This window comes from Kineosporiaceae bacterium, from assembly GCA_016713225.1.
GTDB lineage: Bacteria > Actinomycetota > Actinomycetes > Actinomycetales > Kineosporiaceae > JADJPO01.
In genome coordinates this window covers 1-57,232 of the sequence record JADJPO010000006.1, presented here as the reverse complement: position 1 = coordinate 57,232, position 57,232 = coordinate 1, and the positions used below count along the sequence as shown (strand labels likewise).

The 57,232-nt window shown below is 71.1% G+C and carries 53 protein-coding genes and 1 tRNA gene; 25 read left to right on the top strand and 29 right to left on the bottom strand.

Annotation, left to right across the window (positions count from 1 at the left end):
* Positions 1-23: 23 nt before the first annotated feature.
* On the top strand, positions 24-1,391 hold the full coding sequence (locus tag IPK24_20655; protein MBK8077899.1) for an FAD-binding oxidoreductase: 1,368 nt from the start codon (positions 24-26) through the stop codon (positions 1,389-1,391).
* 111 nt (positions 1,392-1,502) lie between these two features.
* Positions 1,503-2,783 carry an HDOD domain-containing protein gene (locus tag IPK24_20650; GenBank protein MBK8077898.1) on the top strand — a complete coding sequence of 427 codons (1,281 nt, stop codon included), beginning with the start codon at positions 1,503-1,505 and terminating at the stop codon, positions 2,781-2,783.
* Positions 2,784-2,801: 18 nt separating this feature from the next.
* Here IPK24_20650 and IPK24_20645 read toward each other — a convergent pair whose 3' ends face one another.
* The gene (locus IPK24_20645; GenBank protein ID MBK8077897.1) at positions 2,802-3,695 is read right to left on the bottom strand and encodes a type II secretion system F family protein; all 894 of its coding nucleotides are present in this window, start codon (positions 3,693-3,695) and stop codon (positions 2,802-2,804) included.
* The gene (locus IPK24_20640; GenBank protein ID MBK8077896.1) at positions 3,692-4,645 is read right to left on the bottom strand and encodes a type II secretion system F family protein; all 954 of its coding nucleotides are present in this window, start codon (positions 4,643-4,645) and stop codon (positions 3,692-3,694) included. The genes IPK24_20645 and IPK24_20640 overlap by 4 nt, the downstream gene beginning before the upstream one ends.
* Positions 4,646-4,785: 140 nt before the next feature.
* On the opposite strand from IPK24_20640, the gene IPK24_20635 reads away from it, so the two are divergent.
* Positions 4,786-6,441: an acetyl-CoA carboxyl transferase gene (locus IPK24_20635; protein ID MBK8077895.1), complete on the top strand. Its 1,656-nt coding sequence runs from the start codon at positions 4,786-4,788 to the stop codon at positions 6,439-6,441.
* Positions 6,442-6,668: 227 nt separating this feature from the next.
* Complete coding sequence (locus tag IPK24_20630; GenBank protein MBK8077894.1) at positions 6,669-8,534, top strand: DUF222 domain-containing protein; 1,866 nt, start codon at positions 6,669-6,671, stop codon at positions 8,532-8,534.
* Positions 8,535-8,560: 26 nt separating this feature from the next.
* On the opposite strand, the gene IPK24_20625 is transcribed toward IPK24_20630, so the two are convergent.
* The 3 genes from IPK24_20625 to IPK24_20615 are packed head-to-tail and all read right to left on the bottom strand — an operon-like array spanning position 8,561 to position 11,579.
* Positions 8,561-10,075 carry a CpaF family protein gene (locus tag IPK24_20625; GenBank protein ID MBK8077893.1) on the bottom strand — a complete coding sequence of 505 codons (1,515 nt, stop codon included), beginning with the start codon at positions 10,073-10,075 and terminating at the stop codon, positions 8,561-8,563.
* Positions 10,072-10,863, bottom strand: a complete 792-nt coding sequence (locus IPK24_20620; GenBank protein MBK8077892.1) for a hypothetical protein — start codon at positions 10,861-10,863, stop codon at positions 10,072-10,074. The genes IPK24_20625 and IPK24_20620 overlap by 4 nt, the downstream gene beginning before the upstream one ends.
* Positions 10,860-11,579: a hypothetical protein gene (locus IPK24_20615; GenBank protein ID MBK8077891.1), complete on the bottom strand. Its 720-nt coding sequence runs from the start codon at positions 11,577-11,579 to the stop codon at positions 10,860-10,862. The genes IPK24_20620 and IPK24_20615 overlap by 4 nt, the downstream gene beginning before the upstream one ends.
* 338 nt (positions 11,580-11,917) lie before the next feature.
* On the opposite strand from IPK24_20615, the gene IPK24_20610 reads away from it, so the two are divergent.
* Together IPK24_20610 and IPK24_20605 are read left to right on the top strand one after the other, a co-directional pair.
* Positions 11,918-12,442, top strand: coding sequence for a peptidylprolyl isomerase (locus IPK24_20610; GenBank protein ID MBK8077890.1), 525 nt, complete (start codon positions 11,918-11,920; stop codon positions 12,440-12,442).
* A gap of 35 nt (positions 12,443-12,477) precedes the next feature.
* On the top strand, positions 12,478-13,338 hold the full coding sequence (locus tag IPK24_20605; protein ID MBK8077889.1) for a rhomboid family intramembrane serine protease: 861 nt from the start codon (positions 12,478-12,480) through the stop codon (positions 13,336-13,338).
* Positions 13,339-13,358: 20 nt separating this feature from the next.
* Here the strand turns inward: IPK24_20605 and IPK24_20600 are convergent, their stop codons facing one another.
* The gene (locus IPK24_20600; protein MBK8077888.1) at positions 13,359-14,924 is read right to left on the bottom strand and encodes a carboxypeptidase regulatory-like domain-containing protein; all 1,566 of its coding nucleotides are present in this window, start codon (positions 14,922-14,924) and stop codon (positions 13,359-13,361) included.
* 222 nt (positions 14,925-15,146) lie between these two features.
* Here IPK24_20600 and zwf point away from each other — a divergent pair, with 222 nt between their 5' ends.
* Entirely contained in the window at positions 15,147-16,619 is a 1,473-nt protein-coding gene (gene zwf / locus IPK24_20595) for a glucose-6-phosphate dehydrogenase (protein MBK8077887.1), read from the top strand.
* Positions 16,620-16,644: 25 nt separating this feature from the next.
* Here zwf and IPK24_20590 read toward each other — a convergent pair whose 3' ends face one another.
* The gene (locus IPK24_20590) at positions 16,645-17,463 is read right to left on the bottom strand and encodes an alpha/beta fold hydrolase (GenBank protein ID MBK8077886.1); all 819 of its coding nucleotides are present in this window, start codon (positions 17,461-17,463) and stop codon (positions 16,645-16,647) included.
* Positions 17,464-17,528: 65 nt separating this feature from the next.
* Between IPK24_20590 and IPK24_20585 the strand changes: the two genes are divergently transcribed.
* Positions 17,529-17,921 (top strand): PPOX class F420-dependent oxidoreductase, encoded by a 393-nt coding sequence (locus IPK24_20585; GenBank protein MBK8077885.1) that lies wholly within the window; start codon positions 17,529-17,531, stop codon positions 17,919-17,921.
* 134 nt (positions 17,922-18,055) lie between these two features.
* Here IPK24_20585 and IPK24_20580 read toward each other — a convergent pair whose 3' ends face one another.
* The 8 genes from IPK24_20580 to IPK24_20545 form a co-directional block, all read right to left on the bottom strand.
* Complete coding sequence (locus IPK24_20580; GenBank protein ID MBK8077884.1) at positions 18,056-19,243, bottom strand: ABC transporter substrate-binding protein; 1,188 nt, start codon at positions 19,241-19,243, stop codon at positions 18,056-18,058.
* Positions 19,244-19,292: 49 nt separating this feature from the next.
* Complete coding sequence (locus tag IPK24_20575) at positions 19,293-20,117, bottom strand: ABC transporter permease subunit (protein ID MBK8077883.1); 825 nt, start codon at positions 20,115-20,117, stop codon at positions 19,293-19,295.
* Complete coding sequence (locus IPK24_20570) at positions 20,114-21,001, bottom strand: ABC transporter ATP-binding protein (protein MBK8077882.1); 888 nt, start codon at positions 20,999-21,001, stop codon at positions 20,114-20,116. The genes IPK24_20575 and IPK24_20570 overlap by 4 nt, the downstream gene beginning before the upstream one ends.
* 8 nt (positions 21,002-21,009) lie before the next feature.
* A complete protein-coding gene (locus tag IPK24_20565) occupies positions 21,010-21,915 on the bottom strand; it encodes an ABC transporter permease subunit (GenBank protein ID MBK8077881.1) in 906 nt (301 codons plus the stop codon).
* 13 nt (positions 21,916-21,928) lie between these two features.
* The gene (locus IPK24_20560) at positions 21,929-22,945 is read right to left on the bottom strand and encodes a TIGR03842 family LLM class F420-dependent oxidoreductase (GenBank protein ID MBK8077880.1); all 1,017 of its coding nucleotides are present in this window, start codon (positions 22,943-22,945) and stop codon (positions 21,929-21,931) included.
* Positions 22,946-22,991: 46 nt separating this feature from the next.
* Positions 22,992-24,413 carry a dihydropyrimidinase gene (gene hydA, locus IPK24_20555; protein ID MBK8077879.1) on the bottom strand — a complete coding sequence of 474 codons (1,422 nt, stop codon included), beginning with the start codon at positions 24,411-24,413 and terminating at the stop codon, positions 22,992-22,994.
* Positions 24,414-24,426: 13 nt separating this feature from the next.
* Positions 24,427-25,275, bottom strand: a complete 849-nt coding sequence (locus IPK24_20550; protein ID MBK8077878.1) for an acyltransferase — start codon at positions 25,273-25,275, stop codon at positions 24,427-24,429.
* A gap of 322 nt (positions 25,276-25,597) precedes the next feature.
* A complete protein-coding gene (locus tag IPK24_20545; protein MBK8077877.1) occupies positions 25,598-25,846 on the bottom strand; it encodes a cell division protein CrgA in 249 nt (82 codons plus the stop codon).
* Between the two features lie 133 nt (positions 25,847-25,979).
* Between IPK24_20545 and IPK24_20540 the strand changes: the two genes are divergently transcribed.
* Positions 25,980-26,765 carry a DUF881 domain-containing protein gene (locus IPK24_20540; protein MBK8077876.1) on the top strand — a complete coding sequence of 262 codons (786 nt, stop codon included), beginning with the start codon at positions 25,980-25,982 and terminating at the stop codon, positions 26,763-26,765.
* 55 nt (positions 26,766-26,820) lie between these two features.
* Positions 26,821-27,477, top strand: a complete 657-nt coding sequence (locus tag IPK24_20535; GenBank protein ID MBK8077875.1) for an aminodeoxychorismate/anthranilate synthase component II — start codon at positions 26,821-26,823, stop codon at positions 27,475-27,477.
* Positions 27,478-27,504: 27 nt separating this feature from the next.
* Here the strand turns inward: IPK24_20535 and pknB are convergent, their stop codons facing one another.
* From pknB to IPK24_20500, 7 genes are read right to left on the bottom strand one after another with little or no spacing between them, the layout of a single operon-like run.
* Entirely contained in the window at positions 27,505-29,430 is a 1,926-nt protein-coding gene (gene pknB, locus IPK24_20530) for a Stk1 family PASTA domain-containing Ser/Thr kinase (protein MBK8077874.1), read from the bottom strand.
* Positions 29,427-31,127, bottom strand: coding sequence for a protein kinase (locus tag IPK24_20525; protein MBK8077873.1), 1,701 nt, complete (start codon positions 31,125-31,127; stop codon positions 29,427-29,429). The genes pknB and IPK24_20525 overlap by 4 nt, the downstream gene beginning before the upstream one ends.
* Positions 31,124-32,593, bottom strand: a complete 1,470-nt coding sequence (locus IPK24_20520; GenBank protein MBK8077872.1) for a penicillin-binding protein 2 — start codon at positions 32,591-32,593, stop codon at positions 31,124-31,126. Before IPK24_20520 ends, IPK24_20525 begins: the two co-directional genes overlap by 4 nt.
* Positions 32,590-33,948 (bottom strand): FtsW/RodA/SpoVE family cell cycle protein, encoded by a 1,359-nt coding sequence (locus IPK24_20515; GenBank protein MBK8077871.1) that lies wholly within the window; start codon positions 33,946-33,948, stop codon positions 32,590-32,592. Before IPK24_20515 ends, IPK24_20520 begins: the two co-directional genes overlap by 4 nt.
* A gap of 3 nt (positions 33,949-33,951) precedes the next feature.
* Positions 33,952-35,490 carry a protein phosphatase 2C domain-containing protein gene (locus IPK24_20510; GenBank protein MBK8077870.1) on the bottom strand — a complete coding sequence of 513 codons (1,539 nt, stop codon included), beginning with the start codon at positions 35,488-35,490 and terminating at the stop codon, positions 33,952-33,954.
* Between the two features lie 5 nt (positions 35,491-35,495).
* The gene (locus IPK24_20505) at positions 35,496-36,029 is read right to left on the bottom strand and encodes an FHA domain-containing protein (GenBank protein ID MBK8077869.1); all 534 of its coding nucleotides are present in this window, start codon (positions 36,027-36,029) and stop codon (positions 35,496-35,498) included.
* A gap of 10 nt (positions 36,030-36,039) precedes the next feature.
* Positions 36,040-36,909 carry a DUF3662 and FHA domain-containing protein gene (locus tag IPK24_20500; protein MBK8077868.1) on the bottom strand — a complete coding sequence of 290 codons (870 nt, stop codon included), beginning with the start codon at positions 36,907-36,909 and terminating at the stop codon, positions 36,040-36,042.
* A 218-nt stretch (positions 36,910-37,127) separates the two neighbouring features.
* Here IPK24_20500 and IPK24_20495 point away from each other — a divergent pair.
* Positions 37,128-37,214: transfer RNA gene (locus IPK24_20495), tRNA-Leu, on the top strand.
* A gap of 168 nt (positions 37,215-37,382) precedes the next feature.
* Here the strand turns inward: IPK24_20495 and IPK24_20490 are convergent.
* Positions 37,383-37,871 carry an AAA family ATPase gene (locus IPK24_20490; GenBank protein ID MBK8077867.1) on the bottom strand — a complete coding sequence of 163 codons (489 nt, stop codon included), beginning with the start codon at positions 37,869-37,871 and terminating at the stop codon, positions 37,383-37,385.
* Between the two features lie 181 nt (positions 37,872-38,052).
* Between IPK24_20490 and IPK24_20485 the strand changes: the two genes are divergently transcribed.
* The 5 genes from IPK24_20485 (at position 38,053) to IPK24_20465 (ending at position 41,487) form a co-directional block, all read left to right on the top strand.
* Positions 38,053-38,925 carry a flippase-like domain-containing protein gene (locus tag IPK24_20485; GenBank protein ID MBK8077866.1) on the top strand — a complete coding sequence of 291 codons (873 nt, stop codon included), beginning with the start codon at positions 38,053-38,055 and terminating at the stop codon, positions 38,923-38,925.
* A gap of 92 nt (positions 38,926-39,017) precedes the next feature.
* The gene (locus tag IPK24_20480) at positions 39,018-39,785 is read left to right on the top strand and encodes a phosphatase PAP2 family protein (GenBank protein ID MBK8077865.1); all 768 of its coding nucleotides are present in this window, start codon (positions 39,018-39,020) and stop codon (positions 39,783-39,785) included.
* Positions 39,782-40,465 (top strand): glycerophosphodiester phosphodiesterase, encoded by a 684-nt coding sequence (locus tag IPK24_20475; GenBank protein MBK8077864.1) that lies wholly within the window; start codon positions 39,782-39,784, stop codon positions 40,463-40,465. The genes IPK24_20480 and IPK24_20475 overlap by 4 nt, the downstream gene beginning before the upstream one ends.
* A complete protein-coding gene (locus IPK24_20470) occupies positions 40,462-40,935 on the top strand; it encodes a GyrI-like domain-containing protein (protein ID MBK8077863.1) in 474 nt (157 codons plus the stop codon). The genes IPK24_20475 and IPK24_20470 overlap by 4 nt, the downstream gene beginning before the upstream one ends.
* Before the next feature lie 162 nt (positions 40,936-41,097).
* Positions 41,098-41,487, top strand: a complete 390-nt coding sequence (locus IPK24_20465; protein MBK8077862.1) for a VOC family protein — start codon at positions 41,098-41,100, stop codon at positions 41,485-41,487.
* 82 nt (positions 41,488-41,569) lie between these two features.
* Here IPK24_20465 and IPK24_20460 read toward each other — a convergent pair whose 3' ends face one another.
* Together IPK24_20460 and IPK24_20455 are read right to left on the bottom strand one after the other, a co-directional pair.
* Positions 41,570-42,577, bottom strand: coding sequence for an NAD(P)H-binding protein (locus tag IPK24_20460; GenBank protein ID MBK8077861.1), 1,008 nt, complete (start codon positions 42,575-42,577; stop codon positions 41,570-41,572).
* A gap of 49 nt (positions 42,578-42,626) precedes the next feature.
* Positions 42,627-43,367, bottom strand: a complete 741-nt coding sequence (locus IPK24_20455) for a CPBP family intramembrane metalloprotease (protein MBK8077860.1) — start codon at positions 43,365-43,367, stop codon at positions 42,627-42,629.
* A gap of 81 nt (positions 43,368-43,448) precedes the next feature.
* Between IPK24_20455 and IPK24_20450 the strand changes: the two genes are divergently transcribed.
* Positions 43,449-45,026: a GGDEF domain-containing protein gene (locus tag IPK24_20450; GenBank protein ID MBK8077859.1), complete on the top strand. Its 1,578-nt coding sequence runs from the start codon at positions 43,449-43,451 to the stop codon at positions 45,024-45,026.
* 21 nt (positions 45,027-45,047) lie between these two features.
* Here the strand turns inward: IPK24_20450 and IPK24_20445 are convergent, their stop codons facing one another.
* Positions 45,048-46,391, bottom strand: a complete 1,344-nt coding sequence (locus IPK24_20445; protein ID MBK8077858.1) for a serpin family protein — start codon at positions 46,389-46,391, stop codon at positions 45,048-45,050.
* Positions 46,392-46,403: 12 nt separating this feature from the next.
* Positions 46,404-47,402: an NAD-dependent epimerase/dehydratase family protein gene (locus IPK24_20440; protein ID MBK8077857.1), complete on the bottom strand. Its 999-nt coding sequence runs from the start codon at positions 47,400-47,402 to the stop codon at positions 46,404-46,406.
* A gap of 174 nt (positions 47,403-47,576) precedes the next feature.
* Between IPK24_20440 and IPK24_20435 the strand changes: the two genes are divergently transcribed.
* The 4 genes from IPK24_20435 (at position 47,577) to IPK24_20420 (ending at position 51,903) form a co-directional block, all read left to right on the top strand.
* Positions 47,577-48,311, top strand: coding sequence for a TetR/AcrR family transcriptional regulator (locus IPK24_20435; GenBank protein ID MBK8077856.1), 735 nt, complete (start codon positions 47,577-47,579; stop codon positions 48,309-48,311).
* Positions 48,312-48,324: 13 nt separating this feature from the next.
* Positions 48,325-48,894 carry an exonuclease gene (locus IPK24_20430; GenBank protein MBK8077855.1) on the top strand — a complete coding sequence of 190 codons (570 nt, stop codon included), beginning with the start codon at positions 48,325-48,327 and terminating at the stop codon, positions 48,892-48,894.
* A complete protein-coding gene (locus tag IPK24_20425) occupies positions 48,891-49,406 on the top strand; it encodes a hypothetical protein (GenBank protein ID MBK8077854.1) in 516 nt (171 codons plus the stop codon). Before IPK24_20430 ends, IPK24_20425 begins: the two co-directional genes overlap by 4 nt.
* A gap of 301 nt (positions 49,407-49,707) precedes the next feature.
* Positions 49,708-51,903, top strand: coding sequence for a hypothetical protein (locus IPK24_20420; GenBank protein ID MBK8077853.1), 2,196 nt, complete (start codon positions 49,708-49,710; stop codon positions 51,901-51,903).
* Here IPK24_20420 and IPK24_20415 read toward each other — a convergent pair.
* Together IPK24_20415 and IPK24_20410 are read right to left on the bottom strand one after the other, a co-directional pair.
* A complete protein-coding gene (locus IPK24_20415) occupies positions 51,872-52,135 on the bottom strand; it encodes a DUF3820 family protein (protein MBK8077852.1) in 264 nt (87 codons plus the stop codon). The genes IPK24_20420 and IPK24_20415 overlap by 32 nt on opposite strands.
* A gap of 36 nt (positions 52,136-52,171) precedes the next feature.
* Positions 52,172-53,128, bottom strand: coding sequence for a hypothetical protein (locus tag IPK24_20410; protein MBK8077851.1), 957 nt, complete (start codon positions 53,126-53,128; stop codon positions 52,172-52,174).
* A 318-nt stretch (positions 53,129-53,446) separates the two neighbouring features.
* Here IPK24_20410 and IPK24_20405 point away from each other — a divergent pair, with 318 nt between their 5' ends.
* From IPK24_20405 to IPK24_20390, 4 genes are all read left to right on the top strand, one after another.
* Positions 53,447-54,325, top strand: coding sequence for a trypsin-like peptidase domain-containing protein (locus IPK24_20405; protein ID MBK8077850.1), 879 nt, complete (start codon positions 53,447-53,449; stop codon positions 54,323-54,325).
* 27 nt (positions 54,326-54,352) lie between these two features.
* The gene (locus tag IPK24_20400) at positions 54,353-55,372 is read left to right on the top strand and encodes a MoxR family ATPase (protein ID MBK8077849.1); all 1,020 of its coding nucleotides are present in this window, start codon (positions 54,353-54,355) and stop codon (positions 55,370-55,372) included.
* Entirely contained in the window at positions 55,348-56,268 is a 921-nt protein-coding gene (locus IPK24_20395) for a DUF58 domain-containing protein (GenBank protein MBK8077848.1), read from the top strand. Before IPK24_20400 ends, IPK24_20395 begins: the two co-directional genes overlap by 25 nt.
* Positions 56,265-57,232 (top strand): VWA domain-containing protein (locus IPK24_20390; GenBank protein ID MBK8077847.1); only part of this gene is annotated, 968 nt, incomplete at its 3' end. The genes IPK24_20395 and IPK24_20390, both read left to right, overlap by 4 nt.

Genomic DNA, 57,232 nt, shown 5'->3' with positions numbered 1-57,232 from the left:
TGACGGCCCACCCGGTCGGCGCCATGGCTCATCGCGCGGCGGTCGAACGCCTACGGGCCAGCTACCGCGCCGTGCCGACGGGCCAGACGGTCCGGCTGGCCAAGCGCACCTCGAACCTGTTCCGGCCACGGACCGTTGTCACCGCCCCCGGCCTGGACGTCACCGGGCTGACCGATGTGATCAGCATCGACGCGGCCGGACGCACCGCCGACGTGCAGGGCATGTGTACCTACGAACGGTTGGTCGCCGCGGCGCTGGCCCACGGTCTGATGCCGAAGGTGGTGCCGCAGCTGCGCACCATCACCCTCGGCGGGGCCGTCACCGGCCTGGGCATCGAGTCCTCCTCGTTCCGCAACGGGTTGCCTCACGAGTCGGTGCGCGAGCTCGACATCCTCACCGGCGACGGGCGGGTGGTCACCGCCACACCGGACGGTGAGCACGCCGCACTGTTCGCCGCCTTCCCGAACTCCTACGGCACGTTGGGGTACGCCACCCGACTACGCATCGACCTCGACCCGGTGCAGCCCTACGTCGTGACCCGCAACGTGCACTTCGGATCGCTGGAGGACCTGACCGAGGCCATCGGCGAGATCGTCACTCACCGCACCTGGCAGGACGAGCCGGTCGACTTCCTGGACGGCGTGCTGTTCGCGGGGTCACCACCCAGCACCGAGGCCTACCTGGTGCTGGGCCGCTGGTCGGACGACGCCCACCTGGCGACGCGGCTGTCGGATTACACCGGCCAGCGGGTCTACTACCAGTCGCTGCAGCGCCGTCCGACCGATGCGCTGACCGTGCACGACTACCTGTGGCGCTGGGACACCGACTGGTTCTGGTGCTCGAAGGCGTTCGGCGCCCAGCACCCGACCCTGCGCCGGCTGTGGCCCGCCGCCTGGCGCCGCAGCGACGTCTACCACCGCATCGTCGGGCTGGAGAACCGCTATCACGTGGCCGCGGCGATCGATGCGCGCCGCGGGCTGCCGGCGCGCGAGCGCGTCGTCCAGGATGTCGAGATCCCGCTGGACCGGACGGCGGACTTCTTACGCTGGTACCTCGACCACGTCCCGATGACGCCGGTCTGGCTGTGCCCACTGGTCGGGCGCGGCACCTGGTCGCTCTACCCGCTCACCCCGGGGCAGATCTACGTGAACGTCGGGTTCTGGGGCACGGTGCCCATCGCACCCGGGCAGCGCGACGGTGACGTCAACCGGCTGGTCGAGCAGGCCGTCGGCGATCACGGCGGGCACAAGTCGCTCTATTCCGATGCCTACTACGACGAGGCGGACTTCTGGGCCCGCTACGGCGGCGCGGGCTATGCCACCGTCAAGGATCGGTACGACCCCGACCGGCGGTTGCCCGATCTGTTCACCAAGGTGGTCCGCCGGGCCTGACCCCCCACACCGTGGCGCGCTGCCCCTCAACCCCGACGCCTCCTCGGCCGACACCTGAGTCGACACAGATCCTGTGTCCAGGCAGGTGGCTCCGACGAAGGGACGGGCGGGGTGAGGAGCAGCACCGTCTCGGCGCAGCTGGCCCGAGCCGTCCACGTCGGGCGCCAGCCCATCCACGACGTCGCCGGCCGGCTCCAGGCGTACGAGCTGCTGTTCCGCAGCGCGGAGGACGCGACCTGCGCCCAGGTCGAGGACGCCGACCTGGCCACCACCACCACGATCCTGGCCGCCTTCTCGGAATTCGATGCCCAGGACCTGCTCGGCGGCCTGCCCGGTTTCGTCAACCTCACCCGGACCTTCCTGACCGGTGGCCTGCCGGTGCCGTTCGAGCCCGAAACGGTCGTGCTCGAGGTGCTCGAGACGGTGCAGTTGGACGACGAGGTGCTCACCGGCGTCCGGCAGTTGCGTGAGATGGGCTACCGGATCGCGCTGGACGACTTCATCTACCGCCCCGAGGCCGAGCCCCTGATCGAGATCGCCTCCATCGTCAAGATCGACGTGCTGGGCCAGACCTGGGAGGAGGTGATGACCACCGTCGAGGCCTGCCGCCGACCGGGGTTGCAGCTGTTGGCCGAGCGGGTCGAGGACGCCGTCATGATGCAGCGCTGCATCGACACCGGCTTCACCCTGTTCCAGGGCTATCACCTGGGCCGACCGCAGACCATGACCACCGGCAGCATCGCCGCCGACCACCTGTTGGCCGTGCAGCTGCTCGCCCGGCTCTCCGGGCCGAACGTCGCCATCCGCGAGATCGAGGCGATCATGCGGACCGACCCCGGCATGGTGCTGCGGCTGCTGCGGGTGGCCAACAGCGCCGCCAACGGCCTGCGGCGCACCGTCTCGACGATCACCGATGCGGTGGTGATGATCGGCCTGAAGAAGCTGCGGGCCTGGATGGTGCTGATCACACTGTCGGAGTCGCGCAATCAGGGGGTCGACACCTCCGTCGCACTGACCCGGGCGCAGACCTGCGAGCAACTCGCCCGCCGGTTGGCCTCGCCCGAGGCCCGGCGCAGCCAGCCGCCCCAGGTGCCGCGGGCCGATCCGGAGACGGCATTCACCCTCGGGTTGCTGGACGGCATCGCCTCGACCCTGGGGATCCCCATCCTGGACATGAAGGCCAGCCTGCCGCCGTTGGGTGAGGACCTGGACGCCGCGATGGCCGGTACCCAGAACGGGCTGCGCGTCGTCCTGGACGCCGTGCGCTATTACGAGGAGGGCAAGCTGAACCAGCTCGCGGCCCTCGGTATTCGCACCACGGACGTCGCGGCGTCCTACCTGGCTGCCCTGGCGTGGACCAGCCAGACCGCCGCGGCCGCCAACGAGGTCTGACCCGCCCGAACGGTTGGCTCAGGTGGTCAACAGCCGCATCAGGGCCGGCGCGGTCAGCAGCACGGCAAAAGTCAATGCCAGGACGGCGCCCGGCAGGGTCAGCCGCTCGGCCGCCCGGTTCACCCGGGCCAGGTCCTCGGTGACCAGCGCTGCCCGGATCGCCGCGGACCGGGCCCGCAGCGTCTGATAGACCGCCGCCCCCTCCTCACCGGACAGGCGCATGATGTCGGCCAGATCGGCCAGGGGATTCAGGTTGAGCCGGCCGGCGAGCCGGGCGAGGGCATCCCACGGCGGCACCCCCGACCAGCGCGACCGGGCCAACTCCTCGGCCAGGCGCCGGAACGGCCAGGAGTCACCCACCTCCGCCGCCGACTCCATGGCCTGGCGCGGGCCGGCGCCGGAGAGCCGTTCCAGGGCCACCAGATCGATGTAGGCCCCGAGTGCCCGGGTGAACTCCTCCCGGGCGCGAGTGGCGTCCGAACGCACGTTGTACTCGGGCAGGAAGCTCAGCGCGATCGCGGTCAGCACCGACGCCACCCCGGTGAACGCCCAGGGAAGCCTGACGCCGACGAGCATCACCAGCGTGCCCGGCAGCAACGGGAAGACCAGCCCGAACAGGGCGTAGAGCAGCTTCTGCCCGTGAAAGCGGGACGTCGGCATGCCGAGCAGGGCCAGATCGGCCGCCGGGGGTGCGGGCAGGGGCAGGTGCCGGTAGAGCCAGCGGCCCACCCGGTCGGGCACCGCGTCGTCCAGCTCGACGGGTGCCGCAGGGGGAGTCAGGCTGTGCTCGGGGTCCAGGCCGTCCAGGGCCGTGGCCAGGTCGGGGTGTGCCGGGATGAAGCGCCAGGCGATCAGGACGGCGCCCAGTCCGAGCAGCCCACCGGCCAGGGCGGCGAGCGAGGTGGCGGTCATCGCGACGCCCCCGCCGTGGCCGTGCCGTCACGCAAGCCCTCACGCAGGCCTTCACGCACGCCCTCCCGAAACCCACGGCCGATGAAGCGCGGCACCCGGGGCGAGCGGGTCATCAGGCGCATCCAGACCAGGCAGCCGGCGTCCAACCCGAGCAGCAGGCCCAGCAGTAGTTGCCCCACCGGGCTGCGGTAGGGGGCGATGTAGTTGGTGTTGAACGCGAACAGCACCAGCGCGACGAGGGTGATCACGGTGACCCAGCGCACGGTGGCACGCGGCTTGTCGCGGTCGGCCTCGACCTGACGGCGGGTGCGGACGTCGGCCGCCACCGATTCGGCCAGGCTCTCGAGCACGGCGGCCAGGCCGGGGCCGCGACGGCGTGAGGCCAAGACCAACTTGGCGGCGATCAGGTCGCCGGTGGCGTCGTCCAGGTCGTCGGCGAAGGCCCGCAGCGCCTCCTCGGTGGGCCACCGGGCGTGCAATCGGCTGACCAGCGTCGACACCTCGCGGTGGATCGGGCGGGGCGCGGCACGCAACGTCACCATGAGCGCCTGCTCCAGTCCGACGCCCACGGTGAGCACCCCGGCGAGCGAGCGAGCCCATTCCTCCAGCGCCTCGAGTCGGGCGATCGGGGCGCCGCTCGGGGCCGCCAACAGCAACGGCAGTCCCGCGATGGCCAGCGGCAGCAGCGGGACGGCGATCACCCAGCCGGTCGTGATCGCCACGCTCAGCCCGGCCGCCACGCCGACGCCGAGCAGCCACCAGGTACGCCGGGTGACCGTGCTGCCCAGGCCGCCCGTGCCGCCTGTGCCGCCTGTGCCGCCCCACAGGCGAGCGCGACGCGCACGCGCCGGACGAGGCGCCGACTCGGGCACGCGCCGCACGCCGGCCACGATCAGCAGGGGTCCGGCGACGAGCAGCGCCCCACCGAGCGCCGCCAGGATTGGTGTCATAGGCGGATCATTCCGCCCCGATCGGACGCATGGCAGCCGTTTGGCCCGGGCGTTGTCACCAGTGGTTGGGCTAGACCGAGGTGAGGGCCGGGTGAGAGCCGGTGCGACCCGTGCGGGTGCCGGCCCGGTAGGGGTGGGCCATGAACGGCACCGACGGCGTCCGCAGCCACAACGACACTCGTCACGACACCGGCAACGACCCTCGCAGCGCCGAGAACGGCAAGGGCACCGGACGCCTGGGCGCGCGGGCCGTCATCGACCGGGTGATCGATCCCGGGAGCTGGGCCGGCTGGGACGGCGCCCCACTGCCGGTGGCCGCACCGGGCAGCGTGTATGCCGCCGAGCTCGATCGCGCCGCCCGGCGGGCCGGCACGGACGAGGCGATCGTCACCGGCCAGGCCCGCATTCGAGGACGCCGCGTGGCGATCATCGCGGGCGAGTTCGCCTTCCTGGCCGGGTCGATCGGCGCCACCGCGGCAGAGCGGATCGTGCGAGCCTTCGAACGCGCCCGGATCGAGGGGTTACCGCTGCTCGCCGCGCCGTCGTCCGGGGGTACGCGGATGCAGGAGGGCACCCCGGCGTTCGTCGCGATGGTCAAGATCTCGGCCGCGGTGGCGGCGTTCAAGGCTGACGGGCTGCCCTATCTGGTCTACCTGCGCCACCCCACCACCGGCGGCGTGTTCGCCTCGTGGGGCTCGCTTGGGCATGTCACCGTCGCCGAGCCCGGGGCGCTGGTGGGCTTTCTGGGGCCACGGGTCTACGAGGCGTTGTACGGCCAGCCGTTCCCGCCGGGGGTGCAGACCGCCGAGAACCTGCACGCCCGCGGGTTGATCGATGCCGTGCTGCCGGTCGAGCAGCTGGCCGACATCGCCGCTCGCACGCTGAACCTGCTGATGGCCCCCCGCGAGGAGCGGCCGCCGGTGTTCACATTGCCACGCGAACCGCTGCCCACGGTGTCGGCGTGGGAGTCGATCCAGCGCTCGCGACGTCCCGAACGGCCGAGCGTGCGCGCACTGTTGAAGCTGGGCGCTACCGACGTGGTGCCGCTGCACGGCACCAACCAGGGTGAGTACGACCCGGCACTGATGTTGGCGCTGGCCCGGTTCGGTGGCGCGGCGTGCGTCGTCCTGGGTCAGAACCGGCGCGGGCAGAGCGTGGAGCGGCCGCTGTCGCCGTCCGGATTGCGTGCCGCGCGGCGGGGCATGCGGCTGGCTGCCGAGCTGAAGCTGCCGCTGGTGAGCGTGATCGACACGGCGGGGGCGGCGCTGTCGCGCGAGGCCGAGGAGGGGGGTCTGGCCGGCGAGATCGCCCGGTGCCTGTCGGAGTTGGTGACGCTGAACGCACCGACGGTGTGCGTGCTGCTCGGCGAGGGCACCGGCGGTGGGGCACTGGCGTTGATGCCGGCCGACAAGGTGATCTGTGCCCAGCACTCGTGGCTGTCGCCGCTGCCCCCCGAGGGAGCCGCCGCCATCTTGTACCGAGATCCCTTGCGCGCAGCGGAACTCGCTGCGGTCCAGGGGGTCCGGTCCATCGATCTACTCGCTGCGGGGATCGTCGACCGGGTGGTGGCCGAGTATCCGGACGCCGCGGACGAGCCGGCCGAGTTCTGCGCGCGGATGTCCCACGTGCTGGCCTACGAGTTGGGCAAGCTGCTGGGCATGGACCCCTCCCGCCGACTGCGCGATCGATTGGCGCGCTATCGCACGTTGGACGTGGGGATCTCGAACGTCGTGGCCCCGGGAGGTCAGTCCACGAGGGCTGCGACGGCCTCGATCTCCACGAGCTGGTCGGGATAGCCCAACACCGTCACCGCTCTCAGCACCGTCACCGCTCCCAGCACCGCCACCGCTCTTCTGGTGCGCGGCGCTCTTGCTGGGTCCGCTCGTCCACTGCGGGTGGGCAAAGGTGACCGAGCAGCTGCTCTGTGACAGTGATTTCCTTCACAAAAATCGTTGCGCTGGAAGGGTTTCCACTCCGCTGCCGACAGGGGTGATTGTCGGTGGTCGCCCGTAACGTCTGATCCATGGAACCGGAGCAGACACCCACCCCGGACGGCGACCCCGCCGCCGGGAACGGAGACCTGCCCGGCACCCCGGATGGCGACGCCGACGCGGTCGGTGGTGGTGCCTCGCCGATCACGGCGCTCCTGGACGAGGTCTCGGCGCAGGTCCGCTCGTTGCATACCGCGCCCACCCTGACCCTGTCGGATGTCGAGCTGCGCGACGCGCTCATCGCGGTGCACCGGTTGGCGAACCAGGTCGAGGCCGCCACCGTGCACTTGGTGCGGTCGTTGGATGATCGGCCCGAGGCGATGCCGACCTGCGTGCCCGGCAAGGTCGCCGCGACGTTCCTGGTGCACGCGCTCCGGGTCGATCCGGGTACCGCGGCCCGCGACGTCGCCGCGGCTCGTGCTCTGGACCCGGACGGCGCCGGGGTCGGCGTCGATGCCGGTGATGCGGATGCGGCCGGTCTGGGTGGTGCTGGGGTATCGGGGTTGCCGGAGGTCGGGGCGGCGTTGGCTGCCGGGGACATCTCCCGACGTCATGTCGATCATGCGGTCGGGTGTCTGGCCCGCATCGACCGGGACGTGCTGGCGCACGTGGACCCGGACGGGATCTCCGGGATCCGACGGGTGGATGAGTTCCTGGCCGAACAGGCCCGCCAGCATGCCCCGCACGTGTTCCGGCGGCTGTGCACCCAACTCGAAGAAGCGTTGAACCCCGATCAGGGCTTCGACCCGACGGCTCACGAGAAGCGGTTCCTGCACCTGGGCACCGACGCCAACGGGATGCTCATCGGCCGGTTCGCGTTGTCCCCCGCGGACGGATTGCTCGTCCGGAACGTGATCCATGCGTTGAGCAAGCCCACCACGGCCGGCACGACCACCGACGCCGAGGCGGACACCGAGGCGGGTGGGGACGGGCAGGTGCAGGTCGAACTGCCGTTACGTGACCCCAGGACCGCGGCGCAACGCCGCGCGGACGCCTTGACGCAGCTGGCTCGCCTGGCCCTGCACCGCGGCACCGACCCCGACGCAGATCCCGACACCAGCACCGACCACGGCAACGACCACGGCGACGGCACGGTCAGCGGCGACAGCGACGGCGACAGCGACAGCACGGTCAGCCGCGACGGCGACGGCAGAGTCAGCGGTGACGGCAGTGGCAGTGACGAAGATGGCAGGGACGGTGGCCGTGGCCGTGGCGAGGATGGCGGCGGCTCAGCGTCGGCTGCCAAGCCGATGACACCCCAGGCCACCGCGCCCGCCACCCGTCCCGCACCCACCCGGCGCACGCCCACCCCACCACCGTCCACGGGCGTGCACATCTCGTTGATCGCCACCCTCGACCAACTCACCGCCGCCCTCACCCCGCAACCCACCCCTGGGGCCGGGTTGGGCAGCGACCTCGGACCCGGTGGCGGACCCCTACCCCGCCATGTCCTGGCCCAGATGCTCTGCCAGAGCCTGATCTCCCCGACCCTGCTCGACAGCAGCGGAGCCGTCCTGGCTCAAGGCCGAGCCCAACGCCTGGCCACCCCCGCCCAACGCCGCGCCGTGTTCGCCCGAGACCGCGGCTGCATCATCCCCGGCTGCACCGCGCCACCGGACTGGTGCGACGTCCACCACGTCGTGCCCTGGGCTCAGGGCGGCCTCACCGACGTCGACAAGATGGCCCTGGTCTGCGACCGCGACCACACCGGCGTCCACGCCGGGATCTGGACCATCACCATGATCAACGGCGTGCCCTGGGTCATCCCACCGGTCTGGATCGACCCACTCCAACGACCACAACGCAACACCCTGCACGACGACGAACACGCCGCCCACCGGCTCGCCCGACACCTGGCCCAGCAACTCGAACTCGATCTGAGGGACGACCCGCCATGACCACTCGCCGGCCGAGGTGCCAGGAGCTAGCGCAGCCTGGCCGCTGCCGCCTGGGCGTACCCGGCCAGGTCGAAGCCGTGGTCGGCCAGGGCGCGGTACTCATCCGGCAGCACCCCGGGCACGCCGCGCCGGAACACATGGGTGTGGGCCGGGCCATCCTCACCGGGCTGCACCGCGACGATCTCATCGACGTAGCGGCGCCGTATCGGTTGCCCCAGGGCATCGGTGCGCACCTCGAGCGCCAGGTGCACGATGAGGTCGATGTGCTCGGCCACCACCCGCTCGGCGTAGTCGACGGTCACCTGCGGGCCGGCCTCCAGCGCACACGTCACCAGCTTGCGAATCGCCCCGACCGCGCTGGCGGCATGGGTGGTCGACATCGACCCGGCACCGGACTGCATGGCCTTGAACATGGCCAGCACCTCGCGGCCACGCACCTCACCGACGATCTGCCGGTCGAGATTGAACCGGAACGAGTCGTACAGACAGTCGTCGAGCGTGATCTCACCCGCCTGGCGACCGTCCGGGCCGCGCTCACCCGAGCCGGGCCGCGCCTCCCAGGCGGTCACCGTGCTGGCGCGGTCGGGCAGCTCGTGCAGGAACAGCTCGTACTCGGTCTCGAACGTGCCGATCCGCTCCCAGGGCGGCAGCTCCTCGGCGAGTGCCCGGATCATCGTGGTCTTGCCGGCGCCCTGCGAGCCCGAGACCACCACCGACCGCCGGGTCCTGATGGCCGCGGCCAGGAACGAGGCCATCAGGGGCGTCAGCATGTCGCGATCGACCAGATCGTCGAGGGTCACCCGGCGCAGCCGGTGCCGCCGGATCACCACGACGGGGCGCGGGGTGATCCAGGCCGTCGCGGCCAGGCGCGCACCGCCGTCCAGGGTCAGGTGAAGGCTGGGCCGGGACGGACTGAACGGGCGGGCGTTCCCGCTACTGCGCGAGGCGATGAACGCCAGGAAGTCGAGCAGTTCCTCGTCGGAGTCGGCCACCGGCGGCCCCGGAGCCCGGCTGCCGTCGGCGAAGTGCAGCGTGACCCGGTCATATCCGTTGACCTCGATGTTCTCGACCCGGTCGTCGTCCACCAACGGCTGCAACCGGCCCAGGCCGAACAACGCGTCGTAGACCGCGCGGGCCAGCGCCCGTTGCGCCGGCACGTCGAACGGCATGCCGCCCGTGGTCAGCGCCGAGCGGGCCTGATCCTCGAGCAACTCGACGATGATGGTGCGGCCCAGCTCGCGCTGCCCGACGGCGTCCAGGGCGATGGCGCGCTCGTGCATCGCCGTGGTCAACCGGTCGGAGGCCTTGACCCGCAACGTGTTCACCAGGGTCCAGTCCAATGCCCAGTCCTGCGGCGCCGGTGCGGACGACGCCACGGTGGGCAGCGGTGGTGGCGGTGTCGACGGTGGTGTCGACGGTGTCGAGGGTGACGCTGTCGAGGGTGGCGTATCGATGGCCCCAGCCGCGAACAACGGCAGCGCGCCCAGGTCGACGGCCGATGCGGCCTGCCCCTCGGGCTGCTGCGCCCGGGTCTGGCTCATCCGAGCACTCCGGCGGCGCGACCCGAGGCCAACCGGGCGCGATTCGCCGCAGCGAACACATCGAGCGCCTCCGCAGCGGTCCGCAGCGCCGGCGCCAGGGCACCACGCTGCAACCGGCGCGAGGCCTCCCCGAGATGAATGGCCTGAGCCGAGGCCGGGTCCCACGGCAGCGTGGCCACCGGCGGCAGCCCCAGCACCGACTTGATCTCGGCAGTGCCGAACGGACGCCCCGGCCCGACCAGCAGCAACCCCAGGTGGTGCCCCATCCCCACCGCCGTGAAGCGGTCGAGCAGACTGCGCGCCCACTCCCGGGCCGCCGAGATCGCCGGCAACGTGGCCCGGCAGGTGAGCAGGACGGCGTCCGCGGCGTCCAGGATCGGTTGCGGCGCATGGGCCAACCCGAGCCGGCCGGCATCGACGATCACATCGGTGCCCGAGCCGTCCAGCTCGGCCAGCACCCGGGCCAGGTCCGGCCAGATCGCGGCCACCGCCGGGGCGTGAGTGTGCGAGCGGACCCCCGAGATCAGATCGATCTCGGTGTCCGGCACCCGGATGACCACCTCGGGGATCGCCGCCCTCAGGTCGCCATACGCCTGAGCCATGGCCAGATCGACCAGGCCCCGGTGATGCGGCGGCCGACCGTGGAACCACCCGGCGAGGATCGGCGAGCCTCCGGTCGGGTCGGCGTCCACCAGCAGCGTCGGCCGGGTGCGACTCAAGGCCACCCCGAAGGCCGAGGTCGTCACCCCCGGCGCACCGGAGGCCGAGACGAGAACGGTCAGCGTCATCGCGCCGCAGAATCCAGCACCAGCGCGATGCGTCCGGTCGCGACCAGCGCCGACACCTGGGGGGCCACCTGGGTCGGCACGCTCACGGTCACCAGGCTGTGGCCGTCGGGCGAGACCGACGTCGAGACCACGGTCGCGGCCAGTACGGTCGGCGCCTGGTCGGGCAGCGGCTCCTGCTGCCGTGGCGTGGCCACCACCCTGACCCGGTCACCGGATCGCAGCGGCTGGCCTGGTAGCTGCCCCGGGGAGAGCCACACCCCCACCAGCGACTGCCCGGCCACCGGCAGCGGCTGGGCGTCGAACGAGCCCTGCACCACCAGCCCACCCGCGGGCAGGTCCACCGTCGCGCGTTGCCCCACCACGGACGGCAACTGTCCGGCCGCGATCACCTTCAGCGCGGGGTCGACCGAGATGTTGACCGTCATCAGGTTCTGCTCGGTGATCACCTCGCCGCGATCGACGGCCTCGCGGACGGCGACCACCGGCTGGGTGTGGCCGACCCGGGTGACGAGCCAGGTCGTGATCAGCGCGCCGAGGGCGACCGCGAGAACACCGATCACCAGGAACATCGGGCGACGACGCAACCGTGGCGGACCGGTCAGTCCGGCCGGCCGGGCGGTGGAATCGCGAGCGCCGGACGTCGCAGCAGCCCCGGTCGACCCCGCGGGTCGCGTCGTCCCGTTCGGTGCCGTGGGGGACGGCGCGACGTCGGTCACCTGCTACCCCCGGACCGCCCGCTCACCGGCTCAACCCCTCGAAGATCTCGTCGACCGCCGTCAGCGGCCCACCGTATCGGCACGTGGCGGGAGAATTCGGGGCATTCGATCGAAAGCAGACTGGTCGATGTTGTTGACGGTGTTGCTGTCGGTGCGGCTCTCGGTGTTGCTGCCCGTGAGGACCTCCACCGCACGACCGCCGGCGGCGCCCGTGCGAGGATGAAGCCCGCCGGATCACGACACCGGCCCGACCTGGTCGCGACCGGCGACCGGATCGCAGAGAAGGTTCCTTGGACGAAGGGGAAGTGCCACCGGTGAACGACGCCTCGATCGCGACACTGAAGGCCACGCTGCACACCAACCGCGGCGACATTCGGCTTCAGCTGTTCGGCAACCACGCCCCCAAGACGGTGGCCAACTTCGTCGAGCTCGCCGAGGGCACCCGCTCGTGGAAGGACCCCCGGACCGGGCAGCCCGGCACCGGCCGCTACTTCGACGGCCTCGGCTTCCACCGCGTCATCGCCGGCTTCATGATCCAGGGCGGCTGCCCGCTCGGCACCGGTACCGGCGGCCCGGGCTACGACTTCGACGACGAGATCCACCCCGAGCTGAACTTCGCCCAGCCCTACGTGCTGGCGATGGCGAATGCCGGCAAGCGGATGGGCAAGGGCACCAACGGTTCGCAGTTCTTCATCACCGTCGGCCCGACCCCGCACCTGCAGGGCAAGCACACCGTCTTCGGAGTGGTCGCCGACGCGGCCAGCCGCGCGGTCGTCGACGCGATCGCCGGCACCGCCGTCGACCGCAGCGACCGGCCCGTCGACCCGGTCGTGATGACCAGCGTGACCATCGACCGCGAGTGACCCAACGGCCGCCGTCCGGACCGCCTGTCGGGGGGATGCCCCCGGCAGGCGGTGTTCCGGTGTGCCCGAGGCACCCGGATCGCGAGTCCTACATCCGCTGCCAGCGCTGCGACCGACCGGTGTGCACCGAGTGTCAGCGCTCGGCGCCGGTGGGGTTCCAGTGCGTCGACTGTGTGGCCGCGCAGGCCAAGACGGTGCGCACGGCGCGGACGACGTTCGGCGGCTCGGTACAGCGCAACGGACTCAGCGCCACCACGGCGATCATGGGGTTGTGCGGTGTCGCCTATGCGCTGCAGTGGGTGGGCGCGTTCGACATCACCCGGCAGTTCATGTTCGTTCCGGCCTTCGCCCTGCGCGAACCGTGGACCTTCCTGACCTCGGCGTTCCTGCACTCGCCGAACTTCCTGCTGCACATCGTGTTCAACATGTACGCGCTCTGGCTCGGCGGGCCCTATCTCGAGAGCCTCGTCGGCCGCGCGCGCTTCGTGGCGCTCTACCTGCTGAGCGCCGTCGGCGGATCGGTCGGGCTGTTCCTGTTGGCCACCCCGGGCGTCACCTCGCAGAGCTGGTGGACCGGTGCCGTCGGCGCCTCCGGGGCGGTCTTCGGCCTCTGGGGCGCGATCATGATCTTCAACCGCAAGCTCGGCCGTGACAACGGCGGCATGATCGCCCTGCTGCTGATCAACACCGTGATCGGGTTCTACCCCGGGCTGTCCATCGCCTGGCAGGCCCACCTGGGTGGACTGGTCACCGGGGCGCTCGCCGGCGTCGTCCTGGCGTATGCCCCCCGCGAGCGGCGCACACTCCTGCAGCCGTTCGGGCTGGCGGCGCTCGTCGTCCTGCTGGGCGTCCTGGTGATGCTCAAGGCCGCCACCGTGCCCGACGGACTGATCTGAGCCTCAACCTGAACTGAGCCTCAACCGCCGCTGCCGGTGAAGGTGCCGCCCCCGGACAGCTGGCCCTGCACGTACCGCCAGCTACCGGTCACCGTGCCGGTGCGCGAGATCGTGCCGCTGAACTCCGCCGCTCCCGAGGTGCCCCGCGCGGTGAGGCTCAGCGAACCGTCGCCGGCGATCCGGCCCGAGACGCGACCGATCACACCGGGGTAGGTGCTCGACACGGTCTGCCCGCTCACCCGCCCTGCGGAGTCGACTCGGGCGAGGAACGTTCCACTCTCGGCCCCGGAATAGGTGCCGCGATAGGTGCCGGTGAAGGCGCCCTGCCCGGTGGACGCCGCCGCGGATCGGGTCGGCGTGGGGCGGCCCGGCGTGGTGGCGGCCCCCGCAGTCGACAGCACCGACGGCAGGGTGAGCAGGGGCAGCGCGAAGGTCAGCGTGGCCGCCGGTTTCTCGATCACGACGCACGGCAGTTGGCGCACCTCGCCCCGAGCGAGCGCGCGAATCGGCACCGGGGCGAACCGCACGGGGCTCGCGATCGAGTACAGCTCGAGCGCGACGCCCGAGGGCACCGCCGCCTCGAAACGGCCGTCCGCTCCGGGCAGCCCCATCGTTCCGAACCAGCCGATGCCCCGGACCCCGGCGAACACCATCGACACCGGTTTGCCCTGCGGGTCGACGAAGCACCCCCGCAGGGTGGCCGGTGAGTCGATGACGATGTCGGCGTTCCACACCGTGAAATGCGAGACCGTGCCCTGCAGGGTCCCGTCACCCTGCCGGGTGGCCGATCCGTCGCGCTGCCACACCTGCGCCTGCTCGTCGTAGAACCACAACGGCACGGTGGTGGCCTCGCGCGCCACCGAACTCGGTGGGAAGCGCAGCGTGGCCGGGGCACCCTCACGCAACAGCAACGGCGCGCCGTCCGGATCGGTGAGCGTCGTCTCGATCACGCCCACCGAACGGATCATCCGCTCGGAGCCGTCCATGCCGCGGTAGGGGGCGGGGAACGCCTGCACCCCTTCGGCCGTGTCGGGCGAGAAATAGCTGACATCGGCCGTCACGGTGCCGGCGTAGATCGACCCGTCGGCGCGGGTGAGGGTGCCGGGGGGAATGCGCACCTGCGCGCCTCGGGTGGTGATCGTGGCGCCTGCTGCCGCGGCGAACCGTTTGGTGACCTGGCTGGCGAACAGGCGGATCGGCACGTCGAGCCGGGCGCCTGCGGTCACCGGCACCTCGCGCGCGACGGTGGAGTAGCCGGCATGACGAGCCAGCAGGGTCATGGTCGTGCCCGAAGGCTCGACGGTCAGGGCGAACCGACCGTCCGCCGCGGTGGTGGCCTGCTGCCCGGCGGCGCTGACCAGGGTGCCGGCGAGCGGCGCTCCCCGTCCGTCGCGCACCTCACCGATCAGCGCCACCGACGACACCGAGGCCGACACCGAGACGGACGACGACACCACAGTCCGCGGCGAACTCGCGGTGGCACCCGACGGCACGACGTCCTGGCTGCAGCCCGCCAGACCCACGGCGAGCAGACCGGCAACCGAGCCGGCGAGCCAGCGCGCCGGCAGCGGAACGAGGCGCGTCACGCGACGCAACGGTGCAGGGTTCGGCACAGCGGAGTCCATCCCATCGTGTCGGTCGGGGCACAGGCGGGTCCGGGCCGGGTGCACGGCGCCGGGTCACGGGCATCGCATCCTCCCTCACGCCGGGGGTGGACTGCCGGACAATGCGTGATCACGCCCCTGTCGTGCCCGGGATCTGCGACGTCACGGGTTTCCAACCAGGACGCCGTCCGGGACCCTGGTCCCATGTCCGCCACCTCCGGGTCCACCGCGCCCACGACCGTCATCTTGTTCGGCGCGACCGGGGACCTCTCCCGGCGCAAACTGCTGCCCGGTCTGCTCCATCTGTTCCAGAGCGGCCTGATGCGCAACGTCCAGATCGTCGGGACGTCGCTGGAACCGCACGACCGGGACTCCTTCGTCGAGTTCACCCAGCGCGCCATCCTCGACTTCAGCCGCCATACCGGCGAGCAGCCCGCCGAGTGGGACGACTTCGCGGGCCGGCTGCACTTCGCCCCCGGGCAGGACGGCGCAGCCGGGCTGCGAGCCGTGGTCGAGCAGGCAGAGCGGGCCGAGCAGAACCTCGATCCCGACCGGCGAGCCAACCGGCTGCACTACCTCAGCGTGCCCCCGAAGGCCGCACTGGCCGTCGTCCACCTGCTCGACGAGGCGAAGCTGGCCGAGGGCAGCCGAATCATCATGGAGAAGCCGTTCGGCACCGACCTGGCCTCGGCGCAGGCACTGAACCACGAGTTGCACCAGGTGTTCGACGAGGACCAGATCTTCCGGATAGACCACTTCCTGGGCAAGGAGGCAGCCCAGAACATCCTGGCGTTCCGGTTCGCCAACGGGTTGTTCGAGCCCATCTGGCACCGCAACCACATCGATCACGTCCAGATCGACGTGCCCGAGGCGCTCGGTCTCGAGCAGCGCGCGTCGTTCTACGAGGCCACCGGCGCCTACCGCGACATGGTGGTCACCCATCTGTTCCAGGTGCTGGCGTTCACCGCGATGGAGCCGCCCACGGCGCTCGAGCCGATGGCGATCACCGAGGAGAAGAACAAGGTCTTCCGCTCGATGCTGCCGATCGAGCCGAGCGACGTGGTGCGGGGTCAGTATGTGGGCTATCGCGACATCGACGGTGTCGCAACGGATTCGGAGACCGAGACCTTCATCGCGCTGAAGTGCTACATCGACAACTGGCGTTGGGCCGGCGTCCCGTTCTATCTGCGCACCGGCAAGAAGCTCGCCGAGGGTGCCCGGATCATCTCGATCGCGTTCAAGGAGCCGCCGCGCACCATGTTCCCGCCCGGCTCCGGCGTGGGTGACCACGGGCCGGACCACCTGACCTTCGACCTGGCGGACACGGCCAAGTTGTCGTTGTCGTTCTACGGCAAGAAGCCCGGCCCGGGCATGAAGCTGCAGAAGCTGTCGATGCAGTTCGCCATGCAGGACACCGACTGGGCCGGCTCGGTGCTCGAGGCCTACGAGCGCCTGATCTACGACGCCGCCCGCGGCGACCGCACCCTGTTCACCACCGCCGACGGCATCGAGCGACTGTGGGAACTGTCCTCACCGCTGCTCGAGAACCCACCGGTGGTGCGGCCGTACAGCACGGGCAGTTGGGGGCCGAACCAGATCCACCAGCTGATCGCGCCGTTCGCCTGGCGGTTGCCGTTCGAGCGCACCTGGCGTGACCCGAACGCCATGGGGTCCTGACGCACGTGTTCTGAGAGAACAGCTCTCAGGCGGGGACGCCGTCCAGCCAGGTGCGCACGGCGTCGTGGTAGGCGTCGGGCTGATCGACCATGATCCAGTGCCCGGTGTCGAAACCGCGGACGCCGCACCCGCGCCTGGCCTCGAGCACGTCCAGCCAGTGCGCGGAGTGGAACGAGAACGGCTTGCGCCGTCCGTAACAGAACAGCACCGGCACGGAGTCGAACACGGTGTCGAGCCGGGCCATGCCGCGACGCCCGCCCAAGGAGCCGAGCACCTGGACGGCGTAGGGGTAGTTCTGCTGCCAGCCGATCCGGCCCGCGGGGGTCGGGCAGCCCAACCACCCCGCGATCCGGCGGGTGAGGGCGGTGGCCGGGCGGGGCGCCCGGCGTCCCAGCAGCCAGAGCAGGGCGAGAGGGAGTTGGTAGCCGCCGATCAGGGCCTTCTGCCGCAGGGTGAGGCCGTGCAGATGCGCCGGCGAGCCGGCATCGCCGACGTCGGTCACCACCGCTCGAGCCACCCGCTCGGGGTATCGCCGTGCGTAGGCGGCGCCGAACAGGCACCCCCAGTCGTGCAGCAGCAAGGTCACCGGCTGGTCCGGGCTCACCTGGTCGACGACGGCGGCGATGAGATCGGTCAGCTGGTGCACCGACATCGACCGCGGGGGCAGGTCGACGTCGAAGCCGGGCAGCGTGAACCGGACGCAGCGGTACCCGTCGCGCAGGGCCGCGACGGTGGCGTCCCACAGGGCCGCCGAGTCGGGCCAGCCGTGCAGCAGCAGGAGGGTTGGGCCGCTGCCCTCGACGTGGACCGTCAGACCGTGGATCTCGAGAGTGTCGGCCGGCATCCCCGCACGGTACGGGACCGACGACGGGGTACGACACCGTCGGGTCGGCCGCGTAAGGTCACCGCATGATCGATGCTGCTGCCCTGGACGTGCTCGGCGAGTCCGCCTACGTCCGGCTGACCACCTTCCGCAAGAACGGCGCAGCGGTGCCGACGCCGGTGTGGGTGGTCCGGGACGGCGACCACCTCCTGGTCACCACCAACGCCACGGCGGGCAAGGTGAAGCGGCTCGGGCACACCCCGCGGGTCTCGCTGGTGCCGTGCGACGTCCGAGGCCGGGTGGCGGACGGCGCGCCCGAGCACGAGGCCACCGCGATCGTGATCCGGGACGCCGACCAGCAGCGCCGCCTGAACCAGTTGTTGATCGCCAAGTACGGCATCCAGGCCCGACTGTTGTTGATCGGCAGCCGGATCCGCCGCGCCGAGTCGGCCTGCGTGGACATCTCCCCCGGCACCTGACCCCCGCGACAGACTCCACCCCCAACCCGCTCATGCTCCGCGGGTGACGTCTCGTGCTCCGTGAGGAAGCGCGTCAGCGCGACCTCAGCGGAGCATCGAGTGTCACCTGCGGAGCATGAGCAGGTTCTCGGGGGTTACTTGCCGCCGGCGACGAGCGTGACGGTGATGGGCTTGAAGGCCGCGCCCTTGGTGTCGACCTTCTCGGCCTCCAACTCGGTCAGCGCCTGCTTGACGTACTCCGTCGTGTAGGCGGTGGCCGGCGGCTCCTTGGTGATGATGGTGCTGCCGCTCTCGTTCTTGGTGCCCATGGCCACCGACACGGTCTGCTTCCAGGCTGCGTCATCGATCATGCCGGCGCCGTTCGGGCTCGGCCAGATCAGCTTGTTGATCTCGTTCGCCATCCACAGCTGGTGACTCTGCCCCAGCGTCGACCCGGCCGCCGTCACGATCTTGGCCGCCTCCTCCGGGTTGTCCCGGGCGTAGGCCCACCCCTTGATGGAGGCCTTGATCAGCGCGACCGTCGTCTTCTTGTAGGCCTCGTCGCTCGCCAGCTTGTCGGAGTTGGCCCAGATCGCATCCTGCAACATCGCCGTGCCGACCGTGTTCCAGTCGATCACGTTGAGATCGTCGGCGGTGTAGAGCTTCCCGGTGGCCGGGTTCTTCGTCTCGAGCACCTGCGCATACTCGTTGTAGATCATCGCCTGCGCCGCGTCGATGTCCCCGGCCAGGAACCCGTTCATGTCGAAGGCCTGCTGCACCAGCGAGATGTCACCGACCTGGACGCCGTTCTTCTGCATCCCGGCGAACAGCTCGAACTCGTTGCCGTAGCCCCACGAGCCGACCTTCTTGCCCTTCAGCTGCGCCGGGGAGGTGATGCCGGCCGCCTTCTTCGAGATCTGCAAGGTGCCACTGCGCTGGAAGATCTGCGCCACGTCGGTCACCTTCGCGCCCTGCTCGATCGAGCCCAGCACCTTGGGAACCCACGAGATCGCGAAGTCGACGTCGCCGGCGGCCAGCACATCCTGCGGCACGATGTCGGCGCCACCCTCGACGATGGTCACGTCGAGACCGGCGTCCTTGAAGAAGCCCTTGTCCTTGGCCACGTAGTAGCCGGCGAACTGGCTCTGCGCGAACCACTGCAACTGCAGCTTGACCGGGGTGAGCGTCGCCGCCCCGCTCGACGAGCCGGACGACGCCGCGCTCGTCGAGCCGGAATCGCTCGTGCCGGAGCCACATCCGGCGGTGACGAGCCCGAGCACGACGGCCAGCGCCGCCACGCGGACTCCTCGGTTACCTGAGACACCGAAGACACCGAACACCATGACTATCCTCCTGTAGTGGGCCGGACTGGCTGGGAGAGAGCACCTTTCATCAGCGGCCGGCCCGATGCTCGATGGCCGCCGTCACGCCGTAGAAGATCAGGCCCAGCAGGATCGCACCGAGTACGTACGCCCACGCCAGGGTGTAGTTCGAACTGGACGCCGCCGAGGTGATCGCCTTGCCGAGCCCGCCGACCGGGCCTCCGAAGTACTCCGAGATCAGCGCCGAGATCACCGCAAGGGACGACGCCACCCGCAGACCCGTGGTGATGTACGGCGTGGCGCTGGGCAGGGTCAGGTGCCACGTCGACTGCCAGTGGGTGGCTCCGGCCGCCGCCATCAGGTCACGGTGCACCGCGGACACGTTGGCGAAGCCGCGCAGGGCATTGACGTACACCGGCACGAAGACCGCGATCGCGGCGATGATCTGCCGGGTGGTCTGCGCCCCGGCGCCCATCATCGTGTAGAGCACCGGCGCGAGCGCCACGATCGGGATCACCGACAGCGCCGTCACCACCGGCGCCCCGAGCCGTTCGGTGACCGGCCACAGGTGCCCGATCGCCGCGGCCAGCAACGCCACCACCGCGCCGGTCACCAACCCGATCGCGGCATTGGTGCCGGTCACCTTCATCGCAGTACCGATCGGGCCGATCTTGTCCGCGAAGGCCTGCCCGATCGCCACCGGCGAGGGCAGCACGAACGGCTCGATCGACAGCGCCACCACCGCGCCGTGCCACGCCCCGAGCAGGACGGCGCCCAGCACCAGCGGCGCGAGGACGTGCCGGCTGCCGTCCAAGCCGGACGACACCGCCGACGCAGACCACCCGGATCGCGCAGACCACCCGGATCGCTCGGGTCGCACCGTCGGCGTGCTCATCGGGTCTCGACCCCGCGCGGCCGGTTCGCCGCGCTCGCGCCCCGGTCGTTGTGTTCGTTCTGTTCACTCTGCTCGTTGTGTTCGCTGTGCAGGGCCTCGCGCACCTCGCTGATCGCCGTGAAGAAGGCCTGTTCCTCACGCAATCCCTCGCCCCGCTCGGTGGCGTCGCCGAGGTCGACCTCGATCACCTCGCGGATCTTGCCGGGGCGGGCCGACATCACCACCACCCGATGCGACAGGTACACCGCCTCCGGGATCGAGTGGGTCACGAACACCACGGCTGCCCCGGTCTCGGCGCACAACGCCAACAACTCGGACTGCATCCGTTCGCGGGTCATCTCGTCCAGCGCCCCGAACGGCTCGTCCATCAGCAGCAGCCGCGGGCTCTCGGCGAACGAGCGAGCGATCGCCACCCGCTGCTGCATGCCGCCGGAGAGCTGATCCGGGTAGTGGTCGGTGAACTCGCTCAGCCCGATCATCTCGAGCAGGTGCGCGATGCGGGCGTCACGGATCGCCTTGTCGGCGCCGTGCAACTGCAGCGGCAGGTCGATGTTCGCCCGCACCGTGCGCCAGGGCAGCAGCCCGGCCTGCTGGAAGGCGATGCCGTAGTCGTGGTCGAGCCGGGCCTGGTGCGGGGTCTTGCCGAACACCGAGATCGAGCCGGACGTCGGGGTGTCCAGGTCGGCGATCAGGCGCATCAGCGTGCTCTTGCCGCAGCCGGACGGCCCGATCAGCGACACGAACTCCCCCGCCGCCAGGGTCAGGTCGACGCCCTCGAGCGCATGCACCTCGCCCGAGCCGCGGCGTCCGCTGAACAGTCGGCTCACCGACTCGACCCGGACGGCGTCGCCGGCCTCAGCCACCCCGCCGGCCCCGCTGATCATGCCCGCGCTCACGTGGCCACTTCCCCTCTGCGATAGCGGTGCAGCAACGCGCCGATCAGGCTGACCACCCCGACCGCGACCAGCCCGAGAGCGACCGCGCCGAAGATCGGCCCCCAGGGCTTACCCGGGTCACCCCCGGACGCCGCGGCGTACTCGACGATCAACCGGCCGATGCCGCCGCGCAGCCCGATCGACACCTCGGCCACGACGGCGCCGACCACCGCGTTCGCCGCCGCCAGGCGCAGCCCGGACAGCAGATAGGGCACCGCGGCGGGAACGCGCAGGTGGGTCAGGGTGCGCCACCAGCCGATCGAGTAGGCACGCATCAGCTCCAGATGGGCCGTCTCGGGGGATTCCAGGCCCCGCAACGTGTTCACCGCGACGGGGAAGAACGCCAGGTACGCCGAGATCACCGAGACCGACATCCAGTTCTGCCAGTCCCACGGCCCCAGCGTCAGCTGCGCACCCCACCGGCGCACCAGGGGGGCGATCGCGATCAGGGGCACGGTCTGGCTGAGCACGATCCAGGGCAGCATCGCCGACTTGGCCACCCGCAGCCGCAACATCACCAGGGCCAGCGCCACCCCGATCAGCACGCCGAGCAGCCAGCCGACGGTCGCGATGCCCAAGGTGAACGTCGCCGCGTCGAACACCGCGCGCCACAGCGGCGGCGATCCCTTCACCGACGAGACCGGCTCGGCGAGCCGGCCCAGCATCGTCCACACGTGCGGCATGGCGAGTTCGCTGGTGCGCGGCAGCACGGTGCGCCCACCCAGGACGACGCCCCTCTCGGGGCCGATCAGCTTGTAGCCCTCCCAGAGCAGGGTCGGCAGCAGCACTCCACCCACGCCGTACCCCAGCGCGCGCAGCCGCCGCGACGTCGGTGATGCAGGCGATCTCAGGTCGGCGCTCATCCGATCGGCCCGCTCACAGCTTCGCCGTCACCACGTCCGCCAGGGCGGGGATCACCGTGGTGCCGTACGAGCGCATGGTGGCCTCGTTGTCGTCGTGCTGGATGTAGGCGGCGAACTGGTCGACCCCGATCGCCTCGAGCGCCCGGAGCTTCTCGATGTGTTCGGCCGGGGTTCCCAGGATGCAGAACCGGTCGACGATCTCGTCGGGCACGAAGCTGGCGTGGGTGTTGCCGGGGCGGCCGTGCTGGTTGTAGTCGTAGCCCTGCCGGCCGGCGATGTAGTCGGTCAGGGCCTTCGGCACGGCAGAGCTCTGACCGTACTTGGTGACGATGTCGGCCACGTGATTGCCCACCATGCCGCCGAACCACCGGCACTGGTCGCGCATGTGCGCCAGGTCGGTACCGACGTAGGCCGGGGCGGCGACACAGAACTTCACCGCCATCGGATCGCGCCCGGCATCGCTGGCCGCCGTCCGGACGGTCTCGATCATCCACGAGGCGATGTCGACGTCGGCCAACTGCAGGATGAACCCGTCACCGACCTCGCCGGTGAGCTGTAACGCCTTGGGGCCGTAGGCGGCCACCCACACGTCGAGGGTGGACCCCTTGCTCCAGGGAAAGCGCAGGATCGAGCCGTTGTACTCCACCGACCGTGAGTTGGCCAGCTCACGGATCACGTGGATCGCCTCGCGCAGCGTGGCCAGCGTGGTCGGTGCCCCGTTCACCACGCGCACCGCCGAGTCGCCGCGCCCGATGCCGCAGATGGTGCGGTTGCCGTACATCTCGTTGAGCGTGGCGTGGATCGAGGCGGTGACGGTCCAGTCGCGGGTGGCCGGGTTGGTGACCATCGGGCCGACCTTGATCTTGCGGGTCTCCTCCAGGATCTGGCTGTAGATGACGTAGGGCTCCTGCCAGAGCAGGTGGGAGTCGAAGGTCCACACGTAGTCGAAGCCGTAGGACTCGGCCAGCTTGGCCATCGCGACCGTGCGGGCCGCGGGCGGGTTGCACTGCAGTACCGCGCCGAACTCCATCGCGACCTCCTCCTGTGTGCCCGGACTGTGATCTGCTGGACGAGGGCTAGACGAGGTACTGACTCAGACCGCGTTTGACGTAGCGCCCGTGCCCCTTGCTCTCGTGGTACTCACCGTTCTCGATCAACACTCGGCCCCGGCTCATCACGACGTCCACGTGCCCGTCGATCTCGAACCCCTCCCACGCGGAGTGGTCCATCGCCATGTGGTGGGTCTTGCCGTACCCGATCGAGGTGTGGCCGTTCGGGTCGTAGACCACGAGGTCGGCGTCCGCGCCGGGGGCGATCACGCCCTTGCGCCCGTACAGGCCGAACATTCGCGCCGGCGTGGTCGAGGTGACCTCCACCCACCGCTCCAGCGAGATCTGGCCGCTGACCACGCCTTGGTACAGCAGGTCCATCCGGTGCTCCACCGACCCGATCCCGTTGGGGATCTTCATGAAGTTGCCCAGGCCGAGCTCCTTCTGGTCCTTGAAGCAGAACGGGCAGTGGTCGGTCGAGACCATCTGCAGATCGTTGGTGCGCAACGCCTGCCACATCGAGTCCTGGTGGCCCTCGGCGCGCGAGCGCAGCGGCGTCGAGCACACCCACTTCGCACCCTCGAATCCGGGCGCCCCGAGCTGTTCCTCCAGCGAGAGGTACAGGTACTGCGGGCAGGTCTCGCCGAACACGTTGGCGCCGCGGTCGCGCGCCGTGGCCAGTTGCGCCACAGCCTGTTTCGCCGAGACGTGGACGACGTACAGCGGCGCGCCCGTCAGGTCGGCCAGCATGATCGCCCGGTGGGTGGCCTCCTCCTCCATCTGCCAGGCGCGGGCGATGCCGTGGTAGTACGGATCGGTCTTGCCCGCGGCCACCAGCTGCTCGGCCAGCACGTCGATGGCGATGCCGTTCTCGGCGTGCATCATCGTCATCAGCCCGGTCTCGGCGCTGATCTGCATCGCCTTCAGGATCTGCCCGTCGTCGGCGTAGAAGACGCCCGGGTAGGCCATGAACAGCTTGAAGCTGCTGACCCCCTCGTCCAGCAGGCGCGGCATCGAGGCCAGGGCGTCGGCGTCCACGCTGCCGATGATCTGGTGGAACCCGTAGTCGATGGCGCAGTTGCCCTCGGCCTTGGCATGCCAGGTGGCCAGGCCGTCGAGCACCTGGACGCCGGGGGTCTGCAGCGCGAAGTCGACGATGGTGGTGGTGCCACCCCAGGCAGCCGCCCGGGTACCGGTCTCGAAGGTGTCCGAGGCGGCGGTGCCACCGAACGGCAACTCCATGTGGGTATGGGCATCGACCCCCCCGGGGATCACGTACTTGCCCGCGGCGTCGATCACCCGATCGGCGCCCGCCGCGAGATCGTGACCGAGCAGTGTCGAACCGGGGGCCAGGACGGCGACGATGCGCTCGCCGTCCACCAGGACGTCGGCGGCGACCCGGCCGGTCGCCGAGACGACGGTGCCGCCGGTGATCAGAGTGGTGCTCACGTCAACCCCTCCCTCACGGAGCCACGATCGGGCCATAGGCGTCGGGACGGCGGTCTCGATAGAACTGCCAGTCGGCGCGCACCTCGCGCACCAGGCTCATGTCGAGGTCGCGCACCAGCATCTCCTCATCGGTACTGGTGGCCACCTCGCCGACGTAGTTGCCGCGCGGGTCGGCGAAGTAGGAGGTGCCGTAGAAGTCGACCGCCTGCTCACCGAACTCGCCGGTCTCGGCGCCGACCCGGTTGGGCACGCCGACGAAGTAACCGTTGGCGCCGGCGGCGCAGGTCTGCTCCAGCTCCCACAGCCGGTTCGACAGGCCCGGCTTGGAGGCGTTCGGGTTGAACACGATCTGGGCGCCGTTCAGGCCGAGCACCCGCCACCCCTCGGGGAAGTGCCGGTCGTAGCAGATGGTCACGCCGATCTTGCCCACGGCGGTGTCGAACACCGGCCAGCCCAGGTTGCCGGGGCGGAAGTAGAACTTCTCCCAGAACCGGTCCACGTGCGGGATGTGGTTCTTGCGGTACTTGCCGAGGAAGGTGCCGTCGGCATCGATCACGGCGGCGCAGTTGTACAGGACGCCGGGCTGCTCCTCCTCGTAGACGGGCAGCACCATCACCATGTGGTGTTCGGCGGCCAGGGCGGCGAACCGTTCGGTGGTCGGGCCGGGCACCGACTCGGCGTAGTCGTAGTACTTCTTGTCCTGCACGATGCCGAAGTAGGGGCCGTAGAAGAGCTCCTGGAAGCAGATCACCTGCACGTTCTGGGCGGCCGCCTGCCGCACCAGACCCTCGTGCTTGGCGAGCATGGACTCCTTGTCGCCGGTCCACTTCGCCTGGGTGATGGCTGCCCGAACGATCGACATGATCTGCCCTCCGTGCTGCTGGCGGGAACGGCGCTTACGGTGTCGCGCGAACATTTCAGGACGATTTCCGCAGTGTCAAGGGTGTGGACCACCCGCCACTCGATCGTGACCATCGGCGGGCGGCTGTCCAGTGGAGGTGAGCGGCGCCTCCCAGCAGGCCGGACAGGCTTGTCCACATGGTTACTCACACCTGTGTAATTCCAGGTCTGTGACTTCCCACAGGCTGTGGTCAACCCTGTGGATGTACGGGAACGCACGACTGCCCGGCCACGCACGAGGGCGTGGCCGGGCAGCGACACGTGGTGCGAAGGGGACCTGCGGCTCAGCGCCAGCGGGTGGTCATCACGAACCCGGCCATGACGATGCCGAACCCGATCCCGAGGTTCCAGTAGCCGATGCCCGGCACCGGGTAGCGGAACTCGGCCAGGTAGCTGACGACGAGGTAGATCAAACCCAGCACCAGCAGTCCCACCATCACCGGGACGAACCAGCGCGCGTTCGGCTTGGGTGGGGCCGCCTTGGCCGATGGCGGGGTGAACGGCGCCTTGCGGCGAACCCGGGACTCGGGCATGTCAGGCTCCTCGACCGGACGCGGGTGCACGCCGGTGTCGATCACTCGTGGGATGTGTGCTCTGGTGATTCCATCTTCGCGTACCTAGCGTAAGCGGCCGAAGCGATCCTCGAGGCAGGAGGTGCACGGACCGATGGTGGCGAGCCACGAATCGAGCCACGAATCGAGCCAGGAATCGACCCCGGAATCGAGCCAGGAATCGACTCCACGCCGTGCACACCGGTGGCCGCTCGCGGCCGTGCTGCTGCTGGCCGGGCTGCTGTTCTCCACCAGCGCCCACGAGGCGCAGCACGGCACCCCACGCACCGATCGCGTCGACAGCACGGCGCTCTACACCCCCGAACAGGCCCGCGGGCAACAGGCCGCCGACCGGGTCGCCCGGCTGACCCGCCAGATCGACGGCCTCACCGCCGCCGAGGGCCGCGCCAACGGCACGGTCGCCAGGCTGCAGGCCGAGGTCGCCGCCCTCGCGCAACCTGCCGGTCTGACGGCGCTGCGGGGTCCGACGCTCACGGTGACCCTGGACGACGCCCCCGCAGGCCGGGTGCGCGAGGGCTTCCGCGCCGACGAGCTCGTCGTCCATCAGCAGGACCTCCAGGCCGTGGTCAACGCGCTGTGGGCGGGCGGCGCCGAGGCGATCACCCTGATGGGACGGCGGATCATCGCCACCACCGCGGTGCGCTGTGTGGGCAACACGCTGTTGGTGCAGGACACGCTCTACTCGCCGCCCTACGTGGTGGTTGCCCTCGGCGACCCCGAGGCCCTGCGGCGCGGTCTGGACACCTCGCCGGAGGTCGGGGTGTACCGCGAATACGTGCGCCAGGTCGGTCTCGGCTACGACGTGCGCGACGGCGGGATCCAGCAGGTGCCCGGCTACACGGGCGCCCCGCGACTCGATCACGCGCGGCCACTGCCCTAGTCGTACCCGAGCCGGCGGACCGTCACCGAACAGCGGGAACTGACACGATGGAGGCGTGAGCGAGCGCACCCACAGCACAGACACCCCCGCCGTCCGGATCCTCGTGGTCGACAACTACGACAGCTTCGTGTGGACGATCGTCGGCTACCTGGCCCAGCTCGGCGCGAGCTGCGACGTCCGGCGCAACGACGAGGTGGGTACGGCGGACGCCGCCGGCTACGACGGCGTGCTGCTCTCGCCCGGGCCGGGCACGCCGGCCGAGGCCGGGGTCTGCCCGGCGATGGTCGAGTACTGCGCCGCGCACGCCCAGCCGATGCTCGGGGTGTGCCTGGGCCATCAGGCGCTCGGCGAGGTGTTCGGCGGCACCGTGACCCATGCCCCCGAGCTGATGCACGGTAAGACCTCGCAGGTCTTCCACACCGGGCACGGGGTGCTGAGCGGCCTCGATTCACCGTTCACCGCGACCCGGTACCACTCCCTGGCGGTGGTCGCCGACACGGTGCCGGACTGCCTCGAGCTGACCGGCTGGACCAGCGACGGCGTCGTGATGGCGCTGCAGCACCGCGAGTTGCCGCTGCACGGCGTGCAGTTCCACCCCGAGTCGGTGCTCACCGAGGGCGGTCACCGGCTGCTCGCGAACTGGCTCGCCCAGTGCGGTTCGCCGGACGCCGTGGCCCGTTCCGCCGGGCTGGCCCCCCTGGTCCGCCGCTGACGTTCAGCTCGACGATCAGCTCGACGATCAGCTCGGTGCCGGGCTCGGCTCCGGCCCCGGGGACGCCCCGTCCGAGGGGGTGTCGGTCGGCGGCACCTCGGTTGGTGGTGGGGACGCCTGCGCCGCAGCCACGTGCAGCGTCACGTTGCCACTGCCGCGTTGCAGCTTCTCGCCCTTGGCCGGCTCCTGGCGGATCACCGTGCCCACGGGCTGGTCACTCGGCTCGGGCACGACGTTCACGTTGAGGTTGAGGTCGTTGAGGATCGCCTGGGCCTCGGTGAGGGACTTGCCCGTCACGTCGGGGACGTCCACCATCCCGCTGGAGATCAGCAGGGTGACGCCCGAACCCTTGGCCACGGACTTGGTGGCCTTCGGATCGGTACCGGCCACCTTGTCCTTGTCGATCTCCGCATTGTCCACCGACTTGGTGCCTGCCACCGTGAGTCCGGCCTTCTTCAGCTCGGCCTCGGCCTGCTCGCGGGTCATGTCCTTGACGTCGGGCACCTGCACGGTCGACGAACCGGTCGAGATGGTCAGCGTGACCGAACTGCCCTCGTCGACCCGCACGCCACTGGCAGGGTCCTGGTCGATGACCGTGTCGGGCGGCACCGTGTCGCTGGCCTGCTCGACCGACGCCACGGTCAGCTTCGCCTCGCTCAGCTTGGCGACGGCCTCGGTGCGGGTCAGGCCCTTCACCGGGGGCACGGCGACCTGCTTGATGGACGTCCCGAGCATGGTGTACGCCAGGTAGGCCACGGCGGCGAACACCGCCACGACCACCAGCCCGAGCAGCACGTAGCCGACGTTGCGGCCGGCGCCCCGTGAGGTGCCGCGTCCGTTGGGGCCGTTGGGGTCGTAGCCCTGCAGCTGCGGGTCGGGGTAGCGGGTGTCGTACCCGGCGTACCCGTTGTCGTAGTCGGAGCCGTACCCGGTCGGCGGCGGCGGCAGTTGGGTGGCCAACGGCCGCGTCGGGCCCGCCGAACCCGCTGCACCTGCCGGGCCGGGCGGACGGGTCATCGCCTCGGTCGGCGCGTAGGCCCCGCGATCGTCGCCGCCGCGCCCGCCCCCGACCGCCATGGCGGGAGCCCCGACCGGACGCCCGGCGCGCACGTTCTCGAGGTCGGCCCGGAACTCGGCGGCGTTCTGGTACCGGGTCTCACGGTCCTTCGCCAGCGAGTGCAGCACCACCCGGTCGAGGTTCTCGCTGATGGCGGGGTTGAGCGAGCTCGGCAGCGGCGGGGCCTCCCGGACGTGCTGGTAGGCCACGGCGACCGGTGAGTCGGCGACGAACGGCGGTCGACCGGTGACCAGTTCGAAGAGCAGGCACCCGGCGGAGTAGAGATCGCTGCGGGCGTCGACGGTCTCGCCACGGGCCTGCTCGGGCGACAGGTACTGCGCGGTGCCGATCACGGCCTGGGTGGCCGTCATGGTGTTCGAGACGTCGGCCAACGCCCGCGCGATGCCGAAATCCATCACCTTGACGTCGCCGTCCGGGGTGAGCATGACGTTGGCCGGCTTGATGTCGCGGTGCACGATGCCGGCGCGGTGGCTGTACTCCAGCGCCGACAGGACCCCGCTGGTCAGTTCGACGGCCTGCGAGACCTGCAAGGGCTGCCCGTCGCGCAAGAGTTCGCGCAAGGTCCGGCCCTCGACGTACTCCATCACGATGTACGGCAGCGCGATCAGGCTGCCCGCGGCGTCCACCAGCTGTTCTTCGCCGGTGTCGTACACCGCGACGATCGCCGGGTGGTTGAGCGAGGCGGCCGACTGCGCCTCGCGACGGAACCGCGCCTGGAAGATCGGGTCCCGGGCCAGATCGACCCGCAACAACTTGATGGCCACCACCCGCCCCAACCGGGTGTCGCGGCCCAGGTGCACCTCGGCCATACCGCCACGGCCCAGGAGATCGCCCACCTCGTAGCGATTGCCGAGCACCCGCGGGTTGTCACTCATGGCTTCTCCTGGACGAGCGCGGCACCCAATCCACCGGCGGCGGGCGAGGACGGGGGAGGGACGCTCGCCGTGGGCGAGACCGGCACCGACGGGGTGGTCGGCGGCGGCGTGGTCGGATCAGGACTGGTCGGCCCGGGGCTCGACGGTGCGGGGCTGGACGGCGCCGGCGAGCTCGGCCGCCCGCTGGACGGCGGCGCGCTGGTGGGCACGCCCGAGGACGGCGCCACCGACGGCGAGCGGCTGGGGCGGGAGGACGACTTGCGCCCGGTCGGGGTCAGCGAGCCGGTTTGAGACGTCGTGGGCAGCAACGAGGGCGTCTGGGCTCCGGTGACCTGGGACGTCGGCGTCGCGTCGGTGACGTCGACCGGACCACCCGGGTCCTCGGTGGTGGCGACGATCAACACCACCACCAGCACGATCACGCCCAGCAGGCCCCCGATCAGCAGCCAGGTCGGCGAGATCTTCGGCCGCCCGTCGCGCCGTCGTCCGGTGTTCGGTCCCGGCGGCCGCGAGCCGGCCGCCGCACCGCCACCGGCGCGGCGGGTCGCCGGCAGGCCCTGGGGGGCGGTGGGAACGCTCGGCCACCCGCCCGGCCGGGGCGCGGCAACGGTGTCGGCAGCACCCGGCGTGACCCGGGTCGGAGGTGCCCCGAGGCCACCGGCGATCGGTGACGATGAGGCCGGCGACGGTGCGGTCGGCGGGGCACTGTGCCGTCCAGCGCGTGAGGCGGCCACGCCGTCCGGCCCGATCATCGGCGCCTGCGCCGAGTGGACGTGCCGGTGGTGCGCGGTGCCGTCCTGGCGGGACCCACCGATGTCGGCCAGCGCCGTCGGGTCGTGGGCGAGCAGCTTCTCGAGGGCGATGGCGAACAGCTCGGCCGACCGCACCCGATCGGCCGGGTCCTTCTCCATGGCGGCATCGACGGCAGCCACGACGTCCGGCGGGATGGTGCCGGGCAGCGGCGGCGGCTGCTGACTCAGATGGGCCGTGGCCACCAGCACCTGGTTGTCGCCCTCGAACGGTCGATGACCGGCCAGGCACTCATAAGCCACCACACCCAGGGCGTACACGTCCGACAACGGGCTGGCGTCCAGACCCCGGGCCAGCTCGGGGGCCAGGTAGTGGGCCGTGCCCATCACCTGTCCGGTCATGGTGAGCGGCTCGTGGTCGACCGGACGCGCGATGCCGAAGTCGGTGACCTTCACCCGGCCCTCGGGCGTGACCATCAGGTTGGCGGGCTTGACATCGCGGTGGATGACACCCTTGGCGTGGGCGGCGTGCAACGCGCGGGCGGCCTGGGCCAGCAGCGCCAAGGTGCGCTCGATGCCCAGCGCACCCCGGGTCAGGATTGCCGAAAGGGCTTCTCCTGGAACGAGTTCCATCACCAGGTAGGCGATGCCGTCGCCCTGCACCGGGTCGGCGGACGGCGACACGCCGTCCGGCCCGACGGTCGTCTCGCCGTAGTCGAAGACCGCGGCGATGCCGTTGTGCGGCAGGCTGGCCGCGGTGCGCGCCTCGGCCCGGAACCGCTTGCGGAAGGCCTCGTCCTCGGCGAGCTCGGCGCGCAGGATCTTGACCGCCACCGACCGGCCGAGACCCTCGTCGGTGGCGCGCCACACCTCGCCCATGCCACCGACCGCGATCCGTTCACTGAGCCGGTAGCGACCATTGATCCGCGTCCCCGCGCGCACGCTCACTGGCTGATCACCGCCTCCATGACCTTCTTCGCGATCGGGGCCGCCACTCGGCCACCCGACGCCTCGTCTCCGAGCGTTCCACCGTCCTCCACGATGACGGCCACGGCGACCTGTGGATCATCCGCAGGGGCGAACGCGGTGAACCATGCGTTCGGTGGCCGCTTGCGTCCCTGGGCATCCTTGCCCTGCTCGGCGGTGCCGGTCTTGCCCGCCACCCGGACGCCGTCCAACTGGGCTCGGGTGCCGGTACCGGAGGAGACCACGGCCTCCATCATGTCGGTCAGCTTCTCGGCCGTGCCCGTCGAGACCGCCCGGCCCAGCTCCTCGGTCTGCGGGCGCGACATCACGGTCAGGTCCGCCGCCAGGATCCGGTTGACCAGGCGCGGCTTCATCACGATGCCCCGGTTGGCGATCGCCGCCGAGACCATGGCCATCTGCAGCGGGCTGACCCGGACGTCGAACTGGCCGATCGCCGACTGGGCCACCTGGGCAGGGCTCGGGTTCTCGGGGAACTGGCTCGGGGTCACCGTCAGCGGCATCTTCAGGGGCTGACCGAAACCGAACTTCGTCGCCTGCTCACGCAGCGCCTCGCCCCCCAGGGCCATACCGACCGAGCCGAACGCGGTGTTGCAGGAGATCCTCAAGGCATCCTTCAAGGTGATCTTGCCGCTGGGTGAGCAGGCGCCGGAGAAGTCGTTGGGCAGGGTGGTCTTGGTCTGGGGCAGGGTCAGCTGGGCCGGGCCGTCCACCTCGGTGTCGAGCTCGTAGTCACCACTCTCCAGGGCAGCGGCGGCCGTGATCAACTTGAAGGTCGATCCGGGCGGGTAGAGCCGGCTCGCGATGGCCCGGTTCTCCAGCGGGCGGCCCTCGTCGTCGTTCAGGGCGGTGTAGGCCTTCTTGACCGCTGCTGTGTCGTGGGAGGCCAGCCGGTTCGGGTCGTAGGCGGGCTTGCTCACCATCGCCAGGATGTCGCCGGTGCGCGGGTCGAGCGCCACCACGGCGCCTCGCTGATCGCCGAGGGCGTCCCACGCCGCCTGTTGCGCCTTCGGCTGGATCGTCAGCTCCACCGTGGCCCCCTGGGCGGGCTTGCCGGTGAGCAGGTCCTGGATCCGCCGGACGAAGAGCTGATCGGCTGTGCCGGACAGCAACGAACCCTCGGCCGCCTCGATGCCGGTGGCACCGTAGACGATCGAGTAGTAGCCGGTGACGGCGCTGTAGAGCGGTCCATCGGGGTAACTGCGCTGGTAGGTGTAGGCGTCGTCCACCGCTTTGGACACGGCGATCTGACGCCCGGCCAGGATGATCGGTTGCCGTTCGCGGCCGAAGTTCTTGTACAGCGTCCGGGCGTTCCCGGGGCGGGCATCCAGCCACGAGGCCCGCACGAACTGCACATAGGTGCCGGCGCCGAAGAGCAACGCGAACAACACGGTGACCACGGTGGCCAGGCGGCGCAACGGGGTGTTCATGCCGGCACCACCTCCGTCGGAGCCGTGTCCGGCGAGGGCGCCGGCGGTCGGCGGGCCGAGTCGGAGATCCGCAACAGCAGGGCGACGATGATCCAGTTCGACAGCAGCGACGAGCCGCCATAGGCCAGGAACGGAGTGGTCAGGCCGGTCAGCGGGATCACCCGGGTGACGCCCCCGACCACGACGAACACCTGCAGCCCGAGCGAGAAGGCCAGCCCGGCCGAGAGCAGCTTGCCGAAGCCGTCGCGCACCCCGATCGCGGTCCGCAGGCCTCGCTCGACCAGCAGCAGGTAGAGCATCAGGACGGCGAACAGTCCGGTGAGCCCGAGCTCCTCACCGATCGAGGTGATGATGAAGTCGCTCTCGGCGAACGGGACGATGTCGGGCCGGCCCATGCCCAGCCCGGTGCCGAGCAGGCCCCCGCTGGCCATGCCGAACAGACCCTGCTGCAACTGGTAGGCGGGCACCGACGGGTCGAAGGTGTGCAGCCAGGCGTCCACCCGGCGGGCCACGTGCGAGAACACCAGGGACGCCACGTAGGCGCCGCCGACGAACAGGCTCAGGCCGATCACGATCCAGCTGGTGCGTTCGGTGGCGACGTAGAGCAGTGCCACGAACAGGCCGAAGAAGAGCAACGAGGTGCCGAGGTCGCGCTGGAACACCAGCACACCCAGGCTGACCCCCCAGACCAGCAGGATCGGCCCCAGGTCACGGGCCCGCGGCAGCTGCAGCCCCAACACCTTGCGACCCACCAGGGACAGCGAGTCCCGGGCGATCACCAGGTAGCCGGCGAAGAACACCGCCAGGGCGATCTTGGCGATCTCGCCGGGCTGGAACGACATCGGCCCCAGCCGGATCCAGATCCGGGCTCCGTTGATCTCCTTGCCGACGAACGGCACCAGCGGCAGCAGCAACAACGCGATGGCGGCGGCCATGGCGGTGTAGGTGTACCGGGCGAGGCCTCGGTGGTCGCGCAGCACGATCAGCACCACGATCGCTGCCGCGACGCCCACGGTGGTCCAGGTGAGCTGGCGCAGGGCCATGGAGTCACCCACCTCGCGGCCCTCGGCGAGGTCGAGGCGGTGGATCATCACCAGACCGAGGCCGTTCAGCGCGGTCGCGATCGGCAGGATCACCGGGTCGGCATAGGCCGCCCGAAGCCGCAGGACGAGGTGAACGGTCAGGGCCAGCAGCCCCATGCCGCCGCCGTAGGCCGCCATGTCACCCGGGATCCGCCCGTTGTGGGCGATGCCGACCAGGGCATACGCGCCGAGCCCGATCGCGATGGCCAGCCCCAGCAGGGCCAACTCGACGTTGCGTCGGGTTCGGGTGACGACCGGGGCGACGACGACCATCCATCAGCTCCCGCTCGCGGACGCCCCGACGGTCGCCGGGGTGAGATCACCGCAGTCGAGGTCCGACGGGACCGACGGCGTGGGCGTGGGACTCTCGGACGGCGTCGGCTCGAGGGTCACCGTCGGCGGCGCGTTCAAGGTGGTCGCGGAGGCGGAGGGCAGCGGGACCGTCGGCGTGGGCCGAACAGCGGCCTTGGCCGAACCGGTCACCGCGGGCGTGGCGGCTGCCGTGGGGCTGGGCGTGGGCGCCGGAGGTGTGGGCGTCGGCGTGGGCGTCGGTGTCGGCGTCGGCGTCGGCGTCGCGGTGGCGGCCGCACGCAACGCCAGGCACCGGGCAGCCAGGTCGCGGTAGCGCGCCACGATCTGCTGGGCGCCGTCCAGGGTGTCCGCCGGGATCCCGGCGGTGATCTGATTGCGGGCGTAGTCGGGCAGGTCGACCAGCTTCACGTCGTCCTCGACCATCTTGACCCGCGACAGACTCAGCGGCCCGAGATCCTGCGGCAGGCCGTTGAACACGGCGACCGCCCCCTGGGAGTCCCCGACGAACAACTGGGCGGCGACCCAGCGCCAGGCGCCGAATCCTCCCCCCAGCACCAACAGCAACACCAGCAGGCTGCCGCCGATCACCCGGCGACGGTGACGGACAGGGGTGGTCGGCGCATGTGAGTCCTCCTCGTCGGCGTCGCCGCCGACGGCCGTGAGCGCGGCAGCGCGCTCAGCGGCAGAACCCTGACCCTCACGGCCCTGGGGCAGGCCACGACGCGGTTGGTGCAACGAGGCCGCCCCCACGATGTACGTCGAGAGCTCGCCGTGGGCACTGTCGTCGACGACGTCCGCGACGATGCAGGTGACGTTGTCCGGCGCCCCGGCGCGCAACGCCAGGTGCACCAGGTGTTCGCAGGTGCTGCCCGGGTCGGCCAGCACGGCCATGGTGTCCTGCATGGTCTCGAGACTGACCACACCGGACAGACCGTCCGAACAGAGCAGGTACCGATCACCGATCCGGGCCTCGCGCATCGACAGGTCCGGCTCGACGTCGTCCACGACATCGCTGACCACCCGCATGACCACGCTGCGCTGCGGGTGGATCTCGGCCTCGGCCAGGGTGATCCGGCCCTCGTCGACCAGCGTCTGCACGAAGGTGTGGTCCTTGGTGATCTGCACCAGGGCGCCGTCCCGCAGCAGGTAGGCCCGCGAATCGCCGATGTGGGCCAGCGCCAGCCGGTTGCCCGCGCGCAACAGGGCGGTCACCGTGGTGCCCATGCCCGCCAGGGCCGGCTCCTCGTCGACCCGGTCGAGCAGCTCACGGTGCGCCGCGTGGACCGCCTCCGAGAGGTGGTCCAACGCATCGGCACCGTGCAACTCGTCGTCCAGCGGGGCCATCTCGCCGATGGCCAGGGACGAGGCGACGTCACCGCCGGCGTGCCCGCCCATGCCGTCCGCCACGACCAACAGGTTCGGGCCGGCGTAGGCCGAGTCCTGATTGTTGGAGCGCACCAGGCCGACGTCGGAACGAGCCGCGTACCGCAACGCGATCGCCACTCCGGCTACCTCCGCAACTCGATGGTGGTGCGCCCGATGCGGAAACTGCTTCCGGCATCGAGCGCTGTCGGCACGCTCAGCTTGGTGCGTCCGATGAACGTGCCGTTCGTCGAACCCAGATCCTCCAACATCCAGACCCCATCCCGCAGCGACAACTGGGCATGGCGGTTGGATGCATAGTCGTCCTCGAGCACGAGGGAGCACTCCGGCGCCCTACCGATCACGATCGGCGCCTGGGTCAGCGCGATCGATGTGCCCTTGAGCGACCCCGCAGTGACCAAGAGGTGGCCGCCTGTGGGCGTCCCTCGCGGCGGGGTGCGCGGGGAGAGCGCACCCCGTCCCCGACCGTCCGGTGCGCCGGCCGGGACGGCGGCGCGGGCGCGGCCCAATCGCGAGCGGGTCGAGGCCAGCGGCGTCTCCTTGCGGCGCACCTGGGTGCCGAACAGGTCACGGCGCAGCACCGCCACCACGGCCAGCACCAGGACCCACAGCAGGCCGAGGAATCCCAGCCGCAAGAGGGTGAGGGTGAGTTCGCTCATCGCCCGTCGGTCACCAGTGCCCGGGGCCGCCGCCGGGCGGATGCGGCGGGCTCACCGCATCCAGGTCACCGGCGCGAAAGACGATGCGGGTGCGTCCGATGGTGATCACGCTGCCGTCGACGAGAGTGGTCACCGGGCGCTTGGCACCGTCGACGAAGGTGCCATTGGTCGATCCGAGGTCGATCACCCGGGCGCGACCATCGGTGATGTGGATCTCGGCGTGCCGGCGGGAGACGCCGGAGTCGTCGAGCACCACGTCCGCGTCCGTGCCCCGCCCGATCACCGTCACCGGACGGGAGATCTCGAAGACCTCGTCACCCAGGTCGAGCGTGGGCCGGGCGTGCGAACCCGCCCAGGGAGCGGCAGTCGGCTCGGGCCAGCCGGGTTGAGCCGGCGGCGGCGGGGCAACCCGGCGTCCGGGGGGCAGGTCGGACCCGGGCCCGGGAACGGGGGGTGCGGGGGGTTGAACCGGGGGCGGGCCGGCGGCGCGCCGTCCGGAGGGAACATCACCCTTGGCGGTCCGGCTGCGCACCCGGAACAGACCGGTGTCGAGGTCCTCGGCCTGCTCGAAGGTGACCTTCACCGAACCGGCCAGGTGATAGCGCTGCTGCCGGGCGTAATCGGCCACCACGGCGCTCAGTTCGTCGCCGAGGGCCTCTTCCCACTGGCCCAGTCGCTGATGGTCGGCGGTACCGAGCTCGACCACGAAGGCATTGGGGGCGATGGTGCGGTCGCGGGCCACGATGGCGGCCTTCTCGTCGCACTCGCGTCGCAGCGCGCTGGCGATCTCGACCGGCTGCACCTCGCTGCGGAACGCCTTGGCGAAGGCGCCGTTGACGGCGCGCTCGATGCCCTTCTCGAATCGATCGAGAACTCCCACGCCGCCCACCTCCTTCGGATCGCGGCTCCCACGCAGTCGTCGGACGACGACGGCGCGTGGACCTCCCCTGCCTGCGCGCCGGGCCGACGTGCCGAGGTCAGCGTAACCGCGCGGACGACCCGGCCGCCTCCCCGCGGTGCGGCGAACACCGGCCGAGGATGTGGCCTGGATTACCGTTCGGGATCGACCCCGGGTGCGTGCTAGCCTTTCCACCGCTCGCGCGAGTGGCGGAATAGGCAGACGCGCACGGTTCAGGTCCGTGTGCCCGAAAGGGCATGGGGGTTCAACTCCCCCCTCGCGCACCATGTGGTGCAGGTTCGGTCAGGCCCCTGATCTGCGGTGACGCAGCAGGGGCCTTTCTGGTTGTGCGGTCACTTCTGATCCGGTGCGGTCACTTCTGGCGCTGGTGCGGTCACTTCCCACCGAAGACAACGCTGTCATGGGGTCAGAAGTGACCGCACTCGGTCGTCCCGTCACCCGAGCGCGGCCACGACCGCCTCGATGTGCCGCCGTGGGTCCCCGAGGTTGTCGATCACCAGGTGGGGCTCCACGAACGGGTCCCAGTCCCGATCGAGCACCTGCTGCCAGGTCGGGATCTCGTGCCCGGGCATCTCGGCGGAGCGCGACTCCACCCGGCGGCGGTGCTCGGCCTGGTCGCTGCAGATCACCTCGACCCAGTGCAGGGCCACGCCACACTCCCGCGCCACGCCGGCCCAGAGGTCGCGGACGATCTGCAGGCCGTTGACCGCATCGGCGACCACGCGACGTCCGGAGCGCAGTTGATCGGCGGCCACCCGCGCCGCCACCACGTACCCGACCGGGTTGTCCCGGAACGGGTGCAGCGTCGTGGCGATCGCCGACTCGATGGTGTCGATCCGCAGGAACGTCGCCCCCAGCCGATCCGCCACGCCCCGCGCGAGCGCGGTCTTGCCCACCCCGGGCAGCCCAGCGACCGCGATCAGCGTCGCCGGCGAGGCGTCGCGATTCTCGATCACCGGGCCAGGCTAGTACGGCGTGCTCGAGACCTCGACGCCGTCCCTCTCGCGTCCCGATCCTCACCCTGGTCCGATCACGGCCCATCGTGAGCGATGATGGAGCGGGTGACGCGCGCCCTGCGCCCGCCTGGTGCGAGGTGACATGCGCGTGTGGCACAGACCGGTGATCTCCCGGTCGTTCAAGGTCCTGGCCATCGTGGTTGCGGTGGCCGTTCCTGTGATCACCCTCCCCCGGTTGCCCGCACTCGACCTGTGGCCTGCCCTCGCCGGGCTCCTGATCTGGACGGTGGGCAAGTACCTGCTGTGCCCCCTGCGCTGGCGCGGACTGTCCGACAGCGGCCGCGGTACCGGCTGGCACGTCGGTGCCTACGCCGAGTCGGAGCTGCTGGGCCTGCTCACTCCCGGGCACGTCGGCGCCGACCTCTGGCGGATCAAACGGTTGACCGGGGTCGGGATGGCCCGCGGCTCCGCCGCCGCCGAGGTGACCCTGGACCGTCTGGTCGGCGCGATCGGCCTGACCCTCTTCGTCGGTCTGGCCGGAGCGGCACTTCCGGTCCGCCTGCTGGTCGGCGTCCTCGGGCTGGCAGCGATGCTGGTCGCGGCGCTGCTCCTGGTGCGCCGGGTGCGACCGCACTGGATCCCGCGGCGAGAGTGGCCGACGCCCGGCCGGCTGGCCCGCGGCCTGGTGCTCTCGGTGGCCTATCAGGCCTCGATCATCGCGTTGCTGTTCGGCGCCCTGCTCGCCACCGGGCACACCACGAACCCGCTGGCGGTGCTGGCGGCCTTCGGGGCCAGCCAGCTCGCCGGCGTCGTGCCCGGCCCGCACGGGGCCAGCCCCCGGGACGCGGCCCTGGCCGTCGCCCTGGTCGGGTTCGGGGTGCCCTGGACGGCCGCACTCGGCGCCGTGGCGCTCAAGGCGCTCTTGGCCTGGGCGCCCGCGCTGCTGCTCGGCGGCGGCGCCCTGCTGCTGGCCGGCCGCTGGCACGAGGCCTCCGCCGTGCGTCGCGGCAGCAGCGCCTGATCCGAGGTCGTCCTCCCCGGAGGCGCGGGCCGAAGGTCGCCTGGCTGGGCGTTCCGGCTGCGAGACGATGAGCCGGTAACCGGGGTGAAGCGATGCCAGCTGTGCTCAGCCACCCGTTGCACGCCGTCGACGCCGGCGTGCGGTGGATCCTGACCCAAGTCGCCATGGTGACGGCTGCCCTGTTCGTCTACTTCCGGGTGCGCGGGCTGACCGCCGGGACGCCGGAGATCGCCCAGACCCACGCCCGCGACCTGATGGCCCTCGAGCGCGCGACGGGGCTGGACATCGAGGCCGGCCTGCAGCGCGTGCTGGTGCACTGGGACTGGCTGGTCGCGCCGGCCAACTGGGTCTACATCTACGGCCACTGGCCGGTGATCGTGCCCACCCTGGTCTGGCTGGCCGCCCGGCATCGGGACAGGTTCGTCCGGCTGCGGGACGCGATGATGATCTCGGGCGGGATCGGGCTGTTCATCTTCGCTCTCTACCCGGTCGCACCGCCCCGGCTGGCCTCCCTGGGCATCGTCGACACGGTGAGCGAGCAGTCGCTGGCCTACCGGGTGCTGCAGCCACCCGCCTTCGTCAACCAGTACGCCGCGATGCCCAGCCTGCACGCCGGCTGGGACCTGCTGGTCGGCCTGGCCATCGCCGGCGCCGCCGGTCACCTCTGGCTGCGCCTGGCCGGGTACCTGCTGCCGGTCCTGATGGTTGCTGCGGTGATCCTGACCGGCAACCACTACCTGCTGGACGTGGTGGCCGGGCTGGCGCTGGCCCTGATCGGCCTGTGGGCGGCGGACGCCCTCGACCGCCGACGCCCGGGGCACGCGCGGCCACCCGTCCCGACACCCGGGAGCGCGCGATGACCCTGCTGGCCGTGGCGCATCGCGCCGGCAACTCGATGGCCCGCCTGCACTCGGCGGTCGCGCTGGGCGCGGACGTGATCGAGGCCGACGTGCACAGCTACCGGGGCCGGCTCGAGATCCGGCACCTGAAGACGCTGGGGCCGCTGCCGTGGCTGTGGGACCGCTGGGAGCTGCATCCGGCGTCGGCCCCCCGGACGGGTCTGCACGACCTGCTCCAGGCCGCGGACGGCGGAGCGACGTTCATGCTCGACCTCAAGGGGAGGCGTGCAGAGATCGGCGACCGAGTGGCCCGCATGCTGCACGCGTACGCCCCCGGGCGCCCCGTCCTGATCTGTTCGCGGTACTGGCCGGCGCTTCGGCCGCTCGACCGGCTGCCGTGGGTGCGCACCGTGCTCTCCGCGCGGAATCGCGGCGAGCTCGTCCTGCTGAGCCGGCGCCTGCGAGCCGAGCCGCGGACCTACGGGGTCTCGGTGCACCGCTCGCTGCTCACCCCTGCCGTGGCCGCCGCCCTGCACGAGCGGGTCGAGCTGGTGATGACCTGGCCGGTGAACGACCCCGCAGCCCTCGGCGAGGTGTCGGCGCTCGCCGCGAGCGGCCGGATCGGAGTGATCAGCGACGAGGACGACGTCCTGCGGCGCGTCGTGAGTTTCGATGTCGAGAAGGGCGGGTTGTCGCCATGACCGGTGACCAGCAGATCCACGAAGAGATGCACCGCCCTCAGCCCGTGGCGGTGATGGAGGCCACCCTGACGGTGGCCGCTATCGGTCCGTGGCTGGCCGAGGCGTTCGGCGCAGTGGCCACAGCCGTTGCCGCCCAGGGCATCGCGCTGGCCGGGCCACCCTTCGCCCGGTACCGGCACGACGGCGACGGCACCTTCACGGTGGAGGCCGGCTTCCCGGTCGGCACCGCGATCGCGGACGCCGGCCCGGTGCGACCGGGCGAACTGCCCGGCGGGAGCACGGCAGTGATGATCCACATCGGACCTTACGAAGCCATGGAACCGGCCTATGCCGCCGTCCACGCCTGGATCGATGACCACGGCGGCACACCCTCCGGCCCTCCCTGGGAGGTCTACCTCAGCGACCCGGCGGAGCAGCCGGATCCGACCACGTGGCAGACCCGGATCGTGCAGCCGTACCGGCCGGCGTGACCCGGCGGGCGTGGCCGTCGTTCGGCACCCGTGGCGCGCGGGCTCGGGACGTCGGGCTCGGGACGTCGGGCCCGGCGCGGCGGGCCCGACGCGGGTGTAGATCGGGAACTGCACGCGGTCACGGACCAGCCGTGCCCGCAGCCCTCGAGGGAGGCGGCAGCCATGCCGCAGATGCGCCTTCAGCACGTCGCCCTGACCGTCACCGACATCGCCCGCAGCGGACCGTGGTACGAGCGGTTGTTCGGCTTCACCAAGGTGGCGGAGTTCGCCGAACCCGCCCGTATGCAGATCTACCTGACCCCGGACGGCCAGGCCCTCGACCTGCGCCAGCCCACGGACGTCGACCCGGCGCCGTTCACCGAGCGGCACGTGGGCTTGGACCACGTGGCCTTCGTGTGCGCCGACCAGGCCGAGCTGGACGCCTGGCAGGAGCGGCTGGCCGAGATGGGTGTCATCACCTCCGGCGTCGAGAAGTCGCCGTTCGGATCACACCTCAACTTCCGCGATCCGGACGGCATCCCTCTGGAGTTCTACCTGCCCGCCACGCAGTAGCGGCTCGCCGGCCGACCCCACGTCGACGAGGGCAGACTGCACAGGTACCGAGCAGCGGCCGCGGCGTGCGGCGTCCTGCCGCTCAGGCATCGCCCGCCCACGCCGGGTCGGCTGCTGTGAGGCGCTCGGGTTCGACCGTGCCCGGTTCGGGGCGCTCGCCGTCGCCGGCCAGCGCCGCCCGTACCGCGTCGTCGTAGGGGGTGAGCCCACCGGGCGGCAGACCGACCAGGTCACGAATGTCGTTCTCGCCGCAGATCACTTCGTGTAACAGGCTGCCCACCAAAGGTTTCGCCAACCCGGAGGGCACCGGCGTGACCAGGCCCACCCACTGACTCGCCAACCAGGGCGTCAAGACCGGCACGGTCACGATCAGCCGCGGCAGCCGGCCGTCGACGCGGGCGAAGCGCTCGATCATCTGCCGGTAGGTGAGCACCTCCTCGCCCCCGATGTCGAGGGTCCGGTTCACCCTGGCGTCCAGATCGGCCGCGCCGACCAGGTAGTGCAGTACATCTCGGACGGCGATCGGCTGGATGCGATTCGCCAGCCACTTGGGGGCGATCATCGCGGGCAGTCGCTGCGTCAGATGACGCAGCATCTCGAAGGACGCCGACCCGGCGCCCAGGATCACCGCGGCCTGCAGCACCGCGGTCGGCACGTCGCTGGACATCAGGATCTCGCCGACCTCGACCCGCGAGGCCAGGTGGGCCGACAGCTCGCCCTCGGGGTGCAGCCCGCTCAGGTAGACCAGCCGCGGCGTCCCGGCCCGGCGGGCGGCCTGCCCGAACGTGCGGGCCAGCCGGCGGTCGCGGGCCTCGAAGTCGCCCTGGCCGTCCATCGAGTGCAGCAGGTAGTAGGCGACGTCCACGCCGTCCAGCGCCTTCGCCAGCGAATCCGCCGCGCCGGCGTCCCCCTCGACCACCTGAACGTTCGCGAACCAGGCCCGGTCGCGCACCGAGGCGACCCGCCGCACCAGAACCCGCACCGCCCAGCCGCGCGCCAGCAGTTCGGGCACCAGACGAGACCCGATGTAGCCGGATGCTCCGGTGACCAGCGCGAGGCGTTCGGTGGTCTCGGGTTCTCCTGAGCTCATGCCCCATGCTGGCACGCGGTGATCCGAGCGGCGCGATCAGGTCAGATGATCAGGTCAGGGCCGTGATCAGCGGCGGCAGGATCAGCAACATGCTCAGCGACCACGTCACGTGCGTGATCATCGGGCCCAGGACGCCGCCGGTCACCCGCCGCTGCAACCCGACCACCATGCCGAGTACCGCCGCGGCGAACACCAACATCAGGTTGAGGCTGAACACCGTGGTCAGGGCGTAGAGCGCCGTCGAGATGGCCACCGGGTAGCGGCGTCCGATGGCGGCGAACAGCGCGCCCCGGAAGAACAGCTCCTCGGCCACCCCGTTCACCAGGGTGATCACCGCAACCACCGGCAGCGAGCCGAATCGGGCGTGGTCGAGCACGTCGTTGAGACTGTCGCGCAGCAGTGGCAACCGGGCCACGATCAGCGCACCGGCAGTGAACACCCCCACCGCCAGCACTCCGAGCGCCAACGACTGCACCACCGGCCGGGCCAGCCGCTGCCCGCTGCGGGTGAAGGCCCAACCCAGGTGCAGCGGCCCGGAGGCGAAGGCGCCGATGGTCCAGACCAGCGCCAGGGTGAAGGTCGTCAGGTAGAACCGGCGATCCCCCGGCTCGATGCGAAACGAGACCCACAACAGGACGGCGCCACACGCCGCCGTGACCAGCGAGACCAGCCGCCGGCGACGGAACGCGGCGTCCGACTCGGTGTGATCGCGCGGCACCCGACGGATCAGCGCGGCGTCCACGAACCGAGCCAGCTCCGCTCGGCGCCACCGAGCCTGCCGATCCGCCACGACGGAAACTGTAGGCGGGCTCTCGATCGACCGCGCGTGGCGGCCACATCAGCGTGCAACGATCGCGGTATGTCCCAGGGGGTGGATGCGCGTGCAACCGCGCTGGTGCGCGCCTATGACCTGGTCGAATGCGCCCAGTTGCGGGATTGCACCGCCGAACTCGGCCACCTGCTCGACCTGGCCTCCGAGCGCGGCTGGCCCGATGTCGCCGCCGTGGTGCACTTCGCCCGGTACGCCGGTCTGGACACCACGGCGCCACAGCTGAGGGCTCGGGACAGCACGGCTGACGGCGCCGAGCTGCACCTGAGTGCGATGGCCGAGGCCGCCGCGGCCTTCCCCGATCGCGCCCTGACCGCCCTGTGTCAGGCCCTGCGCGCCACCGTCACCGGATGGTGGATCCCGGTCGGGTGCCAGTCGGGCACCCGCGACCTGGCCCGCGCGGTGGCGTTGCTCGACGAGGACGGCGGGTCGAGCGTCCACGCCGCGAGCGCCTACAACGTCTGCGGATTGGCCTTCCACCGACGCGGGCTCTGGGAACTCGCCCTCGAGATGTACGACAGTGTCACGCGGATCGTGGAGCGGTCCTTGCCGGCGCCCTTCGATCGAATCGCCGACCTCAATCGGCGCACCGCCGTGGTGAACCGGTTGAGCGCCGCGGTGCCCCTGTGCTGTCTGCTCACCGAGTCGGGTCAGCGCGAGGCGGCGGCAGCGGTGGCGGCGAACCGCGCCCGGCCGACCGCGCAGAGCCTGCAGGGGCTGCCCACCGAGTGGGTCGTCGAAGTGCGCAGCGTGGGGTACCTGCTCGCCGCGATCGCGCGCGAGCCGGAGTCGGCCCAGGACGCCGATCTGCTCCTGACCCACCACAGCGATCACGGTGCCGGCGGCGCCTGCATCCACGTCGGGCGGGCGATCCGCGCCCTGGACGCGGGCGACCGGAACGCGACGGCACGCCACGCCGAACGGGCTCTGACGGTCATGCACCCTGATCACGCGGCGGGTCTGTTGCCGCTGGCGCTCTCGCTCGCCACCGCGGCCGAGGCGCCGAACTCGAGCTGGCGCCGGTATGCCGAGCACACCACCCGGATGCGCTGGGATTCGCGCCAACTGGTGCTCGCCGCCACCCGCAACCAGACGCTCGCCGAGAAGGTGCTGCTCGACAACCAGCGCCTCACCGAGCGGGCCTACGTCGACGAACTGACCGGCCTGGCCAATCGACACGCCTACTCACGCCATCTCGAGCGGCTGCGGCAGGCACAGCCGGACGACGAGCTGACCGTTCTCATGGTCGACGTCGACTGGTTCAAGGAGGTCAACGACACCTTCGGCCACCCCGCCGGGGACGAGGCCCTGCGCCGGCTGGGAGCGCTGCTGGTCGAGACCACCCGGGCCACCGACCTGGCCGTGCGACTGGGGGGCGATGAGTTCCTGCTGCTGATCAGCCGCCGACTGCCGGACGCCGAGCGCCGCGGGCACGAGCTGCTCGACCGGGTGATGGCCTACCCCTGGCACGAGGTCGCCCCGGGGCTCAGCGTGGGGCTGAGCATCGGTGTGATCAGCGGGCCGGCGACCGAGGTCGACGATCTGATCGCCGCCGCCGACCAGGGGTTGTACTCGGCCAAGAGCGAGGGCCGAGGCCGCGTGGTGCTGCTCGACCGCTGATCAGGCCGGGCAGAGCCCCGGTCAGACCGTCGGGTCGAGCACCCGGCCGATGAACAACGGCGTCGGGGCGGCGCCCTGGGCGTTGTCGTGGATGACGTAGAGGAACGGCCGGTCGGCGATCAGACGGGCCGGCTCGGCCGGTGCACCGGTGACCCGCATGACCACGGCGGTGGCTGCGGCGGCCTCGGTGCCCGCCTCGTCGACCGCCACGAACGCCTCGTGCACCACGGCGGCGACCTGCAGGCGCTCCTGTGTGGTCATGCCCGAGAAGTCGGCGTCGTCGGTGAATGCCTGCCGGATCCCCAGCTGTTCGAGCACGGAGCGCAGCGAGGCCTGGCTGCGCGTCGTCCATCGGGGCAGGCCGATCTGCACCTGCGTCGGGCGCAGGGCAGTCTGGACGCCGGCCAGCCACGCGCCGTCCAGCTGCTTCTCGATCTCGGCGAACCGACCGGCCTCCGGCAGGACGACGGTCATCGCCAACCGGCCGTCGGCGTACGGCAGCCGCGCGGCGGACCAGCCCGGCCCGGTGGCGTGGGCCGCGAACACGGTGGCGTTCATCTGTGGGGCCTGCACCGTCGAGGAGTCGAGCCGGGTGAACGCTGCCGGACGGGTGGCCGCCTTCTCGAACGGGGTCTGCCACGGCGCCTTCAGGTACAGCGCGTTCACCAGGGTCAGTCGGGTGTCAGGGGCGAGCACTCCCTCGGCGAGCAGTTCGGGAATCCGCTCGTGGGTCTGCTCGCTCACCCAGCCGTTGATCGCCGTTCGCGCTTTCTCGGTCGCGGTGCGGTAGTCGACCTGGTGCATGCCGGTGCCGAAGTCGAGCGCGAGGACGTCGAGGAACCCCTTGTCCCACACCAGGTCTCGCTGCCCCCACAGGCTGTTGGCCGAGCTGAGCGCGACCTCACCGGTGCTGCCGTCGAAGAGCTTCACCGTGCCCGCCCGGGCGGACAGCGCGACGTCCAGGGCGTTCAGGCGACGAGCCACCGCCCTCGACGCCTCCAGGGTCGCGCCGGTCGGCGCGTACAGCGCGCCGAGCAGCTCGGTCGCGGTGGCGCCGCGGGCGCCCTGCACGGTCATGCCGAGCGCCATCGCCACCGAGAACGGCGAGCACACCAGGTTGCCGCTGCCGCGGGCCGCCAGGGTGCGGTACACGTCGGCGGTGAACGCCGAGACCGCCGTGTACGCGGGCTGGGCGTCCGCCGCGTCGGCGGGGTCTCGCGGCAGATCCGAGCGCACCAGGTCGGCGTTCACCGTGGTCCCGCTGGGGCCGTTGGTGGGGCCGGAGCAGCCGGTCAGTGACGGCACGGTGAGCACTCCCGTTCCAGCGAGGGTCAGCAGGGTCATGAAGTCACGGCGATTCACCACATCGCTACGACGTCAGTGACGGGCGATCCGTTCCGTGTCCTTCGCATTCCTCGGCGCCAGATACGGCGTCAGGTGAGCGACGAGGATCTCCTGCCACGGCGTCGGCTCGAGCCCGAAGGTCCGCTCGGCGGCCGAGGAGTCCAGCCGCCACGGCGTGGTGTGCTGATAGGCCACCTCCGGCAGTTCGCGCATGAAGGGCAGGACCAGCCCCAGCGCCCGTTGGAACCAGATCGGCAGGCGCTGGACGCCGGCGTCCGGCACCCCGGCGGCCGCGGCCAGGTCGGTGACGATGCGGCGCACGGTGCGAGCCGGGTGGGTGGGCACGTGCCAGGGTCGGCCCCAGGCGCGCGGGTCGGTGGCGACGACGGCCATCAGCCGGGCGACGTCGCCGACGTAGGTGACGGCGTGGGCCACATCGGGGTCGCCGAGCACCCGGCCCGGCTTGCCGGCGAGAAGTCGCGGCACGACCTGGTCGCCGAGAGCACTGGCCGAGGTGGCTCCCAGATAGTCCGAGGCACGCACCTCGGTGGCCCGCAGGCGCCCGGCAGCGTGGGCGGCGAGCGCGTCGGTCCACATCCGGGCCCGGACGCTGCCCTTGCGGCCGGGGTTGGTCAGCGGCAGGCCCTCGGTCATGCCGGTGCCGGACGTCGAGGCCGCCAGCGTGTCGTCCGGGTGGTAGGCGTACAGGTTCGAGCAGGTGACCAGGACGGCGCCGCTGCTCTCGGCCGCCGCGAGCAGGGCATTCGCGATGGGCGGCCAGTCGGTCGGCCAGCGGTGGTAGGCGGGGTTGGCGCAGTTGTGGATGGCCGCCGCACCGTGGGTCAGCTCGGCGAGCCGGTCGGCGGTGGCGCCGGGGGTGGACGCCGAGGCGACGTCCAGCGCGATGCGCTCGACGGCGGGGTGGTCGGGGCCTGATCCCGAGCGGGTCAGGATGCGGACCCGCGCGCCGCCGGCGACGAGCTCACGAGCCAGGGCGGTGCCGACCGCGCCGGCGCCGACGATGACGTGCAGGGGGGCGGATGGTGTGGGAACGGACACGGCGGGCTCCTGATGATGTGATCGCTGCTCATGGGCGAGAGCATTGCTCTCTTCTTGCTGAGACGAGCATCGGTCGGTGGTCCGACAAAGTCAAGAGCAGTGCTCTCGGTTGTTGCCATTGCTCGCAATCGAGGGCATGCTCGCGGCATGACGCCCGTCGACGCGACCCGTACCCCGGCCCCCCGGCGCGCGGCCGGCGTCCGGGAGCGCGCTCGGGCCGAGCTGACCCGCGAGATCGTCGCCGAGGCCCGCCGGCAACTGGCCGAGGTCGGGCCGGCGGCGCTGTCGCTGCGGGCTGTGGCCCGCGAGATCGGCATGGTGTCGTCCGCGGTGTACCGGTACGTGGCCAGCCGCGACGAGTTGCTGACGCTGTTGATCGTCGAGGCCTACGACGGGTTGGGCGAGGCGACCGAACAGGCCGAGGCGGCCGTCGTCCGCGACGATCTTCGAGGGCGCTGGCAGGCGACCTGCCGGGCGATGCGCGCCTGGGCGCAGGCCAACCCCCACGAGCATGCGCTGATCTTCGGTTCGCCGGTGCCCGGCTACGCCGCGCCGCAGACCACGATCGGGCCGGCCTCCCGGGTGCCGACCGTGCTCATCGGCATCCTGGTCGACGGCGTACGCCGCGGGTTGATCGCACCGGATGACCTCGCCGAACTGCCCGAGCCGGTGCAGCGCTCGCTCGACCCGATCCGCGACCAGGTGGCCGGGCTGCCGGACGAACTGCTGGCCCGCGGGCTGACCGCCTGGACCATGCTGGTCGGCGCGGTCTCGTTCGAGCTGTTCGGCCACACCCACAATGTGGTGGACGACGACCCCACGTTGCGGGCAGCCTTCTTCGACGATCAGATGCGGCGGGCGGCCGACCTGGTCGGGCTGTGAACGGGGGAGTGACGTGACCGAGATCTATGTCAGCACCGACGTCGAGGCGGACGGGCCGATCCCGGGGCCGCACTCGATGCTCAGTTTCGGATCGGCGGCCTATCAGGACGACGGCACGTTGGTCGACACCTTCTCGGCCAACCTGATCACGCTGCCGGAGGCACAGGGTCACCCGGACACGATGGCGTGGTGGCAGCGCAATCCCGTTGCCTGGCAAGCCTGTCGGCTCGATCCCGAGGCGCCCGAGGCGGTGATGCCTCGGTATGTCGCCTGGCTCGGCACGCTGCCGGGCAAGCCGGTGTTCGTGGCGTATCCGGCGGGCTACGACTTCATGTTCGTGTACTGGTATTTGATCCGGTTCGCCGGGCGGAGCCCGTTCAGCCATTCTGCGCTCGACATGAAGACGCTGGCGATGGCGTTGCTGGGCACCGAGTTTCGCGCCGTGAGCAAACGGACGATGCCGCGGGAATGGTTCGATCCGTTGCCGCACAACCACATTGCCGTGGACGATGCCATCGAGCAGGGCGCCACGTTCTGTCACATGCTGGCCGAGTTGCGGCGCCGGTCAGTCGGTCGGGCGTGATCCTGCCGACGGTCCGCGACCCGCGGTTCGTGACGATCCGCCGGGGTGGGACGCTCACCGACGCCGATCACCACCTGCTGGCACTGTGGGCGGCAACGTGTGCCGAGCACGTGCTCGACCGGTTCGAGTCGGTGCGGCCACAGGACCCGCGGCCGCGGCACGCGATCGAGCAGGCTCGTGCCTGGGCGCGCGACGAGATCACGATGTCCGCGGCTCGAGCGGCGGGTGGGCATGCCATGGCCGCGGCCCGGGAGCTGACGGGGGCTGCGCGCCACACCGCCTACGCCGCCGGTCAAGCCGCGGTCGTCGCCCACGTCGCCGCACACGAACTCGGCGCCGCCGCCTATGCGATCAAGGCGGCACGCGCCGCTGCGCCGCCCGGCGAGAGCGAGCGCGCCGGACGCCTGGAGTGCCAGTGGCAGCGCGACCAGCTACCGGAGCCGATCCGCAAGCTGGTGCTCGACGATCAGCGGCTACGCAACGAGATCTGCTGGTCGGTCTTCGACTGCTGACCCCTTGGTGATGGCGGCGCTCGTCGTGGCGCCCGGGGTGATCATGCACTCCGCGCACACTGTCTGACAATCCTCACCTGGTCACGGCAGCACAGCTCGCGAAGGGCCGCTACTACCCCACTGCGAGGAATGCCCTCCACGCCCGCGATCTCGCTTCCCGGTCCCCGCCCGTCACCCGCGCACACGGCGAGCGAGTCGACGGGTCGAGGGGTCAGCCCACTCGAGCCACCTGGTCAATTCGTCGCCGAGTTGATGATTCGCCGCTCTTGTACTCGTACATATGTTCGAGTAGACTACCTCCATGTCCGTGATGCAGGCGTGCTTCGCCGAGTCGGGTGACCCCGACGAGGTCGCTGCGCTGCGCGCGGAGTGTGCCCAGTTGCGGGCGCGCGATGGTGAGCTGCGGACGGCGTGTGGTCGCCTGGAGCGACGCGTGAACCGGTTGAGTGAGGAACAGGACTGGGCCACCCGACGGATCGCCCGCCTCACCGAGCGGTGTACCCACCTGGCCGAGCTGGTCCCGGTGGCCGCCCTGACCACACTGCCCACCCGGAACGCACCGGAGGACCAGACCGCATCGGACGAGGACCGTTCACCGGCAATCGTTGGCACAGCCGACAGCGGGCGCAGGCCGGACGGCATGAACGCACCGGGCGGGCCGAGCCCAGCGGACGCCCTTCGCGGACCGGACGGGGTGAGCACCGTCGGTGAGCCAGGCCCGGAGGGGTTGGTCGCGGCCCTGGCCGGTGAGGCCGGTGCCCGCCTGGCGGCAGCGGTACAGACCGCGGTCGGTGACCTGGCCGCCCTCTCGATCCCCGACCCCGACGCGGGTGTGGAGTTGGGGTGCCTGGCGGATCTACCCGACCGGGCCGTCGCCGACCTGGCCGCCGCCGGATGCCGCCTGGCGACCTGGGCCAAACTCGCCGCCACCATCGCCGCCGAAGAACTCATCACCCGGTGGGAGAACGGCGCCGCCGACGATGCGGACAACCCGGTCAACGCGCAACCCGTCTTCGCCGACCACGACCTGGGCTACCGCGCCGCGATCGCCGAAACCGCCACCACCTGCGTCCTCGCCGAAACCACCCTCGCCGCCCGCGTGGACACCCTGCGCGAACTACCTGCCCGCCTGCCCGGCCTGTGGCACCTGCTGGCCACCGGGGAGGTCGACATCGACACCGCCCGCCTGGTCCACGCCAAGACCCGCCACCTACCCGGCGAGACCCTGACCCGGCTGGAACCACAACTGCTGGTCAAGGTCACCGCGTTGACCTACGGCCAACTCGCCGCCTGGCTCGACCGCATCGTCGCGAAGGCTGACCCCCGGGACCTGGCCGAACAGATCGCCGACAACATCGAACGCCGCCGCGTCGCGTTCCGCACCGCCGGCCCCGGCACCGGACGAATGACGTTGACCACCTCCGTCGAAGCCATCGAAGCGATCCGGATGGCCCTACTCGCCCACGCCTCCGCCGGCGATGACCCCGACCAGCCCCGCCCCACCGCCGCCATCCGCGCCGACATCATCACCGACCTCATCACCGGCACCGGCACCCCCACCGGTGCTGGCACCACCGAGGCCGCGACCCAGCCAGAACCGCAGACCGAATCCCCCTCCAACGCAGCAGCCGACGATGACGCCCAGGCGGAGGCGAAGGCCCAGGCGGAGGCGGAGGCGGAGGACCAGCCCGACGCAAACGCCGACACGCAGGCCGCATCCCCATCCGACGCCGAGTCCGAGTTCGACGCCGAGCCAGAGGCCGAGTTCGAGCCAGAGGCCGAGGCCGAGTTCGAGCCGGAAGCCGAGCGCGAACCCGACGCCAGGTGCGAGACCGAGGCCGAGGCCAACGACGTCGCGCCCGACACCCCCACCGGCACCGGCACCGGCGCGTGCACCCCAACCGCCGCAACCGGCCCACCCGGCTGCCGACCACCCCAACCGTTCACACCCGACTCCCTCGCATCCCTACCCGGACCCCGAGTCCACATCACCGTGCCCCTCTCTGCCGTCCTCGGCGGCGACGGCATCGGCGAAGCCAACGACTACGGACCCCTGACCGCCGACGCCATCCGCGACCTGCTCGCCGGGCTGCACCGCATGGGTGTGACCGCCACCTGGCGGTGCCTGATCACCGACGACACCCCCGGCTCACCCACCCACGGCACCGTGTTGGGTATCGGCAAGGCACCCCACGCCCTGGTCCGCACCGCCACCGGACTGCTGCGCGAGTTGGTCCAGGCCCGAGAACAGTGCTGCACCTTCCCCGGCTGTCGACGCCGCGCCATCACCTGCGAGGTCGACCACCGCATCCCCCACAGCCAGGACGGACCCACCTGCGAATGCAACCTGCACCCCCTGTGCAAACACCACCACCGGCTCCGCGAACGAGGCTTCACCCCGACCCTGATCGACCCCGGCACCGGACTACCCATCACGCAATGGGTCACCCCCACCGGGCGCATCATCACCACCGAGTCGGAACATCCGCCGTTCTGACGCTGGGGTCGTGGCGCAACGGCGTCAACAGGTCACGTAGCCCGTTGTGGCTGATCTCGTGCATCACGGCGAGCAGGTGCCCGAGGTCGCCGTCCGGGAAGCCGACCCGGGCGAACCAGCCCAGGTACGGCCCCGGCAGGTCGGCGAGCAGCGTGCCCTGATACTTGCCGAACGGCATGTGCCACGTCACCAGCCGCAGCAGGTCCTCACGGGTGAAGGGTGCCGGCTCCATGACCCCACGGTAGGTGCCCTGCAGCGCCGAACCCGATCACCGCACGGCGAGTGGCGTCACCCAGTAGGCCGCCGTACCCGGGTCCGCCACCCCGAAGCGGGCGTTCACTGCCCACAGGGTGGAGCCGACCAGCGTGGCGGTCGAGGGAACATTCAGGCGTGGGTCGGTCAGCGCCCGCACCCAGGTCGCCCGCCAGGCGCCGTGATCGCACCGCAGCCGCAGCACCGAGACCTCCGCCGGGCCACTGCCGCGCACGTTGTACAGCGTCGAACCGCGCAGCTCGAGGCCGTCACCGGCGACGATGCCGGGGCCGCCCGAGATCGGGATCTGCCGAGCCACACCGCTCGCCGGATCGACCTGCCACAGGCCACCGACCCGACTGTTGTTGAGGATCAGCGAGCCATCGGCCAGGGCGCGGATGCCGTTGGCGTTCACGGCTGTTCCGTCCCCCGCCGGCCAGGCACCCCGCAGCGCCACGAACACCGGTGCAGCCCCGGACGGCGAACCACCGCGACCGAGAGCGATCCGGGTCAGCCGGTCGGCCCGTGAGTCGGTCACCCACACCGCGTTCCGCGTCACGACCAGGTCGTTGAGGAACACCGCGCCGGGCACCACGACATCGGCCACGACCGCCCCGGTGCGCGCGTTCACGGCCCACACGTGCGCCACCGCACCCACATTGCCCGCGGCCCAGACCAACCCCGTCCGACCGTCGAAGTACAGCCCCCGCAGCTGACGGCCGGCGGCACCGGGCAGCAGCACGGACGACGATCCGGTGCGCAGATCGCCGGCCACGATCCGGCCGTCGGCCAACGATCCGACATAGAACCGGCTCCCCGGGCCGGAGGTGATGCCCTCGGGGCGAATCCCGGCGGGCAGGGTCACCTCGCCGACCGAGGCCCGTTGCCCGGCAGCCGGAGAACTGGCCAGAGAACTGCTCCGGGGCACGGCAGCGGCAGTGGCCGGCGCCGACCAGAGCACCGGCGCCAGCAACGCCGCAGCGGCCACGCCGACGGCCAGGGGCCGGATGGTGTGTTTCGGAGGGTTTTCGCAGGTATCGGTCATCGGACCATGGTGGGCACAGACTGCGGCTGACGCATCAGCAGAAACCTGGGACTTACCTGTGAATCCGCCCAGCGGACACCCCGTGGGTATGCCGGAGCACGCTTGCCGACGTATCGTCCGTTGATGGATCAGGGAGCGGCAACGACGACGCCACCGGGCTCCGCCCCGGCGGAGTCTGCGCGCGAGCTCACGGTCGAACTGCTCCCCGGATCGCAACCCGAGAGCCCGCCACGATCCACGCCCCGTATGCCGCGCTGGACCCGGCCTTCCCGTCTCTCCCGACCCTCGTGGCTGAGGACGTCCCGGCGGGCCTGGCTCGGGATCGGCGCGGCACTGGCCGTCGTCCTGCTGGCGACCTGGTGGCTGGGGCGCCCGCCCGGGCCCGCGCCGATCACCAAGGCGGACGTCGCCAAGGCCGTCCAGGACGGCGTCGCCAAGGCCGCCGAACAGGCCCGCGCCGCACCCCCGGACGCCGCGACGGCCTATCGCGCGATCCAACCCTCGCTCGTGGTCGTCACCACCCAACGGGCAGCCGCGCCGTCCACTGCACCGTCCGCTGCGCCGTCCACGTCGACCAGCACCGGGCTGGGCGCCGGCACCGTGATCAACGCCAACGGCACCGTACTCACCGCTCTCCACGTGGTCGACGGCGGCGGCACGATCCAGGTCACCTTCGCCGACGGCACCCGCTCCGCCGCCCGCATCACCGAGCGCCAGCCCGACAAGGACCTCGCGACCCTGGCCGTCGAGTCCCTGCCCGAGGTCGTGGTGCCCGCGGTGCTCGGCGGCGGCGTCGGCATCGGCAGCGACGTGTTCGCGGTCGGGAACCCGCTGGGGCTCATCCACTCCCTGTCCGCCGGGGTGGTCTCGTCGCTCGATCGCGACATCACGGTGGACGACGGCGTCGCCGGACGCAGCACCGGCCAGAAACTCGAGGGGCTGATCCAGTTCGACGCCGCGGTCAACCCCGGCAACAGCGGCGGCCCGCTGCTGAACCGGGCCGGCCAGGTCGTCGGCGTGGTCACCGGTCTGGCCAACCCGGCCGAGCAGGCCTTCTTCGTCGGGATCGGCTTCGCGGTACCGATCGGCGCCGCCGGTGGTGCCGGTGGGGCACCACCGAAATGAGCCCACCAGAATGAACCCGGGAGCGCCATGACCACCCAGGACGACGCCAAACACCCTCTCGAGCAAGCGGTCTACGAGGTCAAGAAGACCATCGTCGGTCAGGACCAGCTGATCGAACGCATGCTCGTGGCGCTGCTCGCCCGCGGCCACCTACTGGTCGAGGGCGTGCCCGGGCTGGCCAAGACCATGGCGATCAAGACCCTGGCCACCACCATCGGCGGGCAGTTCCAGCGCATCCAGTTCACGCCCGACCTGGTGCCCGCCGACGTGATCGGCACCCGGATCTACAACCAGCGCGAGGGTGAGTTCCAGGTCTGGCTCGGCCCGGTGTTCGCCAACCTGGTGCTCGCCGACGAGATCAACCGCGCCCCGGCCAAGGTGCAGAGCGCCCTGCTCGAAGTGATGCAGGAACGCCAGGTCACCATCGGCCGCGAGACCCACCCGGCGCCGAACCCGTTCCTCGTCATGGCAACCCAGAACCCGATCGAATCCGAGGGCACCTACCCGCTGCCCGAGGCACAGGTCGACCGGTTCATGCTCAAGGTGCTCGTCGGCTACCCCACCGCGGCCGAGGAGTACGTCGTCGTCGAGCGCCAGACCACCGCCGTCGAGAAGACCATGCCGGTGATCGACACCGAGCAACTACTCGCGTATCAACGCGCCACCGACGACGTCTACGTCGACCCCGGCGTGATCCAGTACGCCGTCCGGCTGGCCACCGCCACCCGCGACCCCGGCTCGGTCGGGCAGGGTGACCTGGCCCGCTACCTGACCTTCGGTGCCAGCCCCCGGGCCTCGATCAACATGGTGTTGGCGGCCAAGGCACTGGCCTTCCTGCGGGGGCGCGACTACGCGCTGCCGGCCGACGTCACCGACCTGGCGCGCGACGTCCTGCGGCACCGCATCGTGTTGTCCTACGAAGCCCTGGCGGACGGCGTCACGCCCGATGCCCTGCTCACCCCGATCCTGCAGGCGGTGACCCCGCCCGAGGTCCCCCTGCGCGAGGCCCCCCGCGTGGACTCATGGTCACCGCCGCCGACGCGCTGACGCCGGAGCGGGTGCTGCGCCGCCTGGAGTGGCGGGTCATCCGCCGGCTCGACGGGCGACTGCAGGGCGACTACCGCAGCCTGTTCCGCGGCAGCGGCGTCGACGTCGCCGAGCTGCGCGAGTACGAACCCGGCGACGACCTACGCCAGATCGACTGGAACGTCACCGCGCGCACCGACATCCCGCACGTGCGCGAGTACCTCGAGGACCGCGAGGTCACCGCCTGGCTGGTACTGGACCACTCGCCGTCCATGGCCTTCGGGCCGGTGCAGCGGCAGAAGCACCTGGTGCTCGTCGAGGTCGCGGCCACCCTGGCGCAACTGCTGGCCCGGGGCGGCAACCGGATCGGCGCGGTGCTGTTCGACACCGCGGTCGAGCAGACCATCGCCCCGGCCCAGGGCCGCACCCAGGTGCTGCGCATCCTGCACGCGCTGACGACGACAACCCCGAACAGCCCGGACGCCGCGGCGCGACGTCCCGGGTCCGTCACCGATCTGGCGGGAGCGCTCCATGCCATGGCCGGCATCGCGCGCCGGCGTGCGCTGATCGTGGTGGTCTCGGACTTCCTCACCGCAGCCGGCTGGGACCGCCCGCTGGCCCAGCTCACCCGCAAGCACGACGTCGTCGCCATCCAGGTGACCGACCCGCGCGAGACCGACCTACCCGCGGTGGGCGGCCTGTACGTCGAGGACGCCGAGACCGGCGAACAGATCTTCATCGACACCGACGACGCCGGCTTCCGACACCGGCTGCAGGCCGCGGCGCAGGCGCGCCAGGCCGAGCTGGTCGCCGCGGCCCGGGCGGCCGGCACCGAACTGCACCCGGTGGCCACCGACGAGGACCTGGTCCGCGCGCTGGCCCGCATCGCGGCGTTGCGACGGCGGCGACGCCTGTGACCTCGCCGATCAGCTTCGCCTGGCCGTGGCTGCTGACCACGCTGCTCGCCGTCCCGCTGCTCGTGGTGGCCTATCGCCGGTTGCTGCGCCGCCGGACCGAGCGCCGCGCCCGGTTGGCGGAATTGGGCCTGGTCGTCGGCGGCGCCACCACGATCAGCACCGGACGGCGGCGCCACGTGGCCCCGATGCTGTTCCTGTTCGCGCTGACCCTGCTGCTGATCGGGCTGGCCCGGCCGCAGGCCAGCGTGGCCGAACCCCGGCGCGAGGGCACCGTGGTGCTGGCCTTCGACACCTCCGGCAGCATGGCCGCCACCGATCTGGAACCCAGCCGGATGGAGGCTGCCAAGACCGCCGCCCGCACCTTCGTCGACCGCCAGCCCGACCAGATCCGCATCGGGGTGGTCTCGTTCGGCGACAACGGGTTGATCACCCAGCAACCGACCACCGACCGGGCCGCGGTGCGCGCCGCCATCGACCGGCTCACCCCGGGCGGCGGGACGGCGATCGGCCGCGGCATCCAGAGTGCGCTCAGTGCGATCGTGGGCAAGCCGGTACTGCTCGACGAAGGCAGCGACGGATCGGTCGAGCCCCAGGGGCCGGACTTGGGCTATTCCCGTTCTGCCGCCGTGGTTCTGCTGTCGGACGGCGAGAACACCGCCGACCCCGAGCCCGGTCCGCTGGCCGACCTGGCCTCGACCGCGGGGGTACGGATCTACCCGATCGGGCTGGGCACCGCAGCCGGTACCGTGCTCGAGGTCGACGGGTTCCAGATCGCCACCGCCCTGGACGAGGCCGCGCTGCAGCAGATCGCCGAGGTGACCGACGGCCAGTACTTCACCGCGGCCGATGAGCAGTCGCTGCAGCAGGTGTACTCCTCGATCGACCTGCGCTGGACCGTGGTGAGCACACCGATCGAGGTGACGGCGCTCTTCGCCGCCGCCGCCGGTCTGCTGTTGCTGCTCGG

Excerpts from the sequence above, each read along its gene's own strand:
- IPK24_20655 (MBK8077899.1), top strand. The coding sequence starts at position 24 with ATGGCTCATCGCGCGGCGGTCGAACGCCTACGGGCCAGCTACCGCGCC.
- IPK24_20645 (MBK8077897.1), bottom strand. The coding sequence starts at position 3,695 with ATGACCGCCACCTCGCTCGCCGCCCTGGCCGGTGGGCTGCTCGGACTG.
- IPK24_20640 (MBK8077896.1), bottom strand. The coding sequence starts at position 4,645 with ATGACACCAATCCTGGCGGCGCTCGGTGGGGCGCTGCTCGTCGCCGGA.
- IPK24_20635 (MBK8077895.1), top strand. The coding sequence starts at position 4,786 with ATGAACGGCACCGACGGCGTCCGCAGCCACAACGACACTCGTCACGAC.
- IPK24_20630 (MBK8077894.1), top strand. The coding sequence starts at position 6,669 with ATGGAACCGGAGCAGACACCCACCCCGGACGGCGACCCCGCCGCCGGG.
- IPK24_20625 (MBK8077893.1), bottom strand. The coding sequence starts at position 10,075 with ATGAGCCAGACCCGGGCGCAGCAGCCCGAGGGGCAGGCCGCATCGGCC.
- IPK24_20620 (MBK8077892.1), bottom strand. The coding sequence starts at position 10,863 with ATGACGCTGACCGTTCTCGTCTCGGCCTCCGGTGCGCCGGGGGTGACG.
- IPK24_20605 (MBK8077889.1), top strand. The coding sequence starts at position 12,478 with ATGCCCCCGGCAGGCGGTGTTCCGGTGTGCCCGAGGCACCCGGATCGC.
- zwf (MBK8077887.1), top strand. The coding sequence starts at position 15,147 with ATGTCCGCCACCTCCGGGTCCACCGCGCCCACGACCGTCATCTTGTTC.
- IPK24_20590 (MBK8077886.1), bottom strand. The coding sequence starts at position 17,463 with ATGCCGGCCGACACTCTCGAGATCCACGGTCTGACGGTCCACGTCGAG.
- IPK24_20585 (MBK8077885.1), top strand. The coding sequence starts at position 17,529 with ATGATCGATGCTGCTGCCCTGGACGTGCTCGGCGAGTCCGCCTACGTC.
- IPK24_20580 (MBK8077884.1), bottom strand. The coding sequence starts at position 19,243 with ATGGTGTTCGGTGTCTTCGGTGTCTCAGGTAACCGAGGAGTCCGCGTG.
- IPK24_20575 (MBK8077883.1), bottom strand. The coding sequence starts at position 20,117 with ATGAGCACGCCGACGGTGCGACCCGAGCGATCCGGGTGGTCTGCGCGA.
- IPK24_20570 (MBK8077882.1), bottom strand. The coding sequence starts at position 21,001 with ATGATCAGCGGGGCCGGCGGGGTGGCTGAGGCCGGCGACGCCGTCCGG.
- IPK24_20565 (MBK8077881.1), bottom strand. The coding sequence starts at position 21,915 with ATGAGCGCCGACCTGAGATCGCCTGCATCACCGACGTCGCGGCGGCTG.
- IPK24_20560 (MBK8077880.1), bottom strand. The coding sequence starts at position 22,945 with ATGGAGTTCGGCGCGGTACTGCAGTGCAACCCGCCCGCGGCCCGCACG.
- IPK24_20550 (MBK8077878.1), bottom strand. The coding sequence starts at position 25,275 with ATGTCGATCGTTCGGGCAGCCATCACCCAGGCGAAGTGGACCGGCGAC.
- IPK24_20545 (MBK8077877.1), bottom strand. The coding sequence starts at position 25,846 with ATGCCCGAGTCCCGGGTTCGCCGCAAGGCGCCGTTCACCCCGCCATCG.
- IPK24_20540 (MBK8077876.1), top strand. The coding sequence starts at position 25,980 with ATGGTGGCGAGCCACGAATCGAGCCACGAATCGAGCCAGGAATCGACC.
- pknB (MBK8077874.1), bottom strand. The coding sequence starts at position 29,430 with ATGAGTGACAACCCGCGGGTGCTCGGCAATCGCTACGAGGTGGGCGAT.
- IPK24_20520 (MBK8077872.1), bottom strand. The coding sequence starts at position 32,593 with ATGAACACCCCGTTGCGCCGCCTGGCCACCGTGGTCACCGTGTTGTTC.
- IPK24_20515 (MBK8077871.1), bottom strand. The coding sequence starts at position 33,948 with ATGGTCGTCGTCGCCCCGGTCGTCACCCGAACCCGACGCAACGTCGAG.
- IPK24_20505 (MBK8077869.1), bottom strand. The coding sequence starts at position 36,029 with ATGAGCGAACTCACCCTCACCCTCTTGCGGCTGGGATTCCTCGGCCTG.
- IPK24_20480 (MBK8077865.1), top strand. The coding sequence starts at position 39,018 with ATGCCAGCTGTGCTCAGCCACCCGTTGCACGCCGTCGACGCCGGCGTG.
- IPK24_20475 (MBK8077864.1), top strand. The coding sequence starts at position 39,782 with ATGACCCTGCTGGCCGTGGCGCATCGCGCCGGCAACTCGATGGCCCGC.
- IPK24_20470 (MBK8077863.1), top strand. The coding sequence starts at position 40,462 with ATGACCGGTGACCAGCAGATCCACGAAGAGATGCACCGCCCTCAGCCC.
- IPK24_20465 (MBK8077862.1), top strand. The coding sequence starts at position 41,098 with ATGCCGCAGATGCGCCTTCAGCACGTCGCCCTGACCGTCACCGACATC.
- IPK24_20460 (MBK8077861.1), bottom strand. The coding sequence starts at position 42,577 with ATGAGCTCAGGAGAACCCGAGACCACCGAACGCCTCGCGCTGGTCACC.
- IPK24_20435 (MBK8077856.1), top strand. The coding sequence starts at position 47,577 with ATGACGCCCGTCGACGCGACCCGTACCCCGGCCCCCCGGCGCGCGGCC.
- IPK24_20420 (MBK8077853.1), top strand. The coding sequence starts at position 49,708 with ATGTCCGTGATGCAGGCGTGCTTCGCCGAGTCGGGTGACCCCGACGAG.
- IPK24_20415 (MBK8077852.1), bottom strand. The coding sequence starts at position 52,135 with ATGGAGCCGGCACCCTTCACCCGTGAGGACCTGCTGCGGCTGGTGACG.
- IPK24_20405 (MBK8077850.1), top strand. The coding sequence starts at position 53,447 with ATGCCGCGCTGGACCCGGCCTTCCCGTCTCTCCCGACCCTCGTGGCTG.
- IPK24_20400 (MBK8077849.1), top strand. The coding sequence starts at position 54,353 with ATGACCACCCAGGACGACGCCAAACACCCTCTCGAGCAAGCGGTCTAC.
- IPK24_20395 (MBK8077848.1), top strand. The coding sequence starts at position 55,348 with ATGGTCACCGCCGCCGACGCGCTGACGCCGGAGCGGGTGCTGCGCCGC.